At 47.1% G+C, this 57671-nt stretch carries 55 protein-coding genes (1 of these 55 running past the window's edge); 36 read left to right on the forward strand and 19 right to left on the reverse strand.

Features of this window, described 5'->3' with window-relative positions:
- Nucleotides 1–193: 193 nt before the first annotated feature.
- The gene (locus H6570_08785; GenBank protein MCB9319364.1) at nt 194–739 is read left to right on the forward strand and encodes a TlpA family protein disulfide reductase; all 546 of its coding nucleotides are present in this window, start codon (nt 194–196) and stop codon (nt 737–739) included.
- A 6-nt stretch (nt 740–745) separates the two neighbouring features.
- On the opposite strand, the gene H6570_08790 is transcribed toward H6570_08785, so the two are convergent.
- A complete protein-coding gene (locus tag H6570_08790) occupies nt 746–1513 on the reverse strand; it encodes an RNA methyltransferase (protein MCB9319365.1) in 768 nt (255 codons plus the stop codon).
- On the opposite strand from H6570_08790, the gene H6570_08795 reads away from it, so the two are divergent.
- Nucleotides 1493–3889 carry a BamA/TamA family outer membrane protein gene (locus H6570_08795; GenBank protein ID MCB9319366.1) on the forward strand — a complete coding sequence of 799 codons (2397 nt, stop codon included), beginning with the start codon at nt 1493–1495 and terminating at the stop codon, nt 3887–3889. The genes H6570_08790 and H6570_08795 overlap by 21 nt on opposite strands.
- Here the strand turns inward: H6570_08795 and nth are convergent.
- Together nth and H6570_08805 are read right to left on the reverse strand one after the other, a co-directional pair.
- The gene (gene nth / locus H6570_08800; protein ID MCB9319367.1) at nt 3872–4675 is read right to left on the reverse strand and encodes an endonuclease III; all 804 of its coding nucleotides are present in this window, start codon (nt 4673–4675) and stop codon (nt 3872–3874) included. The genes H6570_08795 and nth overlap by 18 nt on opposite strands.
- Nucleotides 4676–5557: 882 nt before the next feature.
- Nucleotides 5558–6619, reverse strand: coding sequence for an RluA family pseudouridine synthase (locus H6570_08805; protein MCB9319368.1), 1062 nt, complete (start codon nt 6617–6619; stop codon nt 5558–5560).
- A 26-nt stretch (nt 6620–6645) separates the two neighbouring features.
- Between H6570_08805 and H6570_08810 the strand changes: the two genes are divergently transcribed.
- A complete protein-coding gene (locus H6570_08810; GenBank protein ID MCB9319369.1) occupies nt 6646–7851 on the forward strand; it encodes an aminotransferase class I/II-fold pyridoxal phosphate-dependent enzyme in 1206 nt (401 codons plus the stop codon).
- Between the two features lie 2 nt (nt 7852–7853).
- On the opposite strand, the gene H6570_08815 is transcribed toward H6570_08810, so the two are convergent.
- From H6570_08815 to H6570_08825, 3 genes are read right to left on the reverse strand one after another with little or no spacing between them, the layout of a single operon-like run.
- The gene (locus tag H6570_08815; protein MCB9319370.1) at nt 7854–8624 is read right to left on the reverse strand and encodes a type III pantothenate kinase; all 771 of its coding nucleotides are present in this window, start codon (nt 8622–8624) and stop codon (nt 7854–7856) included.
- Nucleotides 8625–8636: 12 nt separating this feature from the next.
- Complete coding sequence (locus H6570_08820) at nt 8637–9146, reverse strand: metallophosphoesterase family protein (protein ID MCB9319371.1); 510 nt, start codon at nt 9144–9146, stop codon at nt 8637–8639.
- Nucleotides 9143–10111 carry a zinc-binding dehydrogenase gene (locus H6570_08825; GenBank protein ID MCB9319372.1) on the reverse strand — a complete coding sequence of 323 codons (969 nt, stop codon included), beginning with the start codon at nt 10109–10111 and terminating at the stop codon, nt 9143–9145. Before H6570_08825 ends, H6570_08820 begins: the two co-directional genes overlap by 4 nt.
- Before the next feature lie 173 nt (nt 10112–10284).
- Between H6570_08825 and H6570_08830 the strand changes: the two genes are divergently transcribed.
- Nucleotides 10285–11235 carry a hypothetical protein gene (locus tag H6570_08830; GenBank protein MCB9319373.1) on the forward strand — a complete coding sequence of 317 codons (951 nt, stop codon included), beginning with the start codon at nt 10285–10287 and terminating at the stop codon, nt 11233–11235.
- Between the two features lie 139 nt (nt 11236–11374).
- Here the strand turns inward: H6570_08830 and H6570_08835 are convergent, their stop codons facing one another.
- Nucleotides 11375–12838 carry a sodium:solute symporter family protein gene (locus H6570_08835; protein ID MCB9319374.1) on the reverse strand — a complete coding sequence of 488 codons (1464 nt, stop codon included), beginning with the start codon at nt 12836–12838 and terminating at the stop codon, nt 11375–11377.
- A 35-nt stretch (nt 12839–12873) separates the two neighbouring features.
- On the opposite strand from H6570_08835, the gene H6570_08840 reads away from it, so the two are divergent.
- The 6 genes from H6570_08840 to H6570_08865 all read left to right on the forward strand — a co-directional run bounded on the left by H6570_08840 (nt 12874) and on the right by H6570_08865 (nt 18446).
- A complete protein-coding gene (locus H6570_08840; GenBank protein MCB9319375.1) occupies nt 12874–13581 on the forward strand; it encodes a CDP-alcohol phosphatidyltransferase family protein in 708 nt (235 codons plus the stop codon).
- Nucleotides 13582–13680: 99 nt separating this feature from the next.
- Nucleotides 13681–14958, forward strand: coding sequence for a DUF2130 domain-containing protein (locus tag H6570_08845; GenBank protein ID MCB9319376.1), 1278 nt, complete (start codon nt 13681–13683; stop codon nt 14956–14958).
- A gap of 80 nt (nt 14959–15038) precedes the next feature.
- Nucleotides 15039–15590 carry a hypothetical protein gene (locus H6570_08850; GenBank protein ID MCB9319377.1) on the forward strand — a complete coding sequence of 184 codons (552 nt, stop codon included), beginning with the start codon at nt 15039–15041 and terminating at the stop codon, nt 15588–15590.
- Between the two features lie 33 nt (nt 15591–15623).
- Nucleotides 15624–16640 carry a hypothetical protein gene (locus H6570_08855; protein MCB9319378.1) on the forward strand — a complete coding sequence of 339 codons (1017 nt, stop codon included), beginning with the start codon at nt 15624–15626 and terminating at the stop codon, nt 16638–16640.
- A gap of 122 nt (nt 16641–16762) precedes the next feature.
- A complete protein-coding gene (locus H6570_08860; GenBank protein ID MCB9319379.1) occupies nt 16763–17650 on the forward strand; it encodes a universal stress protein in 888 nt (295 codons plus the stop codon).
- Nucleotides 17651–17699: 49 nt separating this feature from the next.
- Nucleotides 17700–18446 carry an alpha/beta hydrolase gene (locus H6570_08865; GenBank protein MCB9319380.1) on the forward strand — a complete coding sequence of 249 codons (747 nt, stop codon included), beginning with the start codon at nt 17700–17702 and terminating at the stop codon, nt 18444–18446.
- 39 nt (nt 18447–18485) lie between these two features.
- Here the strand turns inward: H6570_08865 and H6570_08870 are convergent, their stop codons facing one another.
- From H6570_08870 to H6570_08885, 4 genes are all read right to left on the reverse strand, one after another.
- Nucleotides 18486–18884, reverse strand: a complete 399-nt coding sequence (locus tag H6570_08870; GenBank protein ID MCB9319381.1) for a group III truncated hemoglobin — start codon at nt 18882–18884, stop codon at nt 18486–18488.
- Between the two features lie 16 nt (nt 18885–18900).
- Complete coding sequence (locus H6570_08875; protein ID MCB9319382.1) at nt 18901–19728, reverse strand: universal stress protein; 828 nt, start codon at nt 19726–19728, stop codon at nt 18901–18903.
- Nucleotides 19729–19822: 94 nt separating this feature from the next.
- A complete protein-coding gene (locus H6570_08880; GenBank protein ID MCB9319383.1) occupies nt 19823–20179 on the reverse strand; it encodes a hypothetical protein in 357 nt (118 codons plus the stop codon).
- 71 nt (nt 20180–20250) lie between these two features.
- A complete protein-coding gene (locus H6570_08885; protein ID MCB9319384.1) occupies nt 20251–21120 on the reverse strand; it encodes a mechanosensitive ion channel in 870 nt (289 codons plus the stop codon).
- Nucleotides 21121–21205: 85 nt separating this feature from the next.
- On the opposite strand from H6570_08885, the gene H6570_08890 reads away from it, so the two are divergent.
- From H6570_08890 to H6570_08915, 6 genes are all read left to right on the forward strand, one after another.
- Nucleotides 21206–21577, forward strand: coding sequence for a DUF4260 domain-containing protein (locus tag H6570_08890; GenBank protein ID MCB9319385.1), 372 nt, complete (start codon nt 21206–21208; stop codon nt 21575–21577).
- A gap of 48 nt (nt 21578–21625) precedes the next feature.
- Nucleotides 21626–22990: a patatin-like phospholipase family protein gene (locus tag H6570_08895; GenBank protein MCB9319386.1), complete on the forward strand. Its 1365-nt coding sequence runs from the start codon at nt 21626–21628 to the stop codon at nt 22988–22990.
- Nucleotides 22991–22992: 2 nt separating this feature from the next.
- Entirely contained in the window at nt 22993–24249 is a 1257-nt protein-coding gene (locus tag H6570_08900; protein MCB9319387.1) for a toll/interleukin-1 receptor domain-containing protein, read from the forward strand.
- Nucleotides 24250–24426: 177 nt separating this feature from the next.
- Nucleotides 24427–25455, forward strand: a complete 1029-nt coding sequence (locus H6570_08905; protein ID MCB9319388.1) for a hypothetical protein — start codon at nt 24427–24429, stop codon at nt 25453–25455.
- Nucleotides 25456–25457: 2 nt separating this feature from the next.
- On the forward strand, nt 25458–25904 hold the full coding sequence (locus H6570_08910) for a hypothetical protein (GenBank protein MCB9319389.1): 447 nt from the start codon (nt 25458–25460) through the stop codon (nt 25902–25904).
- Entirely contained in the window at nt 25901–26587 is a 687-nt protein-coding gene (locus H6570_08915) for a hypothetical protein (GenBank protein MCB9319390.1), read from the forward strand. Before H6570_08910 ends, H6570_08915 begins: the two co-directional genes overlap by 4 nt.
- A 280-nt stretch (nt 26588–26867) precedes the next feature.
- Here the strand turns inward: H6570_08915 and H6570_08920 are convergent, their stop codons facing one another.
- Complete coding sequence (locus H6570_08920) at nt 26868–28496, reverse strand: SulP family inorganic anion transporter (GenBank protein ID MCB9319391.1); 1629 nt, start codon at nt 28494–28496, stop codon at nt 26868–26870.
- A 591-nt stretch (nt 28497–29087) separates the two neighbouring features.
- Here H6570_08920 and H6570_08925 point away from each other — a divergent pair.
- The 10 genes from H6570_08925 (at nt 29088) to H6570_08970 (ending at nt 37482) form a co-directional block, all read left to right on the forward strand.
- Nucleotides 29088–29435 (forward strand): YtxH domain-containing protein, encoded by a 348-nt coding sequence (locus H6570_08925; GenBank protein MCB9319392.1) that lies wholly within the window; start codon nt 29088–29090, stop codon nt 29433–29435.
- Nucleotides 29436–29568: 133 nt separating this feature from the next.
- Nucleotides 29569–29958: a hypothetical protein gene (locus H6570_08930; GenBank protein MCB9319393.1), complete on the forward strand. Its 390-nt coding sequence runs from the start codon at nt 29569–29571 to the stop codon at nt 29956–29958.
- The gene (locus H6570_08935) at nt 29948–30307 is read left to right on the forward strand and encodes a hypothetical protein (protein ID MCB9319394.1); all 360 of its coding nucleotides are present in this window, start codon (nt 29948–29950) and stop codon (nt 30305–30307) included. The genes H6570_08930 and H6570_08935 overlap by 11 nt, the downstream gene beginning before the upstream one ends.
- An 87-nt stretch (nt 30308–30394) precedes the next feature.
- Nucleotides 30395–31783 (forward strand): glycoside hydrolase family 88 protein, encoded by a 1389-nt coding sequence (locus H6570_08940; GenBank protein MCB9319395.1) that lies wholly within the window; start codon nt 30395–30397, stop codon nt 31781–31783.
- Nucleotides 31783–32610 (forward strand): sugar phosphate isomerase/epimerase, encoded by an 828-nt coding sequence (locus H6570_08945; protein MCB9319396.1) that lies wholly within the window; start codon nt 31783–31785, stop codon nt 32608–32610. The genes H6570_08940 and H6570_08945 overlap by 1 nt, the downstream gene beginning before the upstream one ends.
- A gap of 76 nt (nt 32611–32686) precedes the next feature.
- The gene (locus H6570_08950) at nt 32687–33829 is read left to right on the forward strand and encodes a Gfo/Idh/MocA family oxidoreductase (protein MCB9319397.1); all 1143 of its coding nucleotides are present in this window, start codon (nt 32687–32689) and stop codon (nt 33827–33829) included.
- Nucleotides 33830–33896: 67 nt separating this feature from the next.
- Nucleotides 33897–34691, forward strand: a complete 795-nt coding sequence (locus tag H6570_08955; GenBank protein ID MCB9319398.1) for a 3-ketoacyl-ACP reductase — start codon at nt 33897–33899, stop codon at nt 34689–34691.
- 2 nt (nt 34692–34693) lie between these two features.
- Nucleotides 34694–34900: a hypothetical protein gene (locus H6570_08960; GenBank protein MCB9319399.1), complete on the forward strand. Its 207-nt coding sequence runs from the start codon at nt 34694–34696 to the stop codon at nt 34898–34900.
- A gap of 15 nt (nt 34901–34915) precedes the next feature.
- Nucleotides 34916–36331: a sodium:solute symporter family protein gene (locus tag H6570_08965; protein MCB9319400.1), complete on the forward strand. Its 1416-nt coding sequence runs from the start codon at nt 34916–34918 to the stop codon at nt 36329–36331.
- Between the two features lie 104 nt (nt 36332–36435).
- On the forward strand, nt 36436–37482 hold the full coding sequence (locus H6570_08970; protein ID MCB9319401.1) for an AI-2E family transporter: 1047 nt from the start codon (nt 36436–36438) through the stop codon (nt 37480–37482).
- A gap of 55 nt (nt 37483–37537) precedes the next feature.
- Here H6570_08970 and H6570_08975 read toward each other — a convergent pair whose 3' ends face one another.
- A complete protein-coding gene (locus tag H6570_08975; protein ID MCB9319402.1) occupies nt 37538–38863 on the reverse strand; it encodes a Gfo/Idh/MocA family oxidoreductase in 1326 nt (441 codons plus the stop codon).
- Nucleotides 38864–39035: 172 nt separating this feature from the next.
- On the opposite strand from H6570_08975, the gene H6570_08980 reads away from it, so the two are divergent.
- From H6570_08980 to H6570_08995, 4 genes are read left to right on the forward strand one after another with little or no spacing between them, the layout of a single operon-like run.
- Nucleotides 39036–39929 (forward strand): phytanoyl-CoA dioxygenase family protein, encoded by an 894-nt coding sequence (locus tag H6570_08980; GenBank protein MCB9319403.1) that lies wholly within the window; start codon nt 39036–39038, stop codon nt 39927–39929.
- A gap of 25 nt (nt 39930–39954) precedes the next feature.
- Nucleotides 39955–41421, forward strand: coding sequence for an arylsulfatase (locus H6570_08985; GenBank protein MCB9319404.1), 1467 nt, complete (start codon nt 39955–39957; stop codon nt 41419–41421).
- Nucleotides 41422–41464: 43 nt separating this feature from the next.
- Nucleotides 41465–42583, forward strand: a complete 1119-nt coding sequence (locus H6570_08990; GenBank protein MCB9319405.1) for a Zn-dependent alcohol dehydrogenase — start codon at nt 41465–41467, stop codon at nt 42581–42583.
- Nucleotides 42580–43380, forward strand: coding sequence for an esterase family protein (locus tag H6570_08995; protein ID MCB9319406.1), 801 nt, complete (start codon nt 42580–42582; stop codon nt 43378–43380). Before H6570_08990 ends, H6570_08995 begins: the two co-directional genes overlap by 4 nt.
- Here the strand turns inward: H6570_08995 and H6570_09000 are convergent.
- From H6570_09000 to H6570_09015, 4 genes are all read right to left on the reverse strand, one after another.
- Complete coding sequence (locus H6570_09000) at nt 43370–44851, reverse strand: sulfatase-like hydrolase/transferase (protein ID MCB9319407.1); 1482 nt, start codon at nt 44849–44851, stop codon at nt 43370–43372. The genes H6570_08995 and H6570_09000 overlap by 11 nt on opposite strands.
- A gap of 72 nt (nt 44852–44923) precedes the next feature.
- Nucleotides 44924–45937, reverse strand: a complete 1014-nt coding sequence (locus H6570_09005; protein ID MCB9319408.1) for a zinc-binding alcohol dehydrogenase family protein — start codon at nt 45935–45937, stop codon at nt 44924–44926.
- Between the two features lie 83 nt (nt 45938–46020).
- Nucleotides 46021–47064 carry a glycosyl hydrolase 53 family protein gene (locus tag H6570_09010; protein MCB9319409.1) on the reverse strand — a complete coding sequence of 348 codons (1044 nt, stop codon included), beginning with the start codon at nt 47062–47064 and terminating at the stop codon, nt 46021–46023.
- A 50-nt stretch (nt 47065–47114) separates the two neighbouring features.
- Nucleotides 47115–47351: a hypothetical protein gene (locus H6570_09015; GenBank protein ID MCB9319410.1), complete on the reverse strand. Its 237-nt coding sequence runs from the start codon at nt 47349–47351 to the stop codon at nt 47115–47117.
- A gap of 497 nt (nt 47352–47848) precedes the next feature.
- On the opposite strand from H6570_09015, the gene H6570_09020 reads away from it, so the two are divergent.
- From H6570_09020 to H6570_09030, 3 genes are read left to right on the forward strand one after another with little or no spacing between them, the layout of a single operon-like run.
- The gene (locus H6570_09020; GenBank protein ID MCB9319411.1) at nt 47849–48460 is read left to right on the forward strand and encodes a class I SAM-dependent methyltransferase; all 612 of its coding nucleotides are present in this window, start codon (nt 47849–47851) and stop codon (nt 48458–48460) included.
- Between the two features lie 54 nt (nt 48461–48514).
- On the forward strand, nt 48515–49390 hold the full coding sequence (locus H6570_09025; protein MCB9319412.1) for a glycosyltransferase family 2 protein: 876 nt from the start codon (nt 48515–48517) through the stop codon (nt 49388–49390).
- Nucleotides 49390–50493, forward strand: coding sequence for a glycosyltransferase family 4 protein (locus H6570_09030; GenBank protein ID MCB9319413.1), 1104 nt, complete (start codon nt 49390–49392; stop codon nt 50491–50493). Before H6570_09025 ends, H6570_09030 begins: the two co-directional genes overlap by 1 nt.
- A gap of 98 nt (nt 50494–50591) precedes the next feature.
- Here the strand turns inward: H6570_09030 and H6570_09035 are convergent, their stop codons facing one another.
- Nucleotides 50592–53216 (reverse strand): hypothetical protein, encoded by a 2625-nt coding sequence (locus tag H6570_09035; protein MCB9319414.1) that lies wholly within the window; start codon nt 53214–53216, stop codon nt 50592–50594.
- Between the two features lie 105 nt (nt 53217–53321).
- Complete coding sequence (locus H6570_09040; GenBank protein ID MCB9319415.1) at nt 53322–54401, reverse strand: hypothetical protein; 1080 nt, start codon at nt 54399–54401, stop codon at nt 53322–53324.
- Nucleotides 54402–54567: 166 nt separating this feature from the next.
- On the opposite strand from H6570_09040, the gene H6570_09045 reads away from it, so the two are divergent.
- From H6570_09045 to H6570_09055, 3 genes are all read left to right on the forward strand, one after another.
- The gene (locus H6570_09045) at nt 54568–55326 is read left to right on the forward strand and encodes a hypothetical protein (protein MCB9319416.1); all 759 of its coding nucleotides are present in this window, start codon (nt 54568–54570) and stop codon (nt 55324–55326) included.
- Nucleotides 55327–55591: 265 nt separating this feature from the next.
- Nucleotides 55592–55993 carry a YHS domain protein gene (locus tag H6570_09050; GenBank protein ID MCB9319417.1) on the forward strand — a complete coding sequence of 134 codons (402 nt, stop codon included), beginning with the start codon at nt 55592–55594 and terminating at the stop codon, nt 55991–55993.
- 102 nt (nt 55994–56095) lie between these two features.
- A protein-coding gene (locus H6570_09055) for a dihydroxy-acid dehydratase (protein ID MCB9319418.1) crosses the window boundary here: on the forward strand, nt 56096–57671 show its 5' portion. The gene runs 131 nt beyond the window's last position; 1576 of the gene's 1707 nt are visible here — the first part of the coding sequence; the start codon lies at nt 56096–56098; its stop codon lies beyond the right edge, outside the window.

A 57671-nucleotide genomic window follows, 5' to 3' on the forward strand; every position in this document is an offset into this window, starting at 1 on the left:
GACCATTACAGGTTCCCCGAATTCCAGCGATTTCAATGAGACCCTGGGCTTGCTGACCAAGAATCAGATGAACACGGTAGAATTGACAGCCAAGCTTAAGCAGATGGATCCTCTGGCTGCCATGACGCTTGCGCGTTCGGCATTCCGGGATGACCCGGGTGCGATAGCCATCTATCAGGATATCGAAGAAAGGATGTCAACCACCTACCCCACCCTCGATTACACACAAGAGCTTAAACAGACGATAGCCATCATGCAGCAGACTGCTCGTCAGCAGCAAGCTGCGCAGAAGATCCAGAAAGGTGAAGTGGCTCCGGAAATATCCCTTCCCAATCCGGATGGCAAAACGATGAAGCTGTCCGATTTGAAAGGCAAAGTGGTCTTGTTGGACTTTTGGGCCAGCTGGTGTGGTCCATGCCGCAGGGAAAACCCCAATGTGGTGCAGGTTTACAACAAATACAAAAGCCAGGGATTTGAGGTGTTCAGTGTGTCCCTGGACCGACCCAACCAGAAAGCCAACTGGGTGAGCGCTATTGAAAAAGATCAATTGACCTGGCCCTACCATGTGAGTGATCTTCAGTTCTGGAACAGCCAGCCAGCCCGTGATTACGGAGTGAACAGCATACCGCGACCTTTCCTGCTGGATCGCGAAGGCCGCATTGTTGCCATGGGTGATGAGATCCGTGGAACGAAACTGGAAACGGCAGTGAAAAGTGTACTGACAAAAGGTACTCTCTGATAAGAATTAACGCTGGGCGGCTGCTAACGCCGCCAGTATTCCACAAGCGACGGCTGCATTCAACGATTCAGCCGTCGCTTTTTTTGTAGCCGGAATCGTCAGGGATTGACGGATGTAAGGTTGAATTCCCGGACTTATTCCTTTGCCTTCGTTGCCAATCACCAATAGTCCATTTCCCGGAAAAGTAAATTGAAAGACATTTTCTCCTTCCAATCCGGTTCCCATCACAGGTGTGGTGATCTCATCGGCATTTCCGGTCAGTTCCTGCAATGGTCGCTCAATGATGTGAACATTAAAAAGGCTACCCATACTGCCCTGGACCACTTTGGGGTTGTATACATCCACGCAGCCCGGAGACAGGTACAGCGTACGGAATCCAAACCAGTCCAGCGTCCTTAGGATGGTGCCCATATTGCCAGGATCCTGGATGGCGTCCAGATAAAAGCATAAATTATTCTTAAAATGGTTGAAATCCCGGGATTCCATGGGTTTCCTGCATACACCAAGAACTTGATTGGGCGTTTTGAGCGTAGAGATTTTTAACAACTGATCGGGAGAGACTTCAGTGCATTGAATACCTTCCAAGCTGTCATGGTGCAGGTCCAGCCAACTTTTCAACGCATAGATGCCTTCAATCTCAACATCCCGGTATTGAAGGCGTTCGGAGCAAATTTTGTCTCCTTCTATGATAAATTTCTGTAATTTTTGGCGGTACTTTGTATGGTGGAGCGATCGAATGAATTGAATTTGACTTTGCGATATTCTGGCCGTCATAGTATCCTGTATCTTGCCTTTCTGGTATTCGGTGCGATTTTGCTTTCTCGTTGCAATACTATCAAATACCTCCATGACGATGAAGTACTGCTTACCGAAAATAAAATAAAGATCGTAGACTCCCTGAGTAAAGTCAAAAAGCCCAAGAAGCTGGAGGCCACACTTTATCCCTTGCTCACCCAGAAGCCGAACACCAAATCCTTTGGCATCTTCCGCACCAATTTATGGTATTACTACAACACCCGCAGCCCGGAGGACACCACGGTCATGGACAAGTTCATCAAGAAGCGATTTGCTGAAGCGCCAGTGCTGGTTTCTGCTGAAGAGGCTGAAAAAAACCAGGGGTTCCTGCAAACCTTCCTGATCAAAAAAGGATACCGGTCAGCTGAAGTCAGTTATACGGTAAAGACTCATAAAAAGAAAGGCACGGTCATCTATCAGGTAGACCCCGGCCCCCTCCTGGAAATAGATTCGCTTACCATCCGGGCCACCGATTCCAGGATTGATTCGGTGATGCATGCAAACTTTAAGTCGTCGTATCTCCTGCCGGGTAATCCTCTGGACGAATCCCTCTACAATCTGGAAAAGTACCGCATCACCCGGCTGTTACAGAATGATGGCTATTACACCTTCACACCGGATTACATCGAACTACAGGGTGATACATCTCATGGTAAACTGCAATTGCGCCTGAACTTATTGGATCCCGACGATGGCAAACATCTGCGGTATAAAATAGCCCAGATCAGGGTATTTGATAATTTTTACGATCAGGACCAGTGGAAGGGCTTGACTCAGGATACCTTTCAGAAGATTGACATGCTTCATGCAGTGGATAAGCCTTTCTATTTGAGGCCTACGGTATTATCCAGTTTGATCTACACCCGTCCGGACAATTATTACTCCAAAGAGCAGGAGGCTCGCACCATCAACAAACTCAACAGCCTGGAGACAGTGCGGCTGGTCCGGTTGCGTACAGAGGTAAATAACGATGAACTAACCCTGAACTATTTTGTCCCCCGGCAGGAGAAATATTCCATTGACTACAATCTTGAGCTGGCCTATTCGGTGTTATACAATCAGTCGGTTGGGCGATCACTGTTCAGTGTGAGCGGTAATTCACATTTTGTAAACCGGAACCTCTTTAAGGGCGGTGAGACCTGGAGTACCTCGCTCCAGGTGGGTACAGACCTCAACTTAAGGCAAATCGAACGGTATGGTTTGGTCAACGCTTTCAGCACCCAGTTTCAAAATGAGATCAAGATTCCCAAATTCATCGACCTGTTTGGATTCATGCACCTGGGTAACCGGATCCGCCTGGGTAAGGACGGACTGATCAAAGATGAATTTCTGAAAAACCTGCAGGAGGAAGCTGATACCAGGCTCAACTTATCGTACGAATACCTCTCACTGTTAAATTTCTACAACTACCATTCTTTTAACTCCTCCTTCGGATTTCAACTGAACCGGAGCCAGCGGGAAGTGTATCAATTTGATCCTATCGGGATAAGCTTGTGGCTACCGGAAACGAAAATAGCCTTCGACACAATCCTGATGCAAAACCCATATCTGGAGCGAAGTTTCGGCCAGCGACTTTTTACCGGGTTCATCTTCCGCAATGTAGTTCTGGATTACAGCAGCATCAACAGCATCAACAATAAACAGTGGCGTATCATTGCCAACTTTGAATCCAGTGGACATGAAATCGCCCTGGCAAACTGGTTGATCAATGGGTTAAAAGAACCCTTCAATCTTACTCCGCGCATCGAGTTTTCCAAGTTTGTCCGGGCGGAGGTGGATTTTCGACGATATTTTCCGGTTGGAGGTAACAGCACCCTCGCCTTCCGGCTTAGCAGTGGTGTTGCTGCCCCGTTTGCCGGCTCGACCAACGTACCGTATATCAAGCAATTTTTTCTTGGCGGACCATTAAGCATCCGGGCCTGGAGGGTGCGGGAGCTGGGTCCGGGCTCCTACATCGACACCACGCTGAGCAGCATTGCCCGGGACCGAGTCTTCTTCTACCAGGCCGGTGATTTTAAGATCGAGTTCAATGCCGAATACCGCTTTCCTCTATTCTGGCGGTTTGCAGGTGCTTTATTTTTCGACGGTGGAAATATCTGGTCTTTACGGCCTAAGTCAGTGGATGACCGTCCGGGAGCGCGGCTTACCAAAAACTTCGTGAAGGAAATGGCCATCGGTAGCGGATTTGGCCTCAGGACGGATTTTTCGTTTTTTATCCTCCGTCTTGACCTGGGTGTCAAACTACGCAATCCCTATCAGGATGAAAGTGGTCGATATTTCCCCTATACCCGTTTTTGGGATGCACTCCGACCCAGGAATATCAATCCCAATATCGCCCTAGACGTTCCGTTTTAGTGGCTTCTTCGACTCTTTAAACAGACTTTTTCTTCCAAAGCCGGAGCATACGGGACACTGTTCAGGATGATGTCCACGGGCCGGACAATACTTGCGTCCAAAGTAGATGATCTGGAGATGCAAGTCATTCCATTGCTCACGCGGAAAAAGCGCTTTCAGGTCTTTCTCCGTTTGAACAACATTTTTTCCGGTGCTTAACCCCCATCGATAAGCCAGACGGTGGATGTGGGTATCTACCGGAAATGCAGGCTCGCCAAATGCCTGAGCCATAACAACCGATGCTGTCTTGTGACCTACTCCCGGCAATTCCTCCAGCAGATGCATTTCTTGGGGTACCTGCCCGGAATATTTTTCAATCAGGATTCTGCTGAGATTGAAAATATTTTTGGATTTAGCAGGTGCCAGGCCACAAGGCCGGATAATCTCACGAATCCGGTCTTCTCCCAGCGCAACCATGGCCTCCGGGGTCCTGGCCTCCGCATACAGGATAGGTGTAATCTGATTTACCCTTTCATCCGTACATTGCGCGCTTAATAAAACTGCAATCAGTAACGTGTAGGCATCGTCATGATTCAGAGGTATGGGAGGATCCGGGAAAAGGCCCTGTAAAATGGCAGCAATGGCCTTCGCTTTTTCTTTTTTCTTCACGTTTAAGCCTGATGGTTGAGCGTAAGAAGGAATCGCATGACATCTATTCCGTCGGCATAAGTGGAAAGGTCCGGTTGCTGTGCCTTGCCAAAAGGGATCATGGTCTGGCCGGATAAACTCATATGTCCGATGATGCATTGTATTTCATCCTCATGTTGCCTTGCCCAGGCTACAACTTCTGATAAATCTTTGTAATACCGGTAGTGCAATGTGCCTATCCGGCTATTGATGGCCTCATTCTCCAGTAGGATAACCTGACTGGCCACCAGATGCGGGATCTGATTGATAATGTAAATGGCAAGATTGTAATCGTAATTGTGTTTGTATTTGTGATGCAGGATGCGGTCATCTTCTAACTCCAGAACCTGGAATAAACGGTCAAAATCATAACCGTCGGGTACCCAGAGCAAACTCACATTCCGGCATCCCTTTCCAAAATACCTGAGCACATCGTCTGCCACCAGGTTCAGTTCATCCATGGATTCCTCACCGTCCAAAATGGCAACCGCATTGCGGTTTTTCCGGATGATATGCGGGTATTTACCGAAATATTCCTCGAAATACCGGGCTGTCTGGTTGCTCCCGGTGGCAATCACCGCATCGAAGCCGCTTAATTTCGGCACGGATTGGATCCTTTCAGCAATCCAGGGGAACCGTTGACTCCATCGTTCCAACATCGCCGGGAAAAAGACTTCATCCTTTTCGGACCACTTGATCAACGCCTGGTGTCCGGCAAGAAATACGCAAAGCAGATCATGAAATCCCACCAATGGAATATTACCGGCCATCACAATACCTACCTTCATTGGTGTTACCTCCTGATCAAAAAGCCGGTAATTGGCAGCAAATTCAAAGAGCAGCTGATTATCCAGATAACTGGTAATGATATGACGCAGGGTATACTGGTAATCATCTTCTGTAAACCAGGGATTATGGGCACAAGCCTCACTTATCAGCGTCTGCGTCTCTTCCAGTTCCGGGTTCAGGAGTTGCCCGAGGTATTGCAATGCTTCCAGTCGTTCAGCTATCGTCGCCATCAAGAATTTCTTTTCGGGTTTGCATATACGATCGCCATTTATCGATAACCAGGCTCATGTCTTCCGGTAATTCTGAGTCAAAGAACATCTCTTCACCCGTCCTGGGGTGTACAAAGCCAATACTTTTGGCATGTAACGCCTGGCGCGGGCACATTTGCAGCGCATTTTGGACGAATTGCCGGTATTTGCTAAAGACGGTTCCCTTTACGATCTGATCTCCACCATAGCGGGCATCACTGAAGATAGGGTGTCCCAGGTATTGCATATGTACACGAATCTGGTGTGTCCTTCCCGTTTCCAGCTTGCAGGATATGAGCGACACGTAATACAGGTCTTCCAGCACGCGGTAATGTGTGATCGAATGCCGGCCCAAATCCCCTTCCGGAAAGGTGGTCACCAATGTTCGGTTATGGGGATGCCGGCCAATGTTGATGGAAACCGTCCCTTGCTGAGGGTCCGGAGAGCCCCAGACCAGTGCCAGGTATTCACGGTGGATCGTGTGCTTGAAAAATTGCTGGGCTAAGCTGTAAAGGGCTTTTTCATTTTTTGCAACCACCAGTAACCCGGACGTGTCCTTGTCAATGCGGTGAACCAGACCCGGCTGCAGATTATTGCCGGGCAGCATGGGCATCTGCTTGAAGTGGTAGGTCAATGCATTGACCAGTGTGCCCCGAAAATTACCGATGCCCGGATGGACTACCATGCCGGCCGGTTTGAACACCATAAGCACATCGTCATCTTCGTACCGGATATCCAGTGGGATGTTTTCCGGGATGACCTCAGACGGATATTCAGAGCCAGGTAACACGATCCTGACCTCATCACCCGGCTGGATCTTGTAATTTGGCTTAATGAACTGACTGTTGACGGTGACCAGGCCTTCTTTGATGGCATTTTGGATCCTGCTTCGGGAATTACCCTCGACCCGGTCCATCAGAAATTTGTCAATTCGGATTGGAGTTTGCTTGGGATCAGCTTTTATTTCAATACTATCCCCCTCCTCTTCTTGCTGAAATTCGTCGTCTTCTCTATAATTGTCTATCATTCAATTCAACAATTCGGAAATAATTCATGAAAGAAGCAACAAAATTAGGATTTGGTTCACTCTGCGCCAAGGAAATCAAGCCTGCGGTCAATGTCCCACCGCATATTTTACCGATCTATGCCACCTCATCTTTCGCATTTGAATCCATAGATCAGGGTATCGCCATATTCACCGGTAAGGAGAAAGGCCATGTTTATGCGCGTTACGGGAATCCGACACTGGATGCAGTGGCCGAGAAAATAGCCCGGATGGAAACGTCTGGCTTGGATATTCAGGCGGAAGCCATCGTATGCAGCTCCGGGATGTCTGCTATTCATACCCTGGCATTGAGTTTATTGAAACCAGGGGATAAAATCCTGACCCAGGGCAATCTCTACGGGGGGACCACTGAACTCTTTCAAAAGGTTTTCGGAGCACTGCAGATCGAACCGGTATTTTGCCGGCTGAAAGATCTTGACCAGGTCGAAACGCTGCTGCGTACAGATAAGGCCATACGACTGATCTATTTTGAAACGCCTGCTAACCCTACTCTTGAATGCGTTGACATTGAAGCCATCGCTGGCCTGGCTAAAAAGTATGGTGTCAAGACCATGGCGGATAATACCTTCATGACACCATATTTTCAGAAACCGTTTCAATTCGGTGTCGACTTTGTGATCCATTCCACGACGAAGTTCATCAATGGTCATGGCAATTGCATCGCCGGTATCATGCTGGGAACGGATGTAGAATTCATGCGTACCAAGGTCTGGACGACGATGAAGCTGAGCGGAACAAATGGAAATCCGTTTGATGCCTGGCTGGTTTATAATGGTATGAAAACCCTGCATGTCCGCATGGACCGGCATCAGCAGAATGCCACCGCATTAGCCGAATTTCTGGACCAGCATCCCAAAGTGGAGCGGGTTAATTACCTTAGCCTGCCTGGTCACCCTGATCATCAACTGGCTCTGAAACAGATGTCCGGTTTTGGTGCAATGCTCAGTTTTGAATTAAAGGAAGGCCTGGCAGGAGGGAGCCGTTTCATGAATGCCATTCGTATGGGCACCCTGGCGCCAACACTCGGTGATATCGATACCCTGATCCTGCATCCGGCCACCATGTCGCATTTGAATATTCCAAGGGAAGTCCGGCTGGCCAATGGCATCACCGACGGATTAATACGCGTCTCGGTAGGTATTGAGGATATTGAAGATCTGATCGAAGATTTCGGTCGTGCGCTGGAATCCTGAGGTTACTGGTTAATCCGCTTCCAGGCACAAACCAATCCATCGAGGGTCAGGTGCGGTATTTCATGGTCAAAGTATCCTTTTAAATCAAGCATGGTATGCGCCAGCCCGCCGGTAGCAATGGTGATGGCCTGACTTCTCATTTCCATTCTGGTTTCTTCCACCAGATGCCGGATCAGCCCGACATATCCGCGCATGACTCCGCTCTGGATGGCATGGATGGTATCTTTGCCGATCACGGACTGGGGCCAGACAGCAGGGACTTCGGGCAGTTTGGCTGTTGCCTTGAAAAGCGCATTCATGGCCGTCTTGACACCAGGTGCAATCGCAACTCCCAGGATCTCGCGGTCTGCCGTCACGGATGTAAGCGTTAAAGCAGTACCGAAATCGACCACGATTGAATGGGTTTGGAATCGGTCGGCAACTGCCAGGGCATTACAAACCAGGTCCGCGCCGATCTCGTTAGGCCTGGCAATCCTTAAATCCAGCGCCGGAAAGAGATCGGGCCCCATAATCATCGGTTCCCTTGCATTTAACCTGATGGCCACCTCTTTAAATACCGGCGTCAGATCGGGAACCACACTGCTGATCAAGACCATGTCGAGTTTATCCGGCCGAACGCCTGCTTCCAGGAACAAATTTTGTAATTGCCAATCAAAATAGGGCAACGGATCCTCCACATGCGATGGCAGACGCCATATATTCTTCCAGCGATCATCCAGGCACTGTCCGACTACTATGTTTGAATTGCCAATATCAATTACAAGTAAATTCATCGTCGATTTGTCCTATGCAGATTTAGTCCGGCCGCGTTGACCCAATTCAATGACTTCCATATTTTCAATCCGCCCATTTTGGATGTCGAAACGCAATGCGGTACGGATGGGGTGAAATCCATGATGGCCACTAGCACCCGGGTTGAGGTAAAGATGCTTAAATCGATCCACATAGACAACGCGAAGGATATGGGAATGTCCACAGACGATCACCTGGGGCTTTTCTTCCATACAGATTGCTCTCACCCGTTGATTGTATGATCCGGGCTTGCCGGCGATATGTGTCATAAACACTTTTACCCCATCAATCGTAAATAACAGATCTTCAGGTAACGTTCGGCGCATGAGGTGATCGTCGATATTACCGTATACTGCACGTAACGGTTTAAAGGATTGCAAGGCATCAACGATCTCCAGAGATCCAATATCACCCGCATGCCATACCTCATCACAGGCAGCAAACAGACTGTAAAATTCCGGATCAAGCAAACCATGTGTATCGGATAACAGACCAATCTTCATGCTGTAGGCAAGGATAAGACCACTTTACCAAATTGGGAAGTATTTTTCAGGTAAGCAAATGCTTCATTAACCTGATCAAATGGAAAAACCCTGGCAACAATAGGACGGATGCGATGTTCGTCCACAAACTCCAGCATGGCAGCAAAATCACGGTTGGAACCCATGGTGGTACCTTTAAGCGTTGCCTGATTCCAGAAAAGCCGTTGGGGAATGATCTCGATCGGGCCTGTCGTCCCCCCATAGTTGACGGCTACACCGCCTGGCAGCAGGCATTCAATTGCCAGGCCCAGGCTCCGTCCAGCAGCTCCGTCAATAACCTTATGGATGCCACCACTTAGCTTCTTGAGTGTTTGGGGCCAGGTGGTATCATGGTAGTTGACTCCTCCTTTGGCGCCCAGAGCCATAGCTTGTTGTATTTTTTCATTACTCCCGGATGTTACGTAAACGTCGGCACCTGCTGCCAGAGCTATCTGCATCGCCAGCGTAGCGACACCACCACCAATGCCGGTGATCAGCACAGAATCTCCGGGCTCGACCTGGGCTTTGATGAATACAGCCCGGAAGGCAGTCAAACCGGCCAGTGGCAATGCGGCCGCTTCTTCATCACTCAAATGCTCCGGCTTGGTGAAGATATTGGAGGTGGGGATGTGAACTTCGGTGGCAAACGTTCCGTCGTCTGGTAGTCCGAGGATCCGGTAATTTCGTGACTGAAAAGCTTCATGGTCGCCCCAGTCCATACCCGGCTGAATAATCACCTTTTTCCCTTCAAATATACCCATCCCATCTGAACCCAGGACAATGGGGTATTTCAGCCCGGCATACTGTCCTTGCTGTATCCATAAATCACGATGGTTCAGGGCAGCGAATTGTACTTTTACGACAGAATGACCAGCTGCCGGGATTAACGGAGGCCGGTCCTCTAGAACTATTTTCTGATTAATTCCATGTAGTACGGCTGCCAACATTGATTATATCTTTTGTGAAACAAGATACAACGAACCGTGTTTATGGATGGCAATAACCTTTCGTTGTCGGTCAAACAACCTTATTGGGCGGAATAATGTTTGAAGCATTGTGTAATCCTGTTATTTAGCCGATCTTTAATACATTAATACACGATCATCTAAAACATCAAAACATGGGTTTTTTAAGCGACATCAAAAAACTGCTCTGGGCCAATAAAGCCGTAGCAAAACATGCAGCTGAGAAGGCTGTCGACGCCGGTAAGGAATTCTCGGAAGATCTTGCCGACAAGGCCGGCGATGCCTGGGATAAAGGCAAAAAGATGGCTTCCGATGGTTACGATCAGGTCGATGAAAAGCTGAAAAAAGCATTCAATAAGATCGGTGATATTGCTGAAGATATTGGTGAAAAGGTTACCGCCAAAGGCAAAGAGGTGTGGGACAATGTAACAGATAAAGCAGATGAGTTTGGAGATAGAATGGAAGAGAAATCAAAGCCAGCAACGGATTCTGTTGAGCAGACCAGTGACAAGATCAAAGAGGAAGGCGCAGGAATGATGGATAAAGCCAAAGATATTGCCAGCGATGTAGGGAAAAAGGCTATGGCCGCCGGATCTACCTTGATGGATAAGGCAGAAGAACTGAGTGAAAAAGCCTGGGACAAAGGCGGTGAAGCACTCGATAAATTTGGAGATGTGGCAGAAAACGTTGGAGAAAAGGTCATTTCCAAAGGCAAGGAACTGGTGGACAAAGCCAAGCATGCCCTCGATAATCCACAGGAGACGGTTGACTCCATCAGTGATAAACTGAAGCATGTTGACAAAAAGCTTAAGGATGCTGTTTCCGGGAATGCAGGTGACCGGTATGCCGATACCCCGATCACCGAGAGCCTTAACAAACAGGGATCCTTATTGAAGGATAAAGATGACTTCTTTGCCAAGGCGGAGAAATTCGCTGAAGGTAATTACTCCATGAAGGAAGAGAAGCTGGAGCTCAAGCCACTCTCTGAAGAGGACATGAAGAAGGCTAAATCAGGCAAAGTTGAAGGATTTGAAGATAAGGATGGGGATGAGATCATCGATGATGCCATTCTTGATGAAGATGATCAGCCGAAAAAGGACGAATAACCGTTCTAGCTGTAATCCGCGGTCTTTCCGATCACAGCGATCTGAACAATAACTGCACTGCTGGTACAACTTTAAGTAATATTATATAAGTTGTTTATTTGCAGTATTTTAAGCTAGCTACATGTTGGCTGGAACCCTTTTACGCGGTCACGCTGGCATTATTAGTCCGATGAAGCATACGCGAAACGGACATAGCCACCAGGAAATTGGCAATGGTAGCAGTGGATTTGAATGGCCATAGGATAATACCGTCAGCCGAATGGGTGTAGGGATACCAGGAATCAATATGCAATAATGGTTCTCCTCCGCTGGATCGTATGATCAGGGAAACGATTAGTCCGGCAACGATGCCGTGGCGGTTGGTTTTCGGATCGAATAAAGCCAGCGTCAGGGCCGGAAAGAGCAGGCAGTAAACCAGGTCGCTGCAGAGGAACCACAATGCATAGATGCTGTCCACCTTCAGGGCTATAAATACGGTCACCAGACCGATCACCCAAATGGATATTCGAACCGACTTATTGATGGATACCGGCTTCCGGGAAAGCGGTTTCAGGATATTCCAGGAGAACATGGATGAAGCCGAAAGCATGGATGAATCCATGGAGGAGGTGACGGCCGCCAGTATTGCTCCGAGGCCTACAACGGCCACCCAGCTTGGTGTTAAGTAGCGGATCACCAGAGGCAAACTTAACGATGGATTGTTGAACTGGACTCCGAAAATGCTCCAGTCGGTCGTATTCGCAATCATACCGATCAATATCGCCGGTATGGCAGCCAGGAGGCAAATGAATCCTGCCCCGATGGATAGCCGCATGGCCACCTCTTCATTCTTCGCCGCCAATACCCGCTGGAAATATACTTGCCAGGGTATCCCACCGAATATGAGCAGGAGCCCGCTGTCCAGCCAATAGCCAATCAGGGGGCCGACGTTTGAACGATTGGGGAAAAACTTTGCCGCCGAACCCATGTGTTCCAGGTAATTCTGGTCTACGGTCTTCCAGCCACCAGCCTGATGAAAGGCGAAAGGCAGTACGAGAATCAGCCCACCCAGGATAAAAATAAGTTGTACCAGGTCCGTCACTGCCACAGACCACAAACCGCCTAGACTTGTGTAGATCAGTACCAGGATACCGGAGGCGATCATGGCTTGATTGTAGGGCAGATCCATGATGACCGAGAAAGTGGTGCCCAGCGCAGTGAGGATAGCTGCAGCCCAGCATACTTCACCCAGCAGTGCCGGGATAAATAGTACTCCGGTAATCCGTTGGCCAAATCGTTCTTCCAGCGGGTCCAGCATGGTCTGATAGGCCTTGCGGCGCATGGGCCGGGCATAAAAGACACCTCCGATGATCAGACTGAGCGCATAACACCAGGGTGCCTGAACCCATACCAGGCCTGCCGATGCGGTGTATTCGGCAGTACCATTGATATATCCACCACCGATCCATGTTGCACTCATGGTAAACAAAGCCAGCCACAAGGGCAATTGACGGTTGCTCAGGATTAAATCCCCTTGACCGGGATTTTTACGGGCTGCCCAGACTCCGATGAACAAGATGAGCAGAATAAAACCGAGGATGATGGCGATCTGTATAACGGACATCCGTCCAAAATAGCTTTATTTTTTAATTTCACCGGATGAGAAAACTTCTCGCGTGGGCAGTCCACGTATTTACGGCGTCCGGTCTGATCCTCTGCTTTTTCAGTTTGGTAGCTCTGAGCCAGGCAGACTACCGGATGGCATTCATCTGGCTTTACAGTGCATTGATTGTTGATGGATTTGATGGGATGATGGCCCGCGCCGCCAAGGTCACCAAGTACCTCCCAACAATTCATGGTAAGATCATGGACCACCTGATAGACTTCATCAGTTATGCCTTTCTGCCGGCTTATTTTTTTTATGTGAGCGGCCTGCTGCCCGATGCCTGGAAATGGGCAGGTGCAGGCATCATTTTGATCAGTTCCATTCTGTATTATGCCAAGGAAGGCATGGTGAGCTCAGATTATTACTTCGTGGGCTTTCCGGTCCTATGGAACCTGGTTGGATTCTACCTTCTGTTTGTATTTCATTTTGCTCCGGAAACCAATTTGATCCTGATCGTTGTTTTCGGTATCCTGCATTTTGTCCCCTTGAAGTATGCCTATCCTTCCAGGATGCTCGGATTCCGGAAGCTGGCCTGGGTCCTGACGCTGAGCGGACTCATTTCAGCGGCCATAGTGATCTGGGGGTATCCGCAGGAATATCCATTGTTGCAATGGTTGCTCATCGGGGTTTTGGTCGGATTTTCAACACTCGTCGTCCTGGCTTCCAGAAAGTTTGGCGGAGATGCCGGCACACCTTCCTGAATCTTACATCCGGATCACCCGGTCTAAACCCCAGGCACCGGTTTGACGTTATTCACATTGAAAATATTTATATATTACCAGATTGCTATATTTGCATTTATGCACACACCGGTTCAGCAAATTATTTGCCCACATTGTGGAGAAGTCATTAAGATTGAAGAAGCACTGGCCCATCAGTTGAATGAACAGGTTAAGTTGGAAATCAAGCAGCACCGTCTAAAACTGGAAGCAGCACACGCACAACGGGCGAAAGATCTTGAACAGCAGGAAGAAGCCTTCGAAGCCAAAAAGAAGCAACTCAATGATTTATTCCGCGAGCGGCTGGAAAAAGAAAAAGCCCTCATACGAGATCAGATGAAGCAGGAAGTTCATCTGCAATACGAATCCCAGGTCAAATCCCAGAACGAGGAGTTGCAGACCCTGATGCAGCAAGTCCACCAGTTGCGAAGCAAAGAAATCGAGCTGGAACAGATGAAACGACGGATGGAATTGCAGCGTAAGGAGATCGAACTGGAATACGAGAAGCAGATGCATGAACGTCAGCGCGACCTGGAAGTTGCCTTGAGTAAGCGGATCTCGGAAGAAATGGAGCTTAAGATCCGCGAGAAGGACAAACAGCTGGAAGACCAGCGCAGGCTGATTCAGGAAATGCAGCGAAAAGCAGATCAGGGATCCATGCAACTACAGGGTGAGGTGCAGGAAACCGCCATTGAGGAATGGCTCAGGATACAATTTCCACTTGATGAGATCGTTGAGATTAAAAAAGGGGTGCGGGGTGCTGACTGCCTCCAGATCGTACATACACGCCAGCAGAAAAATGCCGGTACCATCTACTACGAAAGCAAGCGCACCAAAGAGTTTCAGGGCGGGTGGCTGGAGAAATTCAAATCCGATATGATCCAGAGCAATGCAGACGTAGGCATCCTGGTCACCCAGACACTTCCCAAAGATATGGAGCGCCTGGGCGAACGGTCCGGAGTGTGGATCTGTACCTTCGAGGAGTTCAAAAGTTTATCCTATATCCTTCGACAAACACTGATCAAGATCAATGAAGTTGCCGATCACCAGAAAAACAAAGGTGATAAGATGGTGATGCTCTACGATTATCTCACCAGCAATGAATTCAAAATGAAAATGGAGAGTATCGTGGATGGGTTTACCCAGATGCATGAAGACCTTCAAAAGGAGAAAAATGCGATGCTGCGTCTCTGGAAACAGCGGGAAAAGCAAATTCAGAAAGTGCTCATCAATACCACTGAGATGTATGGAGATATCAAAGGAATAGCTGGCCAGTCGATCCCCAATGTGCGTCAACTGGAGCTTCCGATCCATGATCAGGATGTTTTCAGCCTGGAAGATGATGAAAATGAGGATTAGTAGATTATTTGCTGGAATTCAGCGTAAATCTCTTCAGAACTGGGTAACATCTCCCCTATCTTACGCGTCAAACTGATATCATGCAAGAAGCACTCTATCAACTCTTTGACCAACAGGGCCTCACGGATGAGCGCAGTGCTCAATCTCTGGCCGGAGCACTGAGCAGCAACAGCCTGCAGGGATTTGATTACCTGAAATTTAAACAAAGCTACCAGCAACTGTTAGCCATGGGCATGGTAGAAGAAATGGCAGTGCGTTCTGCCTTCACCACCGCTGCTACCATGGGCTTAACCAAGGAGAAGCTGTTGCAGACTGCCGAGCATTATCAGAATGTCCTTCATCGCGAGGAAAAACAATTCGATGCTGCCCTTAAGAAGCAACTGCATCAGAAAGTGGATTCGCGACGGGATGAACGGGAATTTCTCGAAGCAAAGATCAACGAATACCAGAAGAAGATCGAGGATCTCCAAAAACAAATCCTGGAATTCCGGCATCAGATGGATAATGCTGAATCCGAGATCGCCGAATCAAAAGAAAAAATAGAACAGACCAAAGAACGATTCGCTCATGCCTATCAGCATTTCGTAGACTCAATAGGTCATGATGTTGAATTAATAAAAAAGTATTTATAACTTTTCATTCGATACCTTTCAAACACAAGAAATATGGCAGACACTGCTTTTAATGCACCTGATATGAAACCCAAATCCTTCTGGAAAAGACCGGAAGGTGTGACCGGAACCTTGTTTCTTCTTGGCATCCTGGGCGTAGCTGGCTATCTGATTGTCACCAATCTATCTGCCATCATAGCCTTTGCCAGTAATGTGCTGGGCCTGGCAGTAATACTCCTGGCTCTTGGCGCACTTATTTACATGGTCCTGGATCCCAAGATGCGCACACTGGTCAGCTACATGTATAAAAGTGTCATGCGTTGGGTCACTTCCTGGTTTGTCACCATTGATCCGATCGGAATCCTGAAGAACTATGTCAGTGATCTTGAAGACAATCTGGCTAAAATGGGCACTCAGATCGGGAACCTTAAAGGTCAGATGCGCAAGCTCAAGACCGTCATGGATGAAAACAATCAGGAGATTGAAAAGAACCTGGTTATCGCTAAAAAAGCCAAAGAGCTGGGCGATGAGAAAAATATGCTCCTTTCTTCCCGCAAAGCAGCCCGCCTGCAGGATTCAAATGAGAAATACCAGACGCTGCTCAGCAAAATGGATATCCTCTACCGGGTGCTGACAAGAATGTATTCCAACTCCGAAATTCTGCTGGAAGACACCAAGGATCAGGTTAAGGTCAAAGAACAGGAACGCAAGGCCATCCGGGCTTCCCATTCTGCCATGAAATCCGCGATGTCCATTCTTTCCGGCGATAAAGACAAGCGAGCTATGTTCGATCAGGCTCTGGAGTCCATTGCCGATGATGTGGCTAACAAAGTTGGCGAAATGGAACGCTTTATGGAAATGTCATCCAAGTTTATGGATTCCATTGACCTGCAAAATGGCGTTTTTGAAGAAGAAGGCCTCAAAATGCTGGAAAAATATGAGCATGAATCTTCCTTGTTGCTGATGGATGGCAAGTCCGGAAAAGAGACCCTTGAGCTTGGTGATCCAGCTGAGCGCGTGAAGCAATCACGCAGTTCAAAAGGTTCCTCTTACGAAGGGCTGTTTGACTAGTATGTTCCAGTGATGTGAAGCAAGAATGGGAAACTGCTTCACCCATTTGAAGATCACTTTACCATCTGATATCCATCATCGCTTAGCACCAGGAATCCGGGCATCTTGCTCAAAAATGGATCATGGCAACTCCAATTTTCAAGCATGCATTGGTAGGACTTGAATTATCCGGTGTCGATACGCGGGTGCTTGAGTTCCTGCATTTTTTTGATAAACATGGAATGCTGGAAAAGACAGCATTCATGCATGTTGTTCCATGGGAATTCACCTATTTTTCTGGTGAAAATCCTGCATCATGGAACATGGATGACCTGAGGAAACAAGTCGAACAACAGATCCAGGATGAGCTGCTGGTTTATTACCCGGATTGCATCCATAAATGTGAGAACATCATCGTTCAACCAGGCGACCCGCTTACGGAAATGATGCATGTAGCCAGGGACACGGATACCCAGTTGCTCGTAATCGGGCAGAAAGCCGGAACATCGTCCCACGGCATTCTGGCGAAAAACCTGGTCCGTAAAACGCCTTCTCACGCCCTGATCGTCCCGGAATTGAGTCAGACCAAGGTCAGGAGGATATGTGTGCCGGTCGATTTCTCCGAAGCATCCACCACTGCATTCAATCTGGCCCAGCAGATTGCCAAACACCTGCCGGGAGAAGTTCAGATTGACCTGCTTCACATCTATGAGAATCCCAATATCAGCGCCTATAAATCACTGCATGTGCCGCAGCAAATGAAGGCTTATCTGGTCGAGTCCAAACAACAGGCCGCATCGGATTTTATTCAGAAGTATGCGGACCCGGCTTTAAAAATCACGACCTATCTGGCAGAGCGTAAACTCTTTGGCATCGGTTCGGACATTTATCACTGGGCGCTGGAACATGCCGCCGACCTGCTGGTGATGGGCGCTAAAGGACATTCGACGCTTGACTTGCTTCTCCTCGGGAGTGTCACAGAAAAGCTGATGTCTGTCAACGAACGTATACCAACGTTGATTGTTAAATGACCCCGGCTATATCTGCTTTCACTAAATTGTGTCCGCAATAATCTGCTTCATGGAACCACAGCTTGAAGTCTTTGATGGATATTACATTCCACAGTTGTTTCGGTATCGATCCATCCGCGTATTGCTGCCCAGAAATTACTTTCAGGATCAGGATCGCCGCTATCCGGTCATTTACATGCCCGACGGTCAAAATTTATTTGACGAGGAAACGGCAACCTATGGTCATTGGAAATTGAGAGAGGTTGTTGAAAAACTGCCGCTACGTCGGCAAGCCATCCTGGTAGGCATCGATCATGCCGGTACCGAGCGGATCAATGAATATGCACCTTATACCCGTGGTACCAGTGGAGGACTGGGCCACGCAACCCTGGAGTTTTATGTGGATACGGTCAAGCCATGGGTCGATTCGATGTACAGAACCCTGCCTGGTCGGGAACATACAGGTATTGTCGGTTCTTCCATGGGAGGCTTATTGGCCTATTACGCTGCATTTGAGTTCAATGATGTTTTTGGGAGCGCCGGCGTGCTTTCACCATCATTATGGTTTAATCCGGCCGTCCTGGATTTACCGTTGCGCATTCAGGGGCCCCGCTGTAAAGTATACCTGGCTGGCGGCATTCATGAAATGCGTGGTATGGAACAAGCATTACAATTGGCAAAGAAAGTGATCCAGGAAGCCGGGTATTCAGACTCAGAACTCACCGTAAATATGCGTACCCATGCAGCGCATAACGAAGCATACTGGGGACGTGAATTCAAACACTTTATGGAGTGGTTCTTTGCAGAGGACCAATAATTTCCGGCCTCCCGGGAAAGCAAGAATTAGGATCATCTTTTACCCCAGGTCGGAAGTCTTGCGGCGCATCGAGACTTTATGCTGCATGAGTAAAGCAATGTTGTTGGCCCTTTCTTTGGCTTTTTCAGCATTGGCCCCGGCAAAGTGCTCATCAATTGTCTCCTCCCACAGAGCAAGCCAGCGCTGAAAATGTTCCGGTTCAAGCGGTGAAATCCCATCCATTACCAGATGTTTGGTCATCGGATTACCCTGGTAAACGGGATTATCCAGCAACATAGCTTCCCAAAACCGGCAGATGATCGGTAAATGCTCGGACAGATCAATTGGAACCACTTTAGTAAAAAAATGTCCCACCACCTCATCTACCATGAGTTTGTCGTAAAAGGTGTGGACCAATAACCGGATATCCTCCGGCTCAGTAATGGTTTTGATTGGCATCCGGATTCAAATTTATTTACCGCACGATCAGGACTGGTACGGTCATATGGCCTTCAAAATCATGAACAATGCTTCTGTGGAACAACCGTTGGAGCCAGTTACGATGCGGCGAATACAGCACCAGCAGGTTAGCTTCATTCCATTGTACGTATTCGAGCAGCTGAGTTGCAATATCTTGTTGTGTCGTCTCCAACCATTGGAACTGGGTTTGGATGGTAGGACTGCGTTCCGTAAAAAGTTGCTGGATCTGTCCCCACTTATGTTCATCGTCCGGGTTGCGGTGGCCAATATGCACACATTTGAGGATGGGCTGTTCCGGGTCCATGATCTGAATGGCCTCCCAGATGTAGAAAGGATCCGAAGCCTGAAGATCCGATGCATAAACAGCCGTGTTGAGTCCTTCTGGTTTATAACCGGAGGGAACCAGCCACAGGGGTGTTTCGGCAAGATCCACTACCTGCATGGAGATGGTGCCCAGCCACCGGTCCAGCCGGGAGTGTTCACCCTGGGTTCCCATCAGGATGCAGTCGGCATTGATCTCGTCTGCTTTTTCAACGATCGTAGAAGCCGGACTGCCAACCTCTAGTATGGATTGAATAGTAAGATCATCCCCCTGATGTTCAAGCTGTATTTCATGAATCCACTTATCCAGCAAGGTGGATGCTACTTCACGTTTATTTTGGGTAGCTACTGCCGAAATGACCGGTATATCCGCCGGCTCGTATACAGGCGTAACAATGTGTGCGATATGATAGCGTGCCTTGGGTCCGAAGCGCTTCCACGCATATTTCCAGGCGTTGCGGGCATTGTCAGAAAAATCGGTAGCAATCAGTATGTTTTTCATTTGAGGTACGTTTAGTGCAGTCAAATTATAGATCAGGGAGCTATTTACGAATAATATGGGTCAGAAATACGTATGATCTGAGACACAACAGGAATTAATCGTGTTTTACCACAAAACGGTGGAATGTTGTTTTTAATGTCTCGAACTCTTCCTTGAATTCGGCCATCCGGGCAGCCAGTTCGGCATGAATGGATTCGATATCATCCAATTCACCGACTGCGATCTTCCGTTCCAGATCCAGGATTTGATGCCGGTAATCATCGATGTGGATCAGTTTTTTCATCAAAATGGCACGGTATTCCTGGATGTGCTCCTGAATGGAAAAGCTTTGGATGTTTTGCTGCCACACTTTCACCAATTCGTTTTGAAAGATCTTCACTTCATCCTGAAAATAATCGAGCTCCTTGATCCATCCGCGATGGCTGGCATGTTGAAATTCGATCTGGTCCATACGTTAACTTTTATGGGGCAATGTACTGAAAGTATACCTGCGATGCCAATGATATGGATCTTCCGCAGTGCTTATTCGTGCAGGTCGGAGGCACTTTGTTCTATCTGCCGGGAGTTGATGAAATCCACCACCTTACGAACCGTCTTTTTACGGATCTGGGTTTCATGATCCCGGTTAAGTTGCTTCAATACATAACTGAATTTAAAACTCAGATGATCCCGCTTGATATCTACCACTTTTAGCCAATAACTATCCTTGACAATCAAATGGTCAAATTCATCCAGCTCATGGATCAGATCCAGCTCCAGGTCTTCGATACGGCCGACGACTTCTACCGGTGTCTCGAATTCAATGTTTACCTTTTTTAGTTCCCGCTGGGTATAGTTGATGATCTGGGAAGAATAGACCTGATTATTGGGGATGTAAATGACGTCGTCGTCATCATTCAGCATCGCGATTTTCGTTAGGGTGATGTCAATGATCTTGCCTTTTTGATCCCCTACCCTGATATAATCGTTGATCCTTACTTCATGTGAAAAAGTGATGATGATCCCGGAGATGATTTCGGACAGATAATCTTTTGAGATGATTGCTATGGCGGCAGCCACTACAGTCAAGGAGGTCAGCAGATGCCAGATGTCAAACCAAAATCCAGCGATGGTCAATAACGTAAACAGGGTGACAATGATGAAATAGACATTCTGTAGCCCTACGACAACGTTATCGCTTTTTGCACCAGGTCCCTTCCTCCTCAGGTAGTTCCACTTTACCATGGCCAGTAACAGCTGAAGAAACAGGACCACCATGCCATACTGAATGGCTTTGTCCAGCACATCACGAAAGCGTTCGTTCTCTATGCCCAAATCCTGAAGGAAGATGTCCAGAAACATCAATCCGATTAACAGGATCAACTTGATCAGGTTTGGTATATTCCGCTGCATAGCATTCCTTTCCTGCAAAGGTATTACATCGGCAAAGAAAATGTATCTTCGGTCAATCGCATCGTAATGGTCGAAATTGCAGGTTATGAAGCAACTTCTCAGGCTTGAAGAGGCCAGTTTGTTTCTACTCAGTTGGTATTTTTTTACTTCTGCCGGCTTTGCCTGGTGGTGGTTCCTGGTTTGGCTGCTTGCGCCAGACTTGTCCATGATCGGGTACCTGGTCAATCCGCAGGTCGGGGCTTATCTCTATAATTTTGTACATCATAAAGGTTTGGCCGTGGTATTGATCCTGATCGGCACCATCAGTCTTTCTCCGCTGCTTGCTGCAGCCGGATGGTTGTTGCTGGGACACAGCAGTATGGATCGGGTATTTGGTTATGGTCTTAAATACATCACGGATTTTAAAGACACCCATCTGGGAAGGATTGGTGAAGCAGGTCATACGTTAGGAAATTGAAAAATGCTTTATCTTAACTTATAATCATTCATTTCCAAATTTGAAAATATGGCATCTCCTCTGTTGGAAAAATTACATCGGCCCGGTCCCAAGCGGATTCTGGCATTGGATGGTGGTGGTATAAGGGGCGTGTTGACCCTGGGATTCTTGGAAAAAATGGAAGAAATCCTGCGAAAGCAGCATAACAATCCTGATCTGTTGCTCTGTGACTATTTTGACCTGATCGGTGGAACCAGCACCGGGTCCATTATTGCTGCCGGACTAGCCATGGGCATGAGTGCAGCAGAATTGAAAAAGGCCTATTTCGAACTCGGGAACATCATTTTTGGCAAGAAGAAGAATATGCTCAATTACTTGTCAAAAAGTGAGAAGTACGATGCCAAGCCTCTCACGGATGCATTGCGAAGCTTTTATGGAGATGTGGTCCTGGGCGATCAGGAAAAGATCAAGACCGGACTATGCGTTGTGACAAAACGGGCGGACACGTTTAGTACCTGGCCTATCATCAACCATCCGGATGGTAAATATTACGAGGAGAATAAAGACTTTCCGCTCTGGCAGGTTGTACGGGCCAGCACCGCTGCCCCAACTTATTTTCTGCCTCTGGTCCTCGAAGTAGGTCCTGATGAAAAAGGAGTCTTCATCGATGGAGGGGTAAGTATGGCGAATAACCCTTCACTGCAACTATTTCTTATTGCGACACTCAAGGGTTTCCCATTTCACTGGAAAATGGGACCGGATGATCTGCTCCTGGCTTCAGTGGGTACCGGGAACCTCTCCAAGACTTACCGGAATCAAAATTTTTCACGTACGAGCCTGTTGACATGGGCTGCCCTGTTGCCTGAGATCTTCATGCACGACACCAATCATTTCAATCAGCTGATTTTGCAAATGATGTCCAACTCCCCTACTGCCATCCGGATTGACTCAGAAATCGGAGACCTGCATCACGATAGTCTGAATGGGCAGCACGCGCTGAGCTATCTGCGATACAATGTGGATATGAATCAGCATTTTCTGGAGACCCTGGGATTAAATTATTCGGTGAAGGAGGTGATCGATTTATGTGCAATGGACAATGCTAAAAACATAGCAAAGCTGGCCGAAATTGGAGAGCTTTCTTCAGAAAAGCTCATCGCGCCAGACCATTTTCCTGAGCAGTTCAATCTGAACCGAAAAGCGAAAGATCATATCCTGCGCATCACACAGAGTAAAAAGTGGGACCTGCCCTTTGAAAAAGTGGTCAAAAAGGAAATTCCGGTGCAGGCAGTCCAGATCAATGAACCCTTTGAAGTAGAAACCATCGAAGGCATCCTTCATGCGAAAGCCGGAGACTACCTGATGAGAGGCGTACGCGGCGAGTATTATGCCATTGATCAGGACATATTCAAGCAGACTTACGAAAAATACTGACCATGACCGTAGTAAGCAGACCTTCTATATACATTTCACATGCCTGGGGCGGAGAGAGTGAGCAGCTGGTTCAGAAGATCATGCACAAGTTTGCTAAAGAAGGCATCGATATTACCCTGGATAAAAAGGATCTCGGCTACCGGCAGAGCATCAATGCATTTATGGAGCGGCTGGGTGAAGCTGATGCCATAATCATTGTGGTAAGCAACAAATACCTGCACTCTGAATACTGCATGTTTGAACTTTTGCAGATCTACGAAAACAAGAACATTCTGGAGCGCATATTTCCGGTCGTCCTGGATGAAGTTAATATTGCCAAATCCACTAACCGGCTGGACCTGGTCAAATACTGGGAGAACCAAACCAAGGAACTGGAGAATAAAATCCGTGATCTTGATTCCATTTCGAACATCGAGGGCATCACCGATGATCTCAATCTGTACCAAAACATCCGGTCTAAAATTGCCAAGCTAACCAGTATCCTGAAGGATATCAATACACTCAACATTCAATTGCATACGGAAAGCGATTTCGATATTCTGTTTCAGGCCGTCAAGAAGAGGCTGGATGCGCACCCGTTGAATCAAATGAATCCGGTAAGTCCGGTAACTCAGCCGGTCGTTGAATCAGCCCCGGCAGGTTTTAGCCAGGTTCCACCGATGGCAACTGCAGCTGCGACAACCCAACCGGCGGTGACGCTGTATCCACCCTCTCCACCACAGCCAAAAAAGAAGAACTGGTGGTTGTGGGCACTGATTCCTGTTGTTGCCATAGTTGGATGGTTTGCCTGGTCCGGCATATCAGGCAGGACTGGAAATGATAATTCACAAGTTTCTGACAATAAGATAGATACAAGCCTGTTCGAACAACCCGTTCAATCCATTTCCCCTTCTGAGCCAGCGAATGGTGCATCATCCGGTTCAACTCCTGCAGGGCCCGCTTCCGGAAAGAAGGAGTCTGAAAAGAATACACCTCAGGACGCCGGGACTAACGATCAACCTTTAGTCAATGCCCGTCCTCCGGCTGGAACCACCTTTCAGCAGATGAAGTTGATTCTGGATCGATCGGTCAGGAATGCCCAGGTATTGATTGATACCAAATCACTCAGCGCCTGGAATGCCTCCAAAGCACTGAATATCATCCAGGTGGAGATGCCGACCGGCACGCATACCTTCCAGCTTATCCAAGGCAAGGATACCTGCCAATTTCAGCAGGTGGTCCATCCCAACGAGTTTGAACTAACGCTGAAGTGCCAGTAAAACCGGCCTTTCCGGCTCTTCCTTTTATTTTAACGGAGACCAGGTAACACGTTTAAAACATCATCTGACCCTAATCCAAAGTTCAAGCCCGGCCAGTCCACTACCCTGCTCAGAATTCCGTGTTTGCAGTCTTCCATATTTTTTTTATATTTTTGATAATATCTAGTTAGAACACGTATGATCCGTTTGGCTATTTACCTAACCTTGATTTTAGCTGCCCCTTTCCTTGATGGTCAAAACAACCTGCCTCCCTTAGCTACCTATGTGTGGGACTTTGAAGCGGAGCCAGCCGACTATTCACAACAGGCAGCCTGGTTGACCGAAGACTTTGAGGATGAATTACTTCGTCACAAGGAATTATACCGTGTATTGGATCGCCGCGACCTGGCCATTGTGAAAGAACATGAGAAGGCCAATGAAATGGTTCAAAAGGAAGGCCAGGCCTATACGGTAGCCATGAAGGAGGGCCTGCAATCTGCACATGCGGAAGCCTTCTTCAGGGGTACATTGTTGTATGATGATGCTTCCGGCGAGTTCCGGATCAAAGTCACTATGAATGCATTGAGCGGTACCTCCGAGAAGATGCGGCAGGCTGAAGTCACCATGCGAAAAGCACGTATCGATGATAATCAGTCTCGCAAGGAAGCTGCGGAAGAATTATTCAATCAACTGCATGCGGAAGAAAAGAAATCCATCCGGGATGATCTCAGTACCAAAATGGATAAATACTTATTTGTTGCCCAGGACCTCAACAGTCAGATTTCCGGTATGGATAATTGGCTGGTGCTAAAAGAACAGATGAAAAAAAGTGCGGATGTTGCTGCATCCCTCAATGGACATTTACAGGACTTTGCCGATAAAATTCAGGCCTACAATACCATTATTGAAGACCTGAAGAACAATCGCAGTCAGTATCAAACCGATTTTTGCCTTTATTGGCAAGGCCAGGAATGCCAGGAAGCCGAACGCTTACTGGACGATGTAGTCCGTTTTCATGACCGTATCTTTCTGGATGACTCCAACGATCTCATCGAATTGACAAATCACTATCTGCAGGCTGCCAAGTCTAAAGAAGCCAATGAATGGAAATCCAAACTGGATGCACTGCGTAAGGAGATTGTCAGTGATATGATACGCGACCTCCCGGATATCCAGTACCGCATTCGCCAGTTTAAAGATCAAACGCTGCAAGCCATACGAGACTGATTATGAAATACCTGATATACGCACTCCTTTTTACTTTCATGACCAGTCTTTCCTGTGGGGTTGAGACGGTCCTGATCATTTTACCATTACTCAGCGCCAATTGGTGCGATGCTGCACAAAACTGCCATGTTTATGAATTTCGTCCAGGACAGGAAGCCAGCGATACCCAGGAAAAAGGAACCCTGGGAGGCATCGAATACTGGATCCGGAATGGAAAACATTTTAAACGGGTGACCCCACCTGCTGAAGGGGATAATTTTATCGTCGGCACTTTCGATGGGTTAAATATTGAATTTGCTGTGCATAAACGTCTGGAAACCCGGTTTGAAGAATACTATGTTGGCTCGGTAGAGTTCCAGGCGGACGGATCAAAAAAAATGTACCTGGAAAATACGACTACCGGAGAGACGCTGACCTTATTGACACCTGATAAATGCTCCTGCCAATGAGAACAGTAATTTTACTTTGCTTCGCCATGACGATGGCTATCGGACTACAGGCACAAAAAGGCCTCAAATTTTACACTTCCCTGAGGTTTGATAACCAGGAGCGGACCATCAGCCGGTTTAACCAGGAGGATACCATTCGTACCGGGACCACCAAAACAACAAACATCGGCGGATTTATTCCGGCATTTTTCATGGCTTCCGAAAATGGGAGTTTCCTGGAATTCGCGATTACCAGTTTGCGTTTCCAAAAATACGATAACATCACGCTGCTGCCCGGAGCGTCACACATTATCCCCGGTTCCACCTCCCAGGCATCCTTCGGATTACGGGTGGAATACGCTTATCCATTTGTTTCGGCCAATGGAATCCGGTTGTATGCCGGGGCAGCTGTGAATCCTGCGTTAAGTACAAAAAGTCAAATCCCGGAATCCACTTACTTCTACGATACACACACCTCGGATTTTTCCGTAGCTCTAGATGTGGTTCCCCGCATTCAGGTCGATCTGACGGATGCATTATTCATAGATGTGAATATTCCCGTCACCATCATCAACTGGACGCAGAGCAGCATCAAATACGAATCTTCCATTGTTCCCTCTGCTCCTATCAAGGACACTGGAAGCACGACACTCATACTCCCCCGTCGTGTATTGATCCGACTGGGTGTTGGTGTTCGATTCTGATCCTGTTAGTGGTTGAGGAAATACGTCCAGACATCTTTTTGAGTTGGAGGACTTCAGCGGAATCGGTATGGGACTCCATATTCAGATTCCTCAGCATATCTCACAATCTGTTACGCGCAGAATAATTCCAATAAATGCATTGCCTGGATAACTTATTGGCACTCCGGTGTCACTTTGTGCATTTGAAACAAAACCAAATAAATAAAAAGAGCCGGAGGGTTAGCCCGGCTCTTTAGATTATAGCGAAAATATGGAGTGTTCTCAGTGGTGTCTTCAGCCCTTAATTAACCGTACGGAAAGCTGACTCTTTCACTGATTTTGTATTGGGAGCAATGCGTTCGATAAAATCGGCCTTCGGGTTGGGTAAAGGCTTTTTGTTTTCCATACCGATAACTTCCAGGGTGATGTTGCGGTATTGTGCATTGGTTCTGAAGTCTTCGATGAGTTCCCGTACATCGTGATCAATGTGGACAGACCGGTGAGCGTCAATAATGACCCGGCTGTCATCCGGCAAGTGATTCAGGGTTTGCAGTATGGTTGCTTTGTTGAGGAAAGTCACATCTTCGGCAAGTTCAATGTGGATGGGGCTACCATCGGAATGACGCACGAAATAGGGAATTTTGTAATTCTTGTACAAAATGTAGAATACAGCGACACCCATACCCAGCGCAATACCTACCAGTAAGTCGGTCACCAGGATGCCTATGATGGTTACCATGAACGGAATAAACTGGGCATAACCTTCCTTCCACATCTGACGATATAATACCGGCTTGGATAATTTATAGCCTACTACAAATAAGATTGCAGCCAGACTGGCCAACGGGATCATATTCAGGATGGTAGGGATGGATACCGCACACACCAGGAGTAAAAGTCCATGGTAGATAGCAGAGCCTTTCGTCAGCGCTCCGGATTGAATGTTGGCCGAGCTGCGAACGATGACCTGGGTGATCGGCAGGCCACCGATCATACCTGATATAACATTTCCAAATCCCTGGGCTCTAAGCTCACGGTTGGTTGGGGTGATACGCTTGTACGGATCCAGTTTATCAGTGGCTTCCACACAGAGCAACGTCTCCAGGGATGCAACGACAGCCATAGTGATGGCGATAATGTATACCTGGGGATTAGCCAATGCGCTGAAATCGGGCAAGGTGAATAACCCGATAAATCCACTAAAACTTCCAGCCACCGGGATGCTGACAATTTGATCAGTCCTCAACCCGAATAACGAAGTGGTCTGGAAGATTTTGTTTAATAGTATGCCGGTGATGACCGCAACCAGGGGACCCTGGACCCATTTGGTCATGCTTAGTTTCTTGATGAACGGCTGTTCCCACAAGATCATGATGGCCAGTGAGATCAGGGTAATCACAATGGCACCCGGACTGATATAACCCAGCATATGACTAAGCTCAGAGAATGTATTGTATCCATCCGGGTTGGCAAAGGCAATATTACCTTCATAATCCGCATCGTATCCGGTGGCGTGTGGAATTTGCTTAAGAATAATGATCAATCCAATACCAGCCAGCATACCTTTAATGACTGACGTGGGAAAATAATAACCAATGATCCCGGCTCTTAATACACCCAGAATAAATTGGAAGATGCCGGCTAAAACCACGGCGACCAGGAATACCTGGTACGATCCAAGTTCCTGGATGGCTGTAAATACGATGACGGCCAACCCAGCTGCCGGTCCGCTGACTCCAAGTGGAGATCCGCTGTAGGCTCCTACGGCGATTCCACCGACGATTCCGGCGATGATGCCTGCAAATAAAGGAGCTCCCGAAGCCAGAGCGATGCCAAGGCAGAGAGGCAATGCGACCAGGAACACGACAATACTTGCCGGTAAGTCCTGTGGTAAACTATTCTTTAAAGTAAACGGTTTCGGATGATTCATATCGATTTTAATTTGTGGGATAAAAATAATAGTTATACTATTAATATAGTTAGTTTTAATTCTTACTAAAGTGGTTAAACTTTTGTTAAAGCAGTTGAACTTGCTATTCAAAAGCCATCTGTATCATGACATAGGGTGTATCACCAGTTCTATGGACGCAGTAATGGTATTTAATGCTTATTCCGCGGGTTTATTGGTAAAATTCTGAATTTTGACTCGCTGGAATAGCACTGATGGGATGGGTAAAATATATTGAATATTACATAAAAACATCATTAATCCATGGCCCTGATTAGTTGACTGCCGGATGTCTTTTGAACATCATTTTCGTTCTGTCAATAGAAGGGTTCGGACAAATAAGTAGCCATTTCTAACAACATTTCCAGGTGTGACCCTGTTAGAATACTGTGTCCTTTAGTGAAAACAATAGTTCTCCAATTAAACTGATTCCTGTCTCTTACTCTCACGACTTAGATCATTGCAAACGGTATTTTGCTTATATATCTAGGATTGTGGAAGAGCATGAAATTCAAGGCAAAGTGGAACACAAAGGAACATTAAAATGAATTTAGTCACCAAAACTCTGGAGCCATGAAAGATAGTTCAAAAATTTTATTAGCCGTTGGGTTTGGAGCACTGGCCGGAGGAATTGCCGGTTATTATCTGAACTCGGACGATGGACGCAAATCTCGTAAGAGAGCCGTCAAAGAAATCAAGCGCAGAGCAGATGAGGCCAATGTAAGGATGCATGAATTGGCTGAAGAAGCTAAGAGCGCAATTACCGATGTAGCGGATAAGGCACAAACTTATCTGAATAAAGCATCCGACAGGACGCATGACATGTTGGCTCATGCCAAAGAAAGCTTTGAGGCTGGTGTAAAAAAAGCACAGCACAAAGAAGAAGTCGTTACACCGAATAATGTAAAGGCAAAAGCCTGAAAAAGAAAAATCTTTTGACCGGTTTTTGAGGCATCCCTAAAACTAAGAGATTCTTAGTGCAAAAGTTAGCAGGAAGTGGTGGCCCGGTTACATTCCGGGTCACCACTGGTCTGCCAGGAAAATGGAATCTGCAATGAAGGACAAGGATGAAAAAGTAATGGAATCAGCCGGTGAAGCAGTGGAGTACGCCCGGCAATACATCCAACAACAAGGTGAATACCTACGGCTTGAAGTAGCAGAAAGGATTGCGAAAATCACCGGACCGTTGGTTACCCTGGCCATCATCGCATCCCTGTTTGGAATTATTGTTTTAATTCTTTCTCTGGGTGTCATTACCTGGCTTGCCGGTGTTTTAGGATCTGCCCCCCAGGCTTATTTTTTGGTTGGAGGAGTTTATCTGATCCTGGCCGTAATCATCTATTATAACCGGGAGAAATGGATCACCAATATCGTCCTGCGTATCGTCCTCGATGCTTTTTTTGAGTCTGAAGAAGAAAGACAACGAAATCAAAATGAAACCTGAGCGCATCCGCACATTAAAAGATCTGGCAACAGCTAAAAAACAGCTGAAAATAGAGTCAGCCCATACCCGCGGACTCATCCAGGAAAATCTGGCTAATGCCGGGCGTCAGGCGTTTTTACATTACCTGCTTCCCTTGGGAGTAAGCGGCCTGGTAGCTTGGGGCGTTAAAAAATTTACAGCTGGTGATAAGCATGGCGAACACGCTTTTGCCGATTCGGATCAGGATCAAGCTTCGCATTCACCAAAACCAATCGTGGAAGGAATACGTGTTGCCAGTAAAGTGATTTCTGCTTTATTACCCGCGGTTTTATCGCTCATTGAATCTTACCAGACAGCAGAAGAAGAATAGCAAATTGCATTGCAGGTCGTGAGAAATGGGCGACCTGTATATTTATCTTATCTTCATTCGCAAACCATTATCAACCCTGCCAGGCGAATGATAGAAATTAACACATCACTGAATCCCGAATCGTTCAACTCCGAATTTGATCCATTTTGGAGTTTGTCAGCCGCCAAGATCCGGTCTATTATTGAACTTTATGATCATTGGCAGGGATCCCCTGTCTTCACAGCTGCAGGGAAGTACTCGACGCGTGGGTGGACCGAATGGACACAGGGTTTTGAATTTGGGTCTGCTGTCCTGCAATTTGATGCGACGGGAGATGCCTTTTACCTTAACCATGCCAGGACACAGACTTTAGCTAAGATGGCCAGCCATGTAGGTCATTTTGGTGTACATGATCATGGCTTTAATAATCTATCTACCTATGGAAATCTCCTGAGGCTGATGCACGAAGGGAGAATCCCACCCGATGAATGGGAAAAGCAATTTTATGAGCTGGCCCTAAAACTATCCGGAGCTATCCAGGCGCATCGATGGACTCCCATCGCGGATGGTGGCTTCATTTACTCATTCAACGGTCCGCATTCTTTGTTTGTGGATACCATCCGTACTGTCAGGGTGCTGGAAGTCAGTCACCTGCTGGGGCATACCATATGGGATGAAAATGACAGGCGCATCGACCTGCTAGAACGTGCAGTACAGCATGTATTGGCGACTGCTAAGTATGCCGTGTACTACGGACAGGGACGGGATATTTACGATATGCCGGGAAGAGTGGCTCACGAATCGGTATTTAACGTCAGGGATGGAAACTACCGGTGTCCCAACTCACAACAAGGTTACAGTGGATTTACCACCTGGACCCGTGGACTTGCCTGGGCCATGCTAGGCTTTGCTGAGCAACTTGAGTTTTTCAGCCAGGTTCCTGTGGCTTCCGATGGCCTCGCCAAAGAAATGGAGGCCGTGGAGTCGGTTTGTGAGAAGGCAGCTCGTGCAGTTTGCGATTTCTACCTGGGCCATACACCGAGCGATGGCATCCCTTATTGGGATACCGGAGCGCCGGGTCTGATGCAACTTGGCGATTACCTGCACCGGCCTGCTGATCCCTTCAATGGTTATGAACCGGTAGACAGTTCTGCCGCAGCCATCGGTGCCCAGGGATTACTCAGGCTGGGCCATTATCTGAGGGATCGGGATCCGGAAAATGCAACAAATTATTGGCAAGCAGGGCTGACGATCCTGAAACGACTGCTTGAGGCGCCTTACCTGAGCATGCAACCAGAACATCAGGGCTTGTTGCTGCATTCTGTTTACCACCGTCCTAATGGATGGGACTACCTGCCACCAGGATCAGCAATCCCATACGGAGAATCCAGTATGTGGGGGGACTACCATCTCAGAGAGCTGGTGCTCTATGTACAGCGGATGGCAAAAAAAGCTCCTTACTACTCTTTTTATCAGTCACTTACCACCCCGTATTAATGGATAGGAATCCCGGGCTTGAAAAACTTTGCCTCCATACCATCACGACCAGACCATGGTCACTGGATGAAGCTGTCGACGCCTATTGTGCCAATGGAGTCAGCGGAATATCTGTTTGGCAGGATGCAGCACTTAAGACCGGATTGTCTCAGGCTGCAAAAATCCTGTCTGCCAGCGACCTTTCCGTGGTTTCTTATGTGCGTGGAGGCTTCTTCCCGCATCCATCGGACATTCAACGGCAAAAGGCCATTGATCACAACAGGAAGATGCTTGATGAGGCAGCCCTGCTTGGGGCACCACTGTTGGTTATGGTTTGCGGAGCCAGCCCGGATCAGTCCCTGGCCACATCAAGGGACCAGATACTCACGGGTCTGGAAAGCATCCTCCCCTATGCAGAATCGCTTGGTGTCCGGCTTGGTATTGAGCCTTTGCATCCTATGTACGCCGATACGCGCTCGGCCATCTGCAATCTGCAAACTGCTAATGACATTGCTGAAAAATTAGCACATCCTGATTGCGGGGTGGTGGTGGATGTCTATCACCTGTGGTGGGATCCACAGGTGGAAATCGAAATCATTCGTTGCGGACAGGCTGGAAATTTGTTCGCCTACCACATCTGTGACTGGAAGGTGCCAACTGTTGATATGCTGAATGACAGGGGACTTATGGGTGAAGGCTGCATCCCTTTAAAACAAATTCGAGGCTGGATTGAGAAGGCCGGGTTCCAAGGGTTTCATGAAGTGGAAATCTTTTCCGAACACCATTGGAATCGCGATCAGCATGAATTTTTGCGGGACATTGTCCGTGCTTATCAGGACCATTCCTGAGAATTACTATCTTGAAATGCACAAAACCATCCCTTGTGGGCTTTCCTGCCCTGATGGTTCGAATGAAACACTAATTATGGAAGTAGGTATAATTATGAATGGCGTCACCGGCCGTATGGGTACAAATCAACACTTGCTGAGGTCCATCGCAGCCATCCGTGACCAGGGAGGGATACCCATTAACGACCAGGAGGTGATCATGCCCGTTCCTACTCTCGTTGGCCGTAATGAAGCCAAGCTTAAAGACATCGCCCGCCAGTCCGGGGTCGACCAATACACCACTGACCTGGAGGAAGCACTTAAAGATCCACGCCATCAGATCTATTTTGACGCACAGGTGACCGGTATGCGGCATCAGAGTGTCAGAAAAGCCATCGAGGCCGGGTTGCATATTTATTGCGAAAAACCCACGGGCCTGAATTCGGAAGAAGCACTCGATTTGTATCGATTGGCAAAAAATGCCGGAATAAAGCATGGGGTTGTGCAGGATAAGCTTTGGTTACCCGGCATACTTAAACTCAGGAAACTCATTGATGAAGGCTTTTTCGGACGCATCCTGAGTGTTCGAGGAGAGTTTGGCTACTGGGTGTTTGAGGGCCATTCCATTAAGGCACAAAGGCCTTCATGGAATTACCGGAAAGAAGATGGTGGCGGAATCATCATGGATATGCTCTGTCACTGGCGATATGTACTTGATAATGTATTTGCACCGGTAAGGGCCGTTTCCTGCCTGGGCGCTACCCATATTCCTGAACGCATCGATGAGCAGGGTAATGCATACCAATGTACCGCGGATGATGCTGCTTATGCCACTTTCAGGCTGGATGGTGAGATCATTGCACATTTCAATTCCAGTTGGACAGTACGGGTACGTCGCGATGATTTATTGACCTTACAGGTTGATGGCACAAAGGGTACTGCCGTAGCCGGCTTGAGGGATTGTTATTTTCAGGACTACCATCATACACCGAAGCCTGTGTGGAACCCGGATATCCCCCAGCCTATCAATTTTTACGAAGACTGGATCAAATCGGAACCAGAGACAACGTACGAAAATGCATTTAAGGCTCAATGGGAACTGTTTCTTCGGCATGTGGTTCTCGATGAGCCATTCCCATGGGATCTGCTGGAGGGAGCGAAAGGTGTTCAGCTGGCAGAGAGAGGTCTCGAGAGCTGGGAAAAAGGCCGTTGGTTACCGGTCGAGGATCTGTCCGTGTAAAAGTTCAACGGATTCACTGCAATCAACCTGGATTGTATTATTTTAAACAGAAATCCGAAATCGATTGATTGAGACGAAGGAAAGTTCAGCAGGCCGGACAGCATGGATCACCGGAGGAACACGTGGTATTGGTTATGGAATTGCCCTGTCCCTCGCAGAGCATGGTTTTAATCTGGCAATAAATGGAATTCGACCTGCTGCCGAAGTGAAAAATCTGGAACCATTACGGGAGAAATACGGAATTGATCTGCTTTATTGCCAGGGAAATATTGGCGATGCGGCTGATCGTCAAGATATGTTCGACCGGTTTATCGATCATTTTGGAAGTATTGAAGTCCTCGTGAACAACGCCGGAGTGGCACCAAAAAATCGTCTGGATTTACTCGAAGTTACGGAAGAAGAATACGACTATGTGATGGATATCAATCTGAAGGGGACGTTTTTCCTGTCACAAATGGTGGTGAATCATATGCTGAAGCATTCACCCAGGAAAACAAATACTCCCTTCCGCTGCATCATCAACATATCATCCATTTCTGCCACCGTCGCATCTGTAAACCGTCCGCAGTATTGTCTATCCAAAGCCGGGATGAGTATGCTTACCCAGCTGCTGGCTGTGAGGCTTGGCGATCATTCCATACCGGTCTATGAGGTGCGGCCCGGGATTATTAAAACCGATATGACAGCTGCCGTTACCTCAAAGTATGATACCTTGATCAAAGATGGTCTTTGTGTTACATCCCGTTGGGGTACACCTGATGATGTCGGGCGGGCAGTGGGCGCTCTTGTCCGTGGTGATCTCCCGTATTCTACCGGACAGGTCATCTTGGTGGATGGCGGGCTAACCATACAAAAACTATGACCATGCGAAGAAAGATCTGGCGGCTGACGATTGCCATGGTTGTCCTGCTATTGCTGTTGACGTTCACTCCTTTCGTGATCCCTGCAGGCGCTCACCGGCCACATTTGTTTGGGATCCCCTACACCATGTGGATGGGATTTGCAGAAGCTGTACTACTTCTGGCACTAACCTATCTGGGCACTAAAGTTCATCCCGGCAGAGACGAATAAGAAGAAACAACGCTTATGCTAAAATTACTTTTGATCATTGGGACGCTGTATGTGCTTGCCCTGGTTTACCTGACCTGGATCGCTCGTGATAAAGACAGGTCATCAGCCAATTATCTGATGGCCGGATCAAATGTAGGCTCAATTCTGGGGCTTTTTACCTTTGCCGCCACCCTCTTCAGTACGTTCACCATCCTTGGAATGCCGGATTTTTTTCGGGTTCATGGTGTTGGCGCGTGGATTTTTATTGCTGTTTCAGACATGTTCATGGTCTTTGGCATCCTGATGGTTGGTTATTATATGCGGCGAAAGATCAAACAAAGCAACACCAGTTACTATGGAATGGCCGGTTTCATGCGTCATTGTTATCAGTCGCGCACTGCCGGGATCGTGGTGTTCATGGGCGCATTTTTGTTTCTTATCCCGTATGTAGCAATCCAGATCAAAGGAGTGGTTCTGTTTCTGGACCAGGCATTCCCAAATCAGCTACCTATGTGGATCTGGGCCAGTGCCATGTTGATCATCATGGTGGTTTACAGTGAATTGGGAGGACTTAAGGCTATTATGTACAGTGATGTACTACAAGGAATTCTCTTGTTATTGGTGATCTGGATTATTGGTATTGTCTGTCTTAACCGGCTCGGCGGCATTTCTCAGATGTTTGAACAGGTGCACCGCGTCGATGAATCACTGCTCTCCGTACCGGGGCCAAAAGGATTGTTTGATTTCCAATTTCTCCTGGGATCACTGATGGGAATAGTTATGATCCCATTCACGCAGCCTCAGGTTTCCACCCGGCTGGTTATCATGAAGAGCCATCATGCTCTCTATCGCACTGCCGTTGCCCTTGGGTTTTTCGCTATCCTGGTGATCCTGCCTACCCTTTTCATTGGCATGTACGGAGCGGTCCATTATGAAAATGACTCGACCGCAGATTTTTTAGGGAAGACTCTGATTACCGATCAGCTACCCCTAATCGGAGTGCTTGTTTTACTAGGCCTGATTGCCGCAGCAATGTCCACTGCAGATTCACAAATCTTTGGACTAGGCGCTGAGATCCGGTCCCTGCTTAAAGGAGAAGATTACCATGCGTTACGCAATACGCGTGGCGCCATCCTCCTCTTTGCCATCATCTGCCTGATCTTTTCCTTGTTCAGCCCTGATGAGCTGGTTCTCCTTGCCAGGCTTAGTTTTACGGGTACAGCGTTGTTAGCTCCGATGATCTTTCTGGGAATATTCACAAAGGATGCCACCCGCTGGACCTGGATGCCCTGGTTGACGATGTTAGCCATTCTTATATTTGTTCTTTCCAGTTTCAGCATAATTCCTGGTAAAATCGGTGTTGTACGAACCGACCTCATTCTATTGGTCGGGCTGGGGATCATCGCCCTGATCACCGGATATGCTGGCCGGGTCAGGGAGACTGTAAGTTAGATGATCACAACACCATATGGCTTATTTATGGACTTGCCACTTTGGAAATTGGGGTAAAAGCCGGAACTTCAGGTGTTCAGATTATCCAATGCAATTGAGGAGTCATGGGTGCCATGTTTAATAACCGAATTCGCCAGATCATCCTGTTGACGGTTATTATTGGCTTATTTGTTTTGCTGGTAATAAATCTATACGCATTTGTACCGGGGATGCTTGGGGCAATAACGCTGTACATCCTGTCCCGTAACTGGTATGGTTATCTGACCGACCGGAAGCACTGGAGCCGGGTTTTTACGGCAATTCTCTTTATAGTTTTATTTATTGTAGCGCTGGGTATTCCCATTTACCTGTCCATTGAACTCCTCTCATCACGAGTGAACACCGTATTGGCCAATACCCAGGATATGGTAAAGGGCTTTGACAACATCTCCAGTAGTGTCAATGAGTTCCTTGGATTTCAGGTCTTGACTGAAGAGAACATTCAGCATTTTCTCTCCACGTTAAGTGATTCGGTACCCGGATTCCTGAACAGTACCATCATGATCCTGGCCAATCTGGCGATGTTATTGTTTTTGGTTTTTTTCATGTTCGTGCATGAGGATGAAATGGCAAAAGTGATCTCAGGCATCATTCCTTTGAGGCACCGCAATATCTACATCCTCAGTGAGGAAACGAAACGGATGATCCGGGCTAATGCCATAGGAATACCACTGATCTCTATTATCCAGGGACTTTTTGCAACGTTTGGCTATTGGGTTTTCGGTATTCCCCAATATGGGATGTGGGGTTTTCTCACCGGTATGTTTGCCTTTTTCCCTTTGGTGGGAACACTGGTCATCTGGTTGCCACTGGTGATTTATCAGTTTTCCATAGGTGCCAGTGGTGTTGGTTTTGGACTCGGTTTGTATAGCCTGATCGTTACCGGGAATGTGGATTACATAGCCCGCATCACCCTGTTGCGGAAGATCGGAGATGTGCACCCGGTGGTGACCGTGCTGGGTGTTATTGTCGGCCTGGAACTATTTGGTTTCTGGGGATTTATTTTCGGTCCCCTTCTGATCAGTTATTTCCTGCTGCTGTTGAAAATCTATCGAAATGAATTCGGGGCTTTGCAGGTTACCTCGGAATCAAGGAAAGATCCGGAAGATTAGCCCCAATGCTCTGTTTCACAATCAGTACTCCCTAGAATCCACTGCCTGAATGCGATCAGACGACCGGCTTCCAGCCTTCTTCATAATCCCGGCTCCACATGGTCATGGCTTCGGCGTCGTTGAGTATTTTGCCATCATGAGCATCCGTTTGCAGGGTACGGTTGAACTTTTGTGAGATATTTCCCAGGTGACAAAGCAGAACACTTTTCTGACCTTCAGTGACAGGTGAATTCAGTCGGGCACCGGTCCGAATCCCGTCTATGAAGTTTTGCATGTGGTAGACATCCAGACCTCCAATTCCAGTCGTATCGGTCGTAGCAGAAAGCGACCGTTCGTTAACCTGTTTAATCAGTTTCCCTCCTTTATCAAATGCCTGATAGGCGTTACGGTCAAGGATGATGGAACCTGCTGTCCCCTGAAGACTTGCACCTCGGTCGCGATCATACTGTTTCAGTCCATTACAGGACATCCCTTCCCAGGTCAGCATTTTATCCGGGCCGAACTCAAAACTGGCCACCTGGGTGTCGTAAAATTGCCAGTCGTCCTGATATTGGTAGCGCCCGCCGGCTGAAGTAACTTTCGTAGGATAATCTACACCCAGGGCCCAGCGGCAGATGTCCATCTCATGCAATCCGTTATTGTTGATCTCTCCGGTTCCCCAGTGCCAGAACCAGTGCCAGTTGTAGTGCACCAGATTATCTTTATATGCACGCCGTGGAGCCGGCCCCTGCCAGAGATCCCAATCCAGCCATTCCGGTACTGGAACCGCTTGACCATGACCGATGGATCCACGGGTATTTGCATACCAGGCTTTTCCGAAATAGACATGACCGATAATACCGTCCTTGATATCCTGGATGGCTTCAATGGAGGTTGGGGCTGAGCGTTGCTGATTACCGACCTGTACGACCATTCCGGTTTTTTTCTGGGCGGCGACCAGCCATTCTGCTTCCTGGGGATTGTAGGCCGGCGGTTTTTCGACATACACGTGTTTTCCCGCCTGCATACCCATAATGGCCATCGGTGTATGCCAGTGGTCCGGAGTCGCGATGGTTATGGCGTCGATATCTTTATTTTCCAGCAGGCTTCTGAAGTCCTGATACGTTTTGGCAGATTTTGCTTTGTTTTTGGTTAGCCAATCCTGCCTACCGGCAAAGGTGCGGTTATCCACGTCACACAATGCCACCGTCTCGGCCTGGGGGACATTTAACACAGCCGCGAGGTGTGCCTGTCCGCGACCATTCAATCCGATTGTAGCCAGCTGAACCCGGTCGTTAGAGCCCAGGATGCGGGCATAGCTCTTTGCAGAAAATGAAATGCCAAGAGCTCCAAGCGAAGTATTCCTGACAAATTGACGACGTGAAAATTGTTTCTTCTCCATGATCTCGCAGTTAAACCGTATTATTTCCGGTGATCGGAATCTCACTAATTTAATGATCCTTCGCAACTTACCGGGCCATTCTTAACATGAGTTATCCAAATGCCAGGATTTTACTTTGTTGTATCACGATTGTACAGATAAAGAATTATTTTGGTTCATCAACTTCAAAAGGATGAGTATGCACCGTGATCTTTCATTAGAACATCAACCGGTAAGTAGCATGTTTCCCCGGATGACTGCCCGGGAGGCCTGGGATGCCTACCATCTATCGGATGAGCAGGTTTCGTTTTTTAAAGAGAACGGATACCTCAGTGGCATCAAGATCCTGGACGATCATCAGATCGAACAGCTTAAAAAAGAGCAGGCAGAAATTGCAGACCCCAGCCACCCCAGACACGATTTATTTTATGAGTTCCATTCCAACGAATCCGATGACCCGAATGCTGTGCTTTTCCATTCATTGGGGCACTGGCGGATCACAGCCGGATTTCATGACGTCCTCTGGAACCCGCGATTTGTTGTACCGGCCTATCAGCTTCTTGGCAATAAAGCGGTACGATTCTGGCATGACCAGTTGTTTTGCAAGCCCGCACACCACGGAGGGGTAGTTGCATGGCACCAGGATTACAGTTATTGGACGCGGACGATACCCCAGCAGCATCTGACCTGCTGGATAGGTCTTGACCCTGCTACCAAAGCAAATGGATGTTTGCATTATATCCCGGGAAGTCACCGGTGGCCACTTTTCGACCGCACCAGCCTGGCCGGAGCCATGAATGGTCTCGATGCTTTTCTCACCGATGAACAAAAAAAGGAATTTGCCAAGCAGGTAGCGATTGAAATGCCCGCAGGATATGGCACTTTCCACCATCCATTGATGGTGCACGGTTCATACGAGAACCATTCTGCCATTGCTCGCCGGGCTCTGGTGCTGAATGTTTTTGCCGATGGTACCGAATCCAACTCCGATGAAGAGCTGTTGTCCGGAGTGCCACCCATTTCCAAAGGCAAGAAAATGGAAGGTCAATTTTTCCCCTTATTATATGACCCGGATCAATTGAACTAAATTCATGTATTACAAATAGTTATCTATTTTGTTTAAATCTTTGCTTCATAGTCTTGGCCTCGTGTTTGCAGGTGCTTTATTGAGTTGCTCTCATTCAGACAGCAAGAATTCGGGACAACAGACTCCCTCAAATGCCAAGCCCAACATCGTTTTCATCATGGCTGATGATCTGGGTTATGGTGATTTGAGCTGCTATGGTCAAAAGCGATTTTCCACTCCCAATATTGATCGCCTGGCTCAACAAGGAATGCGGTTTACTTCATTCTATGCCGGAAGCACAGTCTGCGCACCATCAAGGTCTACCCTGCTGACCGGGCTGCATACCGGCCATACGCCGATACGGGGAAATAAAGAGGTCCAACCGGAAGGTCAGTGGCCCCTCCCGGACTCCAGTTTTACCCTGGCAGAATACCTGAAAACACTGGGATATACCACGGGAGCGTTTGGAAAATGGGGTTTGGGAGCTCCTGGATCGGCAGGCGACCCTATCCGGCAGGGCTTCGATGTTTTTTACGGCTACAATTGCCAGAGACTGGCACATAACTATTATCCGGATCACCTCTGGAGCAATAACCAAAAAGTGCTTTTATCCGGAAATGCGGACGGACTGAACGGCCAGTATGCCCCGGACCTGATTCATGAACAAGCCATTGAATTTATCAGGGACAACCAGTCAGGACCATTTTTCCTGTATTATCCTACCACCATCCCACATGCAGAACTTCTGATCCCGGATTCGCTATTGATTCGGTACCGCGATCAGTTTTTACCAGAGAAATCCTATCAGGGTGTGGACTCCGGTGACCACTTCAGGGAAGGAGCTTATGGTTCCCAGGCTGAATGCCATGCGGCTTTTGCTGCTATGGTCACCCACCTGGATAATCAGGTAGGTGACATTGTACGTATCATCGATGAATTAGGTCTCGGATCCAATACCATTATCTTTTTCACCTCGGATAACGGACCCCACCTGGAAGGTGGTGCTGACCCGGATTACTTTGACAGTAATGGCCCGTACCGGGGTTATAAAAGGGATCTGACCGAAGGCGGCATTCGGGTGCCAATGATCGTACGCTGGACAGGCAGGATCAAGCCGGGCACCGAATCGGACCTTCCCCTGGCTTTCTGGGATATATTGCCGACGGTAGCTGCTTTGAACCAGTCCTCATTCGGTGGTGACGGAATTTCTTTCGTACCTGCATTGACCGGTCAGGGTGAACAATCTGTACATACCAATCTCTATTGGGAATTTCATGAAATGAAAGGTCGCGTTGCTATCCGGCAAGGCAATTGGAAGTTAATACGCAATGACCTTACCGCAGACACCCCAGGCTCCTGGGAGCTTTATGATCTTTCTACTGATCCAGGCGAGACACAAAATGTAGCTGACGGTCATCCGGATGTGGTTCGGGATCTGGAGGCACAGATTGCAGCAGCTCATCAGGATTCGGAAATTTTTCCGTTATCCGGATCCCAAATTCTGGGACGATGAAAACACAGCTCATCCAATTTTTTTCTTCCTTTAAAAAAGTACGATGCGCATCCGTTCGCTAGCAGCAGTTGCTGACGGAAATGGAGGCTTCTCATTGGAGGAGACCTTGCTTGCAACACCTCAGGAGGATGAGATTCTGGTTCGCATCAAGGCTGCCGGTATTTGCCATACGGACTACGATTCACTGCGGTGGGGTAAACCCATTATCATGGGACATGAAGGTGCCGGTATCATTGAAGCCACCGGGAATCAGGTTGCTGATTTGCGTCCGGGTGATCGAGTGGTATTAAACTGGGCTACACCCTGTATGCAATGCTTTCAGTGTACTCGGGGAAACCAGCATCTCTGTGAGGTCAATTCACCGGTTATCGCCGGTGGCAACGGTTATACACCCGGGCACGCACACCTGGATGGCACCCATTGGCGTGGGCAACCCATCGAACGCTCGTTTAACCTGGGAACACTATCAGAATTTGCCCTGATCAAATCTTCTGCTGCGGTACCCATAGCCTCCGATCAGCTTGCATTTCCATCCGCAGCGATCATCGGCTGTGGTGTGATGACCGGATACGGTTCGGTGGTCCATGCAGCTAAATTGACTCCCGGCAGCAGCGCAGTCGTACTCGGATGCGGAGGTGTGGGCCTGAATGTCATCCAGGGTTGTCGCATTAGGCAGGCTGCTAAAATAATTGCCATCGATACCAACGGAAACCGGTTGGCACTGGCACGTCAATTTGGTGCAACCCATACCCTACTGGCTGATTCTCGTGATACTGGCCTCAGCCAGGCTGCTAAAGCAGTGAAGTCCCTCACCGATGGACGCGGGGCGGACTTTGCCTTTGAGGCAACCGCCAGACCAGAACTGGGTGCCGCCCCTCTGGCCATGATCCGAAATGGCGGTACCGCCATCCAGGTAAGCGGAATTGAACAGGAGATCACCTTTGACATGAACTTATTTGAGTGGGATAAGACCTACCTCAACCCGCTCTACGGACAATGTCAACCTCAGGTGGACTTCCCTGACATTATCCGGCTGCATCAGCAAGGAACCTTGCTGCTTGATGAATTGGTCACCCAAACCTACCCCCTGGATGAATTACAACACGCATTCAATGATATGCTGGCCGGCAAAAATGCCAAAGGAGTAATAGTATTTTCATGAGCCATTTTCACACCATAGAAGTGTCTGATCCACGTTATACATCCGATGGATTGCATTTCATTACAGTCAAGAGTAAGGCTTTAAAGGGGCGCGGTGATGTATTGGCATATATGCCGGATAACCCGGCAGGCAAAACGTTACCCATTGTCGTATTGCTTCATGGAGTTTATGGAAGTTCCTGGGCCTGGGCGTTAAAGGGTGCTGCACACCGGACCGCTGCACATCTTATCCGTGAAAATCGGATACCACCAATGATCCTGGCCATGCCCAGCGATGGTCTGCGAGGTGACGGCACGGGTTATGTAAAAGCAGCAGATGCTGACTTTGAACACTGGATACTGGATGTTCCGGAAATTATCCATGAGGTATTCACCGAAGCAAGCATAGATAAGATCAAGTTTATCTGTGGCTTATCGATGGGTGGATACGGGGCACTACGTCTGGGAGCCAAATACCCGGAACAATATTCCGGCATCAGCGCTCATTCATCGGTTACCAAACCTGAAGAGATGGCATCATTTCTGGAAGAACCACTGGCATCGGTATTCATTGAATCGAAGGATGAATACAGCATAACCTATTGGATGCAGAAGCACCGTCATTTACTTCCTCCTATCCGGTTTGATTGCGGACTTGAGGATTCCCTTTTATCAGCTAACCGGAAGTTGCATCAGGCTTTGCATGACCTGGGTATCAGGCACCATTATGAGGAGTTCGCCGGTGGGCATGAATGGTCATACTGGGAGTCTCACCTGACCGAAAGCCTATTGTTTTTTGGCTCTTTAATTAATGGATGAGCCAGGATTCCGGTGAATCAGGAAGGTTTAATGTGTCACTCATTTCAACCTGTAATTGCTTGAGTTCCGACCACATTTTAATCACCTGTTCACGATAAGTTTCAGATTCAGCCAGATTGTTCATTTCATAAGGATCTGCCCCAAGATCATAAAGGAGGATGCGTGGCACCTGAGGAAAGACCATCAGTTTAAATCCCTCTTTGCGGATCATACGCTGAAGATCCATGTAAGCTCCATACACGCCATCTTCCAGAACAGATCCTGACTCCTGATTCATGTCATTCATCAGTGACTTGAATTCTACATAGCCCGGAATTTCCATACCCGCTATTTGTAATGCGGTAGGCATAATATCCTGTAAATAGACATCGGTATTTATCTGATTTCCAGGAGGTATGCCAGGACCAGCCATGGCCAGTGGTACTCGTATGCTGTGGTCATATAGATTTTGCTTTCCCAGCAACCCATGACTTCCGATGGCCAGGCCGTGGTCTGCGGTCAGGAATACGTAGGTATTCTCAGTCATCCCATGCTCGTCCAGGGCTGTGAGGATTTTGCCAATCTGATCATCCAGGTGCGTGATCAGAGCATAATATTCCTGCCGGTGTTTCTGAATTGCATACGCAGTGCGGGGAAACGGAGCCAGCGCTTCATCGCGTAAGTCGCGCCCGGCGCCTATTTTTTCTTTCTCCGGATATTCTGGTAGAAAATTAGGTGGTAAAGGAATCTCGTCCACCGGATATCGGTCCAGGTATGCCTGCGGAGACTGGCGGGGATCGTGGGGTGCATTGAATGCGGCGTAAATGAAAAATGGACGGTCGCTGTTGGCTGCCATTTGCAGATAATCCAGAACATCATCCTTTGCCACTTCACTCCAATGCTTTCCCCCGGACCAATATCCGCCCCAGGTCGTGTCCGTAGGCAACCAACTCGAGTCCCGGGGGCTTAATGGCCTATTGTAACCAGGTGGCATTTGATCGTTTCCTTTATTCGGCCATTGATCAGGGGGCATCCCAGGTCTGACATGCCGGGCAACATCAAATACCCGGTCTGCCGGAGCATCGACATGCCATTTACCGGTCATATAGGTGTCATAACCAGCATGTTTCATCAGCCTTCCCCAGGTCATCTCAAGAGCAAGGCTGTCCTGAGCTATCCATTGTTCCCGGAATTGGTTGGCGTGCCAGATCGATCTGCCGGATATGATCATGGCCCTTGAAGCTGTACAGATGGCTCCATTCCAGCCACCCATGTTATAGGCATGCGTAAAGAGGGTTCCGCGTTGGATAAGGCGGTCCATATTGGGTGTTTGCACTATTGGATTACCTAATGCATGTACTGCCTCGTACGTTTGATCATCAGTAAAAAGCAATAAAATATTTGGCTTCTTATTATCATGACCGGTAGGTTTCACGCAATTGAGAAGGAGAAACGGACAAAACAATAAAATCCACAGCTGTCGGACACGCATGGTAAAAACATTTGACTCAAGTTATCTAAAATATCTCAAGCCGGTCTTTCCGGTAACAGCCATTTGGGATAGTCAGTCATTTTGCACGACCATGGCTTTAATGACGCCTGCGTCCGGGTCAAGCCAATCGGCAAAGGTATCGACGACCTGCTCAAATGGCACTTGATGGGAAATGTATTTACTGGCCGGAAACCTACCGGATTTTAAATAGGCAATTACTTTTTCAAAATCTAGCCAGTTGGCATTCCTGCTGCACAATAAGGTGGTCTCTTTGGCATGAATGGCTGGGTGACTAAAGCAGAGCTCGCCTTTGGATAATCCCACCAAAACATAACGACCTCCGTGGGCCATATACTCGATACCTTTCTCCAAAGCAGGTTTATAGCCGGTAGCGTCGAATACAGCGGTCGCCAGATCACCTCCTGTCTGTTCTTCGATAAATGCAATGGCTCCTTCAGCTGGAACGGTCAGAACCCCAAAGGCCTCTTTTGCAAAATTCAAACGGCTTTCCACAACGTCGACTCCAATTACCTTACAGCCGGCATGTAGCGCTTGGGCAATGATACCTAATCCGATAGGTCCGCAACCGACGACCACAATCCATTCGCCCGGTTGAACATTTGCTCTGGATAAGGCATGGGCTCCTATAGCCAGTGGTTCAATGAGCGCAATCTCTTCGAACTCAAGCCCGTCTATTTGACGAACATGTGCAGCGTCTACCACGATCTTTTCCTTCATTCCGCCATCAGAATGTACGCCAAAAACATTCAACTTCTGACAACAATTTGGCTGGCCATTCCGGCATGCTATGCATTTGCCGCAGTTGAAATAAGGGAGAATAACTGCTTTGTCACCGCTTTTGAGGTGATCAACTCCTATTCCGGCCTCAAGGACCACGGCTCCTAATTCGTGGCCTAAAATGCGCGGATAAGTAAAATAAGCCTGATTGCCGGCAAAGGCATGGAGATCGGTCCCACATATGCCGATGGCTTTGATTTGCAACAATACTTGTCCTGGCCCAGGAATAGATTCGGGTATTTCGATCTTTTCAAGTCGTCCGGGTTCCTGACAGATGATGGCTTGCATGACCTTGTGATTTTGATGTCCTGAAGGTAATGATTAAACGCACCGCTACATTCAACACTCAGCATTCAACATTCAACATTTCTTTAGTGTTTTGCCCACTTGTCGAATACCTTGATGACCGGCAAGACATTACCATCTTCATCAAAAAAATCACGGGCTCCTATCGGGCCAGAAGCCGCAGGCTCCCACCAGAAGATGCCTTGTCCCAGATGGTCAGGTGCCCGGAGAACTTCCTCATGAACCGCTGCTAAAAAGTCCCGTTGCCCTTCCGGTGTCTCCGGGAACGGACCGGGATGTTCCTTGTATTCGGCCGGCAGAGAGCAGTAGGCAACTTCTACCATCCAGATGGGTTTATGATAGGTCGTAGCCATGAAGTAGAGGTTATCGCGCAAATCGAGCAGGCTGCCGTGCCACCAGGGATAATACGACTGACCGATCACATCGAAATCAATTCCATAAGATAGGAATTTGTCAAAAAACCATTTGGTCCGAGCCACATCCCCACCCCGGTCAATATGGATCATGATCCGGGGACATGGCATATTGGCGCAACTGGCGTGCACCCCATTGATTCCCGCTTGAGTGAGCGCTGCAAACTGGTCCCAATTTTCCGGCAGTTTTCCCATGGGCCACATCATACCATTGATCACCTCATTGCCGATTTGCACCATGTCCGGGAACACCCCTGCATCCCGAAAAGCGATCATGGTCCGTCGCGTATAATCATATACCGAATCGACCAATACCTCAAAGTTTAATCCTTCCCAGGCTTTGGGCAGATATTGTTTGCCCGGATCTGCCCAGGTATCGGAATAATGGTAATCCAGCAGGAATTTCATGCCTTTCTCCCTGGCAGCCTGTGCCAATGCGATGGTATACGCCAGATTGTTGGGTAACCGGTCAGGGGTATGGAATAGCCGCAAACGGATCCAGTTATACCCATGATCGGCAAAGATGTCCAAACCGGATTTGGGTTTTCCATCCTCTTTGAATTGATAACCCTGGTCTTCGATGCTTTTCAGGAAGGAAAGATCAGCGCCAATGGCGTAGGACTGAGCTGAAATTCCGGTTGAACAAAGTAATAAACCTAAAAGTGCACCTGTCAATATCATTTTAGCCTTTTGCATTTGCTTCATTTTAATCTTGATATAATTATCAAAGTCCTTTATCATCGTGTTCATTCGTGTTGAATGAAATCAATAGCGTTCTTCATTTTTTCCTGTGTCCTAAGTATACCTGCCGGTTGTTCCCTGGTTGCCTGCCTCCATGCGTGGATGTATTCCAAAGCCTCCGCCAGATAGAATTCTTCCAGCGTTTCATAAAAAACAACATTGAATCCAGGCCGCTTCAGGTCGATCAGGTCCGCTTCGGTCAGTTTGGCTGCCTCATTCAGGAGATCATCATCCAGGCCCACCAATCCTTTGCTAGTAAACTTTGTTTACGAGCCATTTCTTCAGTTATTCCACCATGCGTTTCAACCCAAATTAAGGACTGTCCAAGTTATCAATTTCATTTTACAGGTCATAACCAGAAGGTTTAATTTCAATGGCTAATGTGTAGTGTCACCCGTCCATGGACTGGCACCTTTACAGCAAAAACAAATGCAAACAATATCAGTCTAAATTATTGAATATCAATTATCTAGGCCAATACACCTATTAGGTAATATATACAATGTTCTTTTACCATTTACAACTAAGAAACTAAGTATTACATTGCACCTTATTCCCATGGGGCGGGACTACCAGATCTGGAGAGCGCAAGACATATACCATCCAAATTGATTTCTAATAGGTAAAGAGTAAGGATAACGAGTTAAGTTCATTTCACGTGGTTGCTCCAATAGGAACAAAAAATGTTAAAAAAGAGCATCATTTTAAGTCTTGACCTAATTGATCTTTAACGATTTTTATGAACCAATTACAATTCAAGGAATTATGCAAGGACAGGTCCAGGATAGTACTCGATCTGGGCTGCGGCAACATAAAGAAACCTGGTATGATTGGCATTGATATCGTAAATACCAGCGCAACTGATATTGTCGCAGATATTGAGAAGGGATTACCATTTGTACCTGATCAATCAGTTGATGAAATATACTCCAGCCATTTTATGGAGCACTTAGAGGACATAAATCCGCTTTTGGCAGATGTTCATCGCATACTTAAACCGGATGGGTTCTATGAATTCACAGTCCCTCATTTCTCAAATCCATATTTTTATTCAGACCCTACTCATAAACGCTTCTTCGGGTTGTATACCATGGAATATTACACACCAGACCGACTCCAGGTATTAAAAAGAAAAGTGCCAGATTTTTATACGGACTTTAAATTCAGAACAGTATTTCGATATCTAAAATTTTATCATCCCAATAATAAAATAATCAGTGGAATCAAGAAGAGACTACTTTCCAGCTATTTTAACTCCAATATCAGAAGGCAGGAATTATACGAAGGATTATTCACAAATATCTTCTCAGCCATGGAAATAACCTATCGTATCCAGGTAGTAAAACCATAATGGTAACCCTATTTTAATTTTGACTTTTCAAAGAACACCCAATTGAACCCAAATATGAACACTGGCTTAAGCATCATCATCGTGAATTTCAATTCCGGTTATTTACTCAAAAGGTGCTGCCAATCAGTAAAGAACCACCTGAGCTATCCCCATGAGATAATAATCGTTGACAACCACTCCTCGGATCACTCCGTTGAAGAGATAGAAAAACTCAACCTGGAAAACATTAAAGTAATTAAGAATCAATCAAACCTTGGATTTTCCAGAGCCAACAATCTTGGCATTTCACTCTCAAACTCAGATATCATATTATTTCTCAACCCCGATGCATACTTTGATGAAGATTCGGGAATGTACCTGAATATATGGCTGCAAGAACAATTCAAATCAAATTGTCTGTATTCCGCTATTCTCATTGACGGGAAAAATAAAAAAATACAAAAAACGAAGCACGAAATTCCAACAATAGGCAACTTAATTAACAAGTTAACCCGCAGAAAAGTAATTTATTGGTATACCGGAGCATTTGTGCTTGCTTCTTCTAAAATAGTACACCAATTAAACGGCTGGAGCGAAGATTACTTTCTGTACGGAGAAGACCTTGATCTGTTTTACAGAGCACACCAGGCAGGAATTGAAGTCAGCCAGATTCAATGTGCAATCACACACATAGGCAATGAAATTGGCAAGAACTTCATCACACAGAAAGAGAAAATGAGCATTGGGCACTATACAAATTATCTCTTTTATAAAAAGAACAAAAGGATATTGGATTATTATTTATTCCCGATTTACCTATTCCTGGTGAACTTAATCAAGGGAAACAAACATGGTTTTATGCTATTCAGCTCTTTCATTAATTACAACCTCCATAGACAAACCAACGAAAGCAAAGTGATTGCAATTTACGATCGGTTAAAAAAACTGTAATGCAAAAGCGAAACAGAATTGTTTTTGTTGCTCCAAATCTTTCTTCATTCATCAATTCTGACATTCAGGTCCTGAAGTCAACGTTTGATGTGGAAGTAATGATATACCAATGGTCAAAGAAGGTACTTACACCGGCTCTGATATTATATCAATTTGTCCGCTTTATCACTTCATACCTAAGGACCGACGCCATCGTAGTATCTTTTGGAGGATATTGGGCATTAGTTCCTGTGCTTTTCGGCAAAATATTCAATATTCCATCTGTAGTAATACTTCACGGCACCGATTGTGCTGCAATGCCATCTATAAAATATGGTACTCTCCGCAAATCATTATTGAAAAAAATCTGCCATATTGTTTACAATAATGCTTATATGCTGTTGCCCGTAAGCGAATCACTCATTTCCATAAAAAATAGTTATTCCTCTAACACAGCAGAAGAGGATCAGGGGATTTTACGATTTTTCCCCAATTTACAAACGCCGGTCAAAGTTATTTACAATGGCCTTGATCAAACGGTTTGGAAGCCCGAAAGTCAGATTGAAAGGATTCCAAATAAAATTGTAACAGTTATATCTGAAAATCAATTGATGCGAAAAGGTGGTGACTTGATCTTACAGGTAGCACCCGAATTCGAAGATTATGATTTTCACATAATTGGAATGAACAAACCTGTCAATCTTGGACCACTACCCCAAAATGTAATATTTAACGGAAAATTGAAGCCTGAGGAATTAAAATTCAATTATTTGAGTGCTACATTTTATTTACAGCTTTCGATGTTTGAAGGATTTGGACTCTCACTGTGTGAAGCTATGCTGTGTGGTTGCATACCAATAGGCAGCTCTGTCAACATTATACCGAAAATTGTTGGTAATTTTGGGTATATAGTTGAGAGTAGGAAGACAGAAGTTTTAAAAGAGACTTTACATAAAGCTTTCGAAAGTCCAGTACACGATTTGGAGGCTGCACGAAAACATATCATTTCAAATTTCGCTCTTTCCCAGCGATCTGATCAGCTAATTCAAACGATCGAAGAATTAATCAAAAATCATGGATGCAACAGTAGCATACAAAAAATCAAATTATCCGCACAAGACTAAATTCGGGATCATTCTATGATGGTTTACATTTCAGGGCACTTATTCATCTGAAATTCGCATCGCTCACAGGTATTGGATAACTACAGAACATATATCACCTAACCAATTCCCTGAACAACTAAATGATCCACCGGAATTTTACCATAGTATGTTTTAACCGTAGCTTTTCCGTTTTCCAGTTTTACTGTTCCAAATCCACTTGCTGTGCTTAAAAATGAAGTAAAATCTCCCACCTTGCTGTCTACATACAGCGTTCGGTCCACAGCATCATAGCGAACACCAGTCAGCCCTTGTAAATAACCGTAGCTGGACAAGGCACGAGCATACCAGTTACCACATTCGTATTCATTATAGGGATTTCGTACCTGTCCGTCGTAGCGATCCCTCGATGCACGCAGAATGTCCAGGCCTTTATCGACCTCTCCCATCAGCATCAGGTGGGATGCAGCCTGATGCTCGATCCCGGTCCACACTTCGTCACTGTACACGAATGGCAATGAAAGCTGTCCTCCCTTTGGCCAGGAACAAAGTAACAATCCCCCCTCTTCACCCAGCGCAAATGAGGGCCTCTGGGGATTGGCGTGATCGCTGAGGTCTGTTTTAAGGTTATATTTATGGATAGCTACCAGATGGCTTCGCAGCCGGTCAGCAGAGAGCATATCCGGGAGACCGCAAACCCGCGCCATCCAGGCTCCCAGGACTCCATCGGATAGACAACCAGAACCATACTGATATTTAGGGCCTTCCTTCTGCAATAATGCCAGGGCCTCTTCCGAGTAGCCGGAGCCATAGGATTTTTCAGAAGCTTTAACAGGATCCTCGGCATGCAGTCCGGTATATTTGATTTGCTGGATGTAATATTCACCGTCATACAATTGAGACTCCGTGAAGTCTTTCGCTGCTGTTGCTAACTTCTCATAACGATTTACATCTTCGCCGAGATGCTTTCCCATAGCAGAAATTGCTGCCAGAGCTCCCAGGTAAAACGTTGCATGCATACCATCCGGCCCCCAGAATTCTATGTCATAGGTATTGTGATGAGGTTCCTGCAAAGTTCCTTTTTCGTCAGGGTCCCAGGTACGGATACAGTAATCCATGCTCTGTTTGACCATAGGATACATGGTCTTCAGCCAGGATTGATCTCCATAGATACGCCAATCACGGTAAACCTTCATGATGCCACCCAATTGCCCATCTGCAGCTGCATGGAATCCATGATCCACCGGACGGATGGGCAAAGCTGCCCGAAATGTCTGGTGCCCTTCCGGATTCTGGTTTTCACAAAATTCCGTGTGCCGCAGGCTTCGTTCCAGTGCAGGAAATAAATGAGGAATAGCCTGAGCATAATTCCAAACATGGGTACACGAACCATGACAACAGCCCCAGGTATCACCGCAGCCTTCAAAGCACCAAAGTCGTCCGTCAAATTGCCGGAGAACAGTAGGTGATTTTAAGATGGAAAGATTACACGCAACCGCTTCAATGACTTCCGGCGGCAATGTACTGGCATAAAAAGCATCTGAAAACAAGGTGGAATCCCGTTTCAAAGCTTTGTATTCACTGGTCCAATAGGCGCTCACCTGATCGATTGAGTCAAATTTCCTGCTGTACCAGGGCTGATAATGTTCCGCATCCGCAGGCTTGACTTCATCTGCCAGTCCTTTTTCATAGGCTGTGAAACAACAACCTGAATCCGGATCACAACCTGTCCGGTCATCCTCAACCTTGCCAATGGCAATGTTGGTATGAGGTACATACCAGGTAAAATAGATGGTCACACGAGTTGCCTTGCCCGGCTCTAGTTGCAATGGAATATAAAGGGATGCCCCCGGAGCTCCCGATTCTACCGGCTCAACGGCAATAGCCTCGCCCTTTTTAATGGCATTCCAGGCCATGGTCAGGGGATCCCACCATCCTCCTCTGAACCAACAGTGATCGATGATTGTACCCGGGTTATCGGTATAAATGGCAAAAGAAGATTTTTCCTCTGGCTTATCCGCGGAGCCCTCCTGATGCAGTATAAACCCGCCCTGAATTGATTTGATGGAATCTTTGCCTCCATCAATACGTAAAAATTGCCTGGCATTGAACGAAAAGATTGCATCCAATGGCTGCGCTCCCGTATTGACAAACGAATATTCCATTGCCCCTACCGGTAAACTCGAGCGGTCTTCTTCGGTTGGAATGAATGGACTCCATCCGGTAATTTTTACGTCAAGTGGCAATTCATCATCTTTCAGTTCAATGTCCGCAAATGGAAAGCGGTTCGTAAAGCGGGCGTGGTGAAAGTGCGGCAGGCCAGTGATGCTGCCACCTAATCCGTTCCCAGCCCCTGGTTGGCCAAACTTCTTCCATTCCGGCACCGGGCCTTCCAGGATCTTGGCACCCCGTGAAACACCTTTCAGATAGATTGCACCAAATAATCCGGGCTCGTTGAATACATCTGGTCGGTTTTTTATGGACATATGGGAGATAGCTCCGCCTCCTTCAATGCAAAACATTCCGGCACCAATGCCCCCGACCGGAAATGCAATGCGGTTGAGATGGGCACCTTCATACGGGGTATTGTATTTTCTTTTGTTGTCGACAGGGCCGTAAGATTCTGGTTCCGGTTTTGTCTTGCTTTTGGTTTCGTCAGCAAGCAGCACGGAGGGAGCCGTTGTGGTAACCAAACTTCCTATACCAATGTCCCGAATGAATTTGCGCCGGTTCTGTTTTTTCATTTCAATTTCTCTTAAGTCCTTTAATATAATTCTTTTACAGGTTATTACAGGCGGGTTATTGCCACATAAAATAATGGCTAATCGACAAACGATGATCCACAATATTCAATGATCCAATCGGAATTGCGGATTGGGATATGCCGGTGCAAATGCCTCGATTGGTCCAGGAGTAAAAGCAACGGCAAATTCGAGCTTTACAAAATGCAGGGACTCCAATAACAGATCCTGAAGTTGCTGGGGAGAACAGGCCACCCGGGCATTTATGGTCAAGGTTGATTCCACTGCAATAACTTCTGAAGTTGAAGCAGCCGGGTAGTCGGATGAACTGCTGGTAAAATTGAATTTATAAGTCGCTTCGCCGGTATCGATCAAACATTTAAGATGGCCAATGATCAGTTTTTGGTCTATGATTTTCCGGTAAAAAGTGATAATCACTTTTTCAGCGATGAGCATTGACCTCCCTTGCCTATCCTGGATTGGTATGCGCACATTCAGCCATCCTAAAGCGGCTTCTCCGGCTGCGTACCGGTCATAATCAACATCAAGCACCTGCCGTGTTACAGTCCCGGACAGTTCAGGCAAATAATCAAGCCAGGAAGCAATGTCGGAAGGATTCCGTGCGCTACCGGTCATCAACAATTTTTCAGGATAAATCAAACCGGTTTGGTTGATTAAGGATGAATGTTCGGAAGTGGAAAGCAGATCGGCTTTATTGAGGAACAGAATATCTGCTTCTTCGATTTGTTTCTGAAAAATGTACCGGATCTCTTCAGTCAAAAAGGAAGCCTGATCCATGATGATTTTGAACATAAGCGAAGCATCGGTGACCGTCGAAATGGTTAATTCCAGGTGGGGATATTTTTGAAGCATTGGCTTGGCTACGGTTGCTACCAGATCTGTACACGAGCCAACGGATTCGGCAAAGATCACCTCCGGATCGTAATTGCTGATGAATTGGAGAAGACTTGATTCCAATTGGCTAAAATGACAGCAAAAGCAACCTCCCGTAACTTCATTGGTCGTTATGCCCAGACTTCGCAGGTAATACGTATCCACCAGATCCTGTCCCTGATCGTTGGTGATTACTGCCACCCGGAAACCAGCCTCCTTTAATTGAACACAGGCTGCGGCAATAGTAGTCGTTTTGCCACTGCCAAGAAATCCATTGACAAGATGAAGCTTCATTGAATGAAAATAAGAAAAAGCATGGTAGTACGAAAAGGTGCGGACCGTTGCCGAAGGTGAATCCAGGCTCCATTAATTGACATTGATGGACAACTATTTTTACTTCAAATAGCAATTATTATCTTTAAAATAGTCTCGTGTCCAACCCAAAAAACCCGTTTAATGTATGATCCGGTTTATTGCAAAAATCAAACGACAACTATTTCAGGAAAAGGGATTGTCCAGGTATCTGCTGTACGCTATCGGAGAAATTATCCTGGTAGTAATCGGCATCCTGATCGCACTCCAGGTCAACAACTGGAATGAACGCCGAAAACTACTTCAGATCGACAAGGACCTTCGGGTTGAACTGTCTCAGGAGTTTTCGAACAATTTGGCCATTCTTAGTACCCAAATTGAGCGGGGAAAAAATATGGTGGAAGCCTCCAAAAAAATGTTATCACTGACCGGTCCAAAAATTGCCCCGATTGATGACCTGGATTTTGAACAAATATTTTTTTCGGTAGCATCAGGCTCTCCTCATTTCACGCCCAAAATGACCATATTCAACGAAATGCTGCTTTCCGGGAACTTCAAAGCCATTTCAAACGCTGAGCTCCGGAGGTCTTTATCCGATTGGGAGACGATATTGAAACAGCTGGCTGCTACAGAAAGTCTCTGTGAATCTTACCGGTCTAATATTAAGACCATTTACATTCAAAACGGTAATCTGGTCAATGAATGGATTATCAGGAAGGCCCTTGACACTTTGGGCATTGACCCGGGTCCCTATCAATTCGATACCGATAATAAAAATATGCTATTGAATCCGGAGTTTGAAAATAATATCGGATTCCGTTATGGCAATTTAAAGGATTTAATAAGCGGATACAGGGACGTAAAAATTTTGATGGAACATATTATCGAATTATGCACAAATACCTAACACGAATGGTCGTATCTGGTAAGGATACCAATTGGGTATATTTTTGTGATTGCTTGAGGGCCCGGTAACCCATCTATTTGTCCGGAAGAAAACCAAATGGCTTCTGCTCCCGGTCAAATTCATAAAACCATTAAGTTAATAGATTAGTTTAGTGTTAAGATTTATTACCAAGTAAATTCAAATGCGAATTACAATCATTGAGCTGTTAACTGGTTTGACCTTCTTTGCTACTACAACATTTGGCCAGTCAGTCGGTGAAACCAACCTGAAGAATTTCAATGTTGATGAACATCACGTTGGGCTCATGGGTTATGACCCTATCTCCTATTTCCTGGATGCTCCTGAGAAGGGAAATCCCAATTGGACAGCAATCCATGAAGGCATCACCTATTTTTTTGGCAGTGAAGCAAACCGGAATACGTTCACCTTGAATCCCGAAAAATATGTGCCTGCCTATGGTGGGTGGTGTGCCTATGCCATGGCACTGAAAGGTCAAAAGGTTGATGTTGATCCGCTTACTTATAAGATCGTCGAAGGTCGATTGTTATTATTTTACAACAAAAGAGCCTCCAATACGCTAAAGCTCTGGAACCAGCTGCCCGATCCGGAATTTGAATTGCTTAATAAAGCGGATGTCACCTGGAAAAAAATACTGAAAGAACATTGATACCAAGATGCTCTATCCGGATTCATCTCCAGCTCATTTTCAATGAACCAGTTCTTGGATTGCCACCACTATAATCCTTAACTTCCGTCCAAAATAGTACAATTGGACATGAGAAGTCAAGGATGGTTTGGCCGTAAGGGTAAAGATGGGTTCATTTATCGGGCCTGGATGAAGAAGAGTGGTATCCCTGATTTTGAATTTGATGGGCGACCAGTAATTGGAATCTGTAATACCTGGTCCGAATACACACCCTGCAATTCACACTTTCGTGAGCTCGCAGAATTCGTTAAACGGGGTGTGCTTGAAGCCGGAGGATTTCCTTTGGAATTTCCGGTGATGTCCCTCGGCGAGACGCTGATCAAACCCACAGCCATGCTTTACCGGAATCTTGCATCCATGGATGTCGAAGAAAGTATCCGAGCGAACCCTATGGACGGCGTCGTCCTTTTATGCGGATGTGACAAAACAACTCCTTCTCTGGTGATGGGTGCCTGCAGCGTTGACCTGCCCAGCATCGTCGTATCGGGTGGACCTATGCTTACCGGACGATACAAAGGTAAAAGCATCAGCACCTCTGATATCTGGAGATTCAGCGAAGCGAACCGGTCAGGGCTGATGGACGACCATGAGATGCGTACCGCCGAGGCGGGTATGTGTCGCAGTGACGGGCATTGTGCCGTGATGGGAACGGCATCCACCATGGCGTGCATGGTGGAGTCCCTGGGTCTGTCATTACCCGGAAATGCAGCCATTCCTGCACCGGATGCAGCCCGTAAAGTAATCGCTCAACGATCCGGCCAGGCCATCGTTCAGATGGTTCGGGAAAATCGTAAGTTATCCGACGTACTCACACGGGAGGCTTTTGAAAATGCCATCATGGTCAATGCGGCTATCTGTGGTTCAACCAATTTTGTGATCCATTTACTGGCAATAGCCGGTCGCATTGGTGTTGACCTGACGATAGATGATTTTGACCGGTTCTCCAAAGGGATTCCCTTATTGGCCAATTTGCAGCCATCCGGTGAATATTTTATGGAGGACTTTTATTACGCAGGCGGTTTGCCGGCGATCATGAAAGAATTGTTACCCAAGCTTCACCGTGAATGTATTACGGTCAACGGCAGCACGGTCGAGGACAATGTGAGCCAGGCGCCCTGCTACGACACCACCGTCATATCCGGAATGGAAGAGCCCTTCAATGAACTAGCCGGCGTAATGATCCTGAAAGGAAACCTCTCCTTGGAAGGTGCCGTGATCAAACCTTCGGCAGCAACGAAATCCCTCCTGGTCCATACGGGGAAAGCAGTCGTGTTCGAAGACATCGATGACTACAAACATCGCATTGACGATCCGGAACTTGATGTGGATGAAAACAGCATCCTGGTCTTAAAAAATGTCGGGCCGAAAGGATATCCCGGGATGCCCGAAGTAGGAAATATGGGACTACCAGCTAAATTATTGGCAAAGGGTGTGAAAGATATGGTCCGCATTTCCGATGGACGCATGAGTGGTACCGGGTTCGGGACGGTTGTCCTGCACGTCGCTCCGGAATCGGCTGACGGTGGCACTTTAGGTATTGTTAAAGATGGTGACGAGATAACCCTGGACATTCATCAGCGGTTATTGCACCTCCATTTATCGGACAAGGAAATCGCTGACCGCCAGGCTATGAAAGCTG

It is taken from the genome of Lewinellaceae bacterium, assembly GCA_020636135.1.
Classification (GTDB): domain Bacteria; phylum Bacteroidota; class Bacteroidia; order Chitinophagales; family Saprospiraceae; genus JAGQXC01.

Excerpts from the sequence above, each read along its gene's own strand:
- H6570_08785 (MCB9319364.1), top strand. The coding sequence starts at position 194 with ATGTCAACCACCTACCCCACCCTCGATTACACACAAGAGCTTAAACAG.
- H6570_08790 (MCB9319365.1), bottom strand. The coding sequence starts at position 1,513 with ATGACGGCCAGAATATCGCAAAGTCAAATTCAATTCATTCGATCGCTC.
- nth (MCB9319367.1), bottom strand. The coding sequence starts at position 4,675 with ATGCATCATCGGACATATGAGTTTATCCGGCCAGACCATGATCCCTTT.
- H6570_08805 (MCB9319368.1), bottom strand. The coding sequence starts at position 6,619 with ATGATAGACAATTATAGAGAAGACGACGAATTTCAGCAAGAAGAGGAG.
- H6570_08810 (MCB9319369.1), top strand. The coding sequence starts at position 6,646 with ATGAAAGAAGCAACAAAATTAGGATTTGGTTCACTCTGCGCCAAGGAA.
- H6570_08815 (MCB9319370.1), bottom strand. The coding sequence starts at position 8,624 with ATGAATTTACTTGTAATTGATATTGGCAATTCAAACATAGTAGTCGGA.
- H6570_08820 (MCB9319371.1), bottom strand. The coding sequence starts at position 9,146 with ATGAAGATTGGTCTGTTATCCGATACACATGGTTTGCTTGATCCGGAA.
- H6570_08825 (MCB9319372.1), bottom strand. The coding sequence starts at position 10,111 with ATGTTGGCAGCCGTACTACATGGAATTAATCAGAAAATAGTTCTAGAG.
- H6570_08830 (MCB9319373.1), top strand. The coding sequence starts at position 10,285 with ATGGGTTTTTTAAGCGACATCAAAAAACTGCTCTGGGCCAATAAAGCC.
- H6570_08835 (MCB9319374.1), bottom strand. The coding sequence starts at position 12,838 with ATGTCCGTTATACAGATCGCCATCATCCTCGGTTTTATTCTGCTCATC.
- H6570_08840 (MCB9319375.1), top strand. The coding sequence starts at position 12,874 with ATGAGAAAACTTCTCGCGTGGGCAGTCCACGTATTTACGGCGTCCGGT.
- H6570_08845 (MCB9319376.1), top strand. The coding sequence starts at position 13,681 with ATGCACACACCGGTTCAGCAAATTATTTGCCCACATTGTGGAGAAGTC.
- H6570_08850 (MCB9319377.1), top strand. The coding sequence starts at position 15,039 with ATGCAAGAAGCACTCTATCAACTCTTTGACCAACAGGGCCTCACGGAT.
- H6570_08855 (MCB9319378.1), top strand. The coding sequence starts at position 15,624 with ATGGCAGACACTGCTTTTAATGCACCTGATATGAAACCCAAATCCTTC.
- H6570_08860 (MCB9319379.1), top strand. The coding sequence starts at position 16,763 with ATGGCAACTCCAATTTTCAAGCATGCATTGGTAGGACTTGAATTATCC.
- H6570_08865 (MCB9319380.1), top strand. The coding sequence starts at position 17,700 with ATGGAACCACAGCTTGAAGTCTTTGATGGATATTACATTCCACAGTTG.
- H6570_08870 (MCB9319381.1), bottom strand. The coding sequence starts at position 18,884 with ATGCCAATCAAAACCATTACTGAGCCGGAGGATATCCGGTTATTGGTC.
- H6570_08875 (MCB9319382.1), bottom strand. The coding sequence starts at position 19,728 with ATGAAAAACATACTGATTGCTACCGATTTTTCTGACAATGCCCGCAAC.
- H6570_08880 (MCB9319383.1), bottom strand. The coding sequence starts at position 20,179 with ATGGACCAGATCGAATTTCAACATGCCAGCCATCGCGGATGGATCAAG.
- H6570_08885 (MCB9319384.1), bottom strand. The coding sequence starts at position 21,120 with ATGCAGCGGAATATACCAAACCTGATCAAGTTGATCCTGTTAATCGGA.
- H6570_08890 (MCB9319385.1), top strand. The coding sequence starts at position 21,206 with ATGAAGCAACTTCTCAGGCTTGAAGAGGCCAGTTTGTTTCTACTCAGT.
- H6570_08895 (MCB9319386.1), top strand. The coding sequence starts at position 21,626 with ATGGCATCTCCTCTGTTGGAAAAATTACATCGGCCCGGTCCCAAGCGG.
- H6570_08900 (MCB9319387.1), top strand. The coding sequence starts at position 22,993 with ATGACCGTAGTAAGCAGACCTTCTATATACATTTCACATGCCTGGGGC.
- H6570_08905 (MCB9319388.1), top strand. The coding sequence starts at position 24,427 with ATGATCCGTTTGGCTATTTACCTAACCTTGATTTTAGCTGCCCCTTTC.
- H6570_08910 (MCB9319389.1), top strand. The coding sequence starts at position 25,458 with ATGAAATACCTGATATACGCACTCCTTTTTACTTTCATGACCAGTCTT.
- H6570_08915 (MCB9319390.1), top strand. The coding sequence starts at position 25,901 with ATGAGAACAGTAATTTTACTTTGCTTCGCCATGACGATGGCTATCGGA.
- H6570_08920 (MCB9319391.1), bottom strand. The coding sequence starts at position 28,496 with ATGAATCATCCGAAACCGTTTACTTTAAAGAATAGTTTACCACAGGAC.
- H6570_08925 (MCB9319392.1), top strand. The coding sequence starts at position 29,088 with ATGAAAGATAGTTCAAAAATTTTATTAGCCGTTGGGTTTGGAGCACTG.
- H6570_08930 (MCB9319393.1), top strand. The coding sequence starts at position 29,569 with ATGAAGGACAAGGATGAAAAAGTAATGGAATCAGCCGGTGAAGCAGTG.
- H6570_08935 (MCB9319394.1), top strand. The coding sequence starts at position 29,948 with ATGAAACCTGAGCGCATCCGCACATTAAAAGATCTGGCAACAGCTAAA.
- H6570_08940 (MCB9319395.1), top strand. The coding sequence starts at position 30,395 with ATGATAGAAATTAACACATCACTGAATCCCGAATCGTTCAACTCCGAA.
- H6570_08945 (MCB9319396.1), top strand. The coding sequence starts at position 31,783 with ATGGATAGGAATCCCGGGCTTGAAAAACTTTGCCTCCATACCATCACG.
- H6570_08950 (MCB9319397.1), top strand. The coding sequence starts at position 32,687 with ATGGAAGTAGGTATAATTATGAATGGCGTCACCGGCCGTATGGGTACA.
- H6570_08960 (MCB9319399.1), top strand. The coding sequence starts at position 34,694 with ATGCGAAGAAAGATCTGGCGGCTGACGATTGCCATGGTTGTCCTGCTA.
- H6570_08965 (MCB9319400.1), top strand. The coding sequence starts at position 34,916 with ATGCTAAAATTACTTTTGATCATTGGGACGCTGTATGTGCTTGCCCTG.
- H6570_08970 (MCB9319401.1), top strand. The coding sequence starts at position 36,436 with ATGGGTGCCATGTTTAATAACCGAATTCGCCAGATCATCCTGTTGACG.
- H6570_08975 (MCB9319402.1), bottom strand. The coding sequence starts at position 38,863 with ATGGAGAAGAAACAATTTTCACGTCGTCAATTTGTCAGGAATACTTCG.
- H6570_08980 (MCB9319403.1), top strand. The coding sequence starts at position 39,036 with ATGAGTATGCACCGTGATCTTTCATTAGAACATCAACCGGTAAGTAGC.
- H6570_08990 (MCB9319405.1), top strand. The coding sequence starts at position 41,465 with ATGCGCATCCGTTCGCTAGCAGCAGTTGCTGACGGAAATGGAGGCTTC.
- H6570_08995 (MCB9319406.1), top strand. The coding sequence starts at position 42,580 with ATGAGCCATTTTCACACCATAGAAGTGTCTGATCCACGTTATACATCC.
- H6570_09000 (MCB9319407.1), bottom strand. The coding sequence starts at position 44,851 with ATGCGTGTCCGACAGCTGTGGATTTTATTGTTTTGTCCGTTTCTCCTT.
- H6570_09005 (MCB9319408.1), bottom strand. The coding sequence starts at position 45,937 with ATGCAAGCCATCATCTGTCAGGAACCCGGACGACTTGAAAAGATCGAA.
- H6570_09010 (MCB9319409.1), bottom strand. The coding sequence starts at position 47,064 with ATGCAAAAGGCTAAAATGATATTGACAGGTGCACTTTTAGGTTTATTA.
- H6570_09020 (MCB9319411.1), top strand. The coding sequence starts at position 47,849 with ATGAACCAATTACAATTCAAGGAATTATGCAAGGACAGGTCCAGGATA.
- H6570_09025 (MCB9319412.1), top strand. The coding sequence starts at position 48,515 with ATGAACACTGGCTTAAGCATCATCATCGTGAATTTCAATTCCGGTTAT.
- H6570_09030 (MCB9319413.1), top strand. The coding sequence starts at position 49,390 with ATGCAAAAGCGAAACAGAATTGTTTTTGTTGCTCCAAATCTTTCTTCA.
- H6570_09035 (MCB9319414.1), bottom strand. The coding sequence starts at position 53,216 with ATGAAAAAACAGAACCGGCGCAAATTCATTCGGGACATTGGTATAGGA.
- H6570_09040 (MCB9319415.1), bottom strand. The coding sequence starts at position 54,401 with ATGAAGCTTCATCTTGTCAATGGATTTCTTGGCAGTGGCAAAACGACT.
- H6570_09045 (MCB9319416.1), top strand. The coding sequence starts at position 54,568 with ATGATCCGGTTTATTGCAAAAATCAAACGACAACTATTTCAGGAAAAG.